Annotated in this window: 61 protein-coding genes and 1 tRNA gene; 18 read left to right on the plus strand and 44 right to left on the minus strand. The window is 63.6% G+C overall.

The genetic code is table 11. The features are described 5' to 3' along the window. The 13 genes from B7Y49_RS07735 to B7Y49_RS07795 all read right to left on the minus strand — a co-directional run. Positions 1-1645 (minus strand): TIGR02217 family protein (locus tag B7Y49_RS07735; RefSeq protein WP_374127008.1); only part of this gene is annotated, 1645 nt, incomplete at its 3' end. Then, complete coding sequence (locus B7Y49_RS07740) at positions 1645-2214, minus strand: tail tape measure protein (protein ID WP_374127009.1); 570 nt, start codon at positions 2212-2214, stop codon at positions 1645-1647. The genes B7Y49_RS07740 and B7Y49_RS07735, both read right to left, overlap by 1 nt. Further along, the gene (locus B7Y49_RS07745) at positions 2207-2401 is read right to left on the minus strand and encodes a phage tail assembly chaperone (RefSeq protein ID WP_374127010.1); all 195 of its coding nucleotides are present in this window, start codon (positions 2399-2401) and stop codon (positions 2207-2209) included. The genes B7Y49_RS07740 and B7Y49_RS07745 overlap by 8 nt, the downstream gene beginning before the upstream one ends. Further along, a complete protein-coding gene (locus tag B7Y49_RS07750; protein ID WP_374127011.1) occupies positions 2398-2724 on the minus strand; it encodes a gene transfer agent family protein in 327 nt (108 codons plus the stop codon). The genes B7Y49_RS07745 and B7Y49_RS07750 overlap by 4 nt, the downstream gene beginning before the upstream one ends. Then, the gene (locus tag B7Y49_RS07755) at positions 2721-3128 is read right to left on the minus strand and encodes a phage tail tube protein (RefSeq protein ID WP_374127012.1); all 408 of its coding nucleotides are present in this window, start codon (positions 3126-3128) and stop codon (positions 2721-2723) included. The genes B7Y49_RS07750 and B7Y49_RS07755 overlap by 4 nt, the downstream gene beginning before the upstream one ends. 12 nt (positions 3129-3140) lie before the next feature. Continuing rightward, a complete protein-coding gene (locus B7Y49_RS07760) occupies positions 3141-3539 on the minus strand; it encodes a DUF3168 domain-containing protein (RefSeq protein WP_374127013.1) in 399 nt (132 codons plus the stop codon). Next, a complete protein-coding gene (locus B7Y49_RS07765) occupies positions 3536-3751 on the minus strand; it encodes a hypothetical protein (RefSeq protein ID WP_374127014.1) in 216 nt (71 codons plus the stop codon). The genes B7Y49_RS07760 and B7Y49_RS07765 overlap by 4 nt, the downstream gene beginning before the upstream one ends. Beyond that, positions 3748-4314, minus strand: coding sequence for a hypothetical protein (locus B7Y49_RS07770; protein WP_374127015.1), 567 nt, complete (start codon positions 4312-4314; stop codon positions 3748-3750). The genes B7Y49_RS07765 and B7Y49_RS07770 overlap by 4 nt, the downstream gene beginning before the upstream one ends. Positions 4315-4413: 99 nt before the next feature. After that, positions 4414-5466: a phage major capsid protein gene (locus B7Y49_RS07775; RefSeq protein ID WP_374127016.1), complete on the minus strand. Its 1053-nt coding sequence runs from the start codon at positions 5464-5466 to the stop codon at positions 4414-4416. Between the two features lie 124 nt (positions 5467-5590). After that, complete coding sequence (locus B7Y49_RS07780; RefSeq protein ID WP_374127017.1) at positions 5591-5869, minus strand: BrnA antitoxin family protein; 279 nt, start codon at positions 5867-5869, stop codon at positions 5591-5593. Beyond that, the gene (locus B7Y49_RS07785) at positions 5862-6119 is read right to left on the minus strand and encodes a BrnT family toxin (RefSeq protein WP_374127018.1); all 258 of its coding nucleotides are present in this window, start codon (positions 6117-6119) and stop codon (positions 5862-5864) included. The genes B7Y49_RS07780 and B7Y49_RS07785 overlap by 8 nt, the downstream gene beginning before the upstream one ends. A gap of 40 nt (positions 6120-6159) precedes the next feature. After that, positions 6160-6546: an HK97 family phage prohead protease gene (locus B7Y49_RS07790; RefSeq protein ID WP_374127019.1), complete on the minus strand. Its 387-nt coding sequence runs from the start codon at positions 6544-6546 to the stop codon at positions 6160-6162. Then, positions 6543-6851: a DUF6127 family protein gene (locus B7Y49_RS07795; protein ID WP_374127020.1), complete on the minus strand. Its 309-nt coding sequence runs from the start codon at positions 6849-6851 to the stop codon at positions 6543-6545. The genes B7Y49_RS07790 and B7Y49_RS07795 overlap by 4 nt, the downstream gene beginning before the upstream one ends. Before the next feature lie 80 nt (positions 6852-6931). Here B7Y49_RS07795 and B7Y49_RS07800 point away from each other — a divergent pair, with 80 nt between their 5' ends. Further along, positions 6932-7060, plus strand: a complete 129-nt coding sequence (locus tag B7Y49_RS07800) for a hypothetical protein (RefSeq protein WP_374127021.1) — start codon at positions 6932-6934, stop codon at positions 7058-7060. Here B7Y49_RS07800 and B7Y49_RS07805 read toward each other — a convergent pair. After that, complete coding sequence (locus tag B7Y49_RS07805; RefSeq protein ID WP_374127022.1) at positions 7057-8169, minus strand: phage portal protein; 1113 nt, start codon at positions 8167-8169, stop codon at positions 7057-7059. The two genes, B7Y49_RS07800 and B7Y49_RS07805, sit on opposite strands and share 4 nt — an antisense overlap. Positions 8170-8191: 22 nt before the next feature. After that, the gene (locus B7Y49_RS07810) at positions 8192-8860 is read right to left on the minus strand and encodes a spermidine synthase (RefSeq protein ID WP_374127023.1); all 669 of its coding nucleotides are present in this window, start codon (positions 8858-8860) and stop codon (positions 8192-8194) included. Positions 8861-9037: 177 nt separating this feature from the next. On the opposite strand from B7Y49_RS07810, the gene B7Y49_RS07815 reads away from it, so the two are divergent. After that, positions 9038-9325, plus strand: coding sequence for a hypothetical protein (locus B7Y49_RS07815; RefSeq protein ID WP_374127024.1), 288 nt, complete (start codon positions 9038-9040; stop codon positions 9323-9325). Here the strand turns inward: B7Y49_RS07815 and B7Y49_RS07820 are convergent. The 3 genes from B7Y49_RS07820 to B7Y49_RS07830 form a co-directional block, all read right to left on the minus strand. Then, the gene (locus B7Y49_RS07820) at positions 9322-10614 is read right to left on the minus strand and encodes a DNA-packaging protein (protein ID WP_374127025.1); all 1293 of its coding nucleotides are present in this window, start codon (positions 10612-10614) and stop codon (positions 9322-9324) included. The two genes, B7Y49_RS07815 and B7Y49_RS07820, sit on opposite strands and share 4 nt — an antisense overlap. Continuing rightward, on the minus strand, positions 10614-11051 hold the full coding sequence (locus B7Y49_RS07825) for a hypothetical protein (RefSeq protein WP_374127026.1): 438 nt from the start codon (positions 11049-11051) through the stop codon (positions 10614-10616). The genes B7Y49_RS07820 and B7Y49_RS07825 overlap by 1 nt, the downstream gene beginning before the upstream one ends. Positions 11052-11211: 160 nt before the next feature. Then, positions 11212-11808, minus strand: coding sequence for an outer membrane protein (locus B7Y49_RS07830; RefSeq protein ID WP_374127027.1), 597 nt, complete (start codon positions 11806-11808; stop codon positions 11212-11214). 302 nt (positions 11809-12110) lie between these two features. Between B7Y49_RS07830 and B7Y49_RS07835 the strand changes: the two genes are divergently transcribed. Continuing rightward, entirely contained in the window at positions 12111-13070 is a 960-nt protein-coding gene (locus tag B7Y49_RS07835; RefSeq protein WP_374127028.1) for a sodium-dependent bicarbonate transport family permease, read from the plus strand. A gap of 2 nt (positions 13071-13072) precedes the next feature. After that, entirely contained in the window at positions 13073-13381 is a 309-nt protein-coding gene (locus B7Y49_RS07840; protein ID WP_374127029.1) for a P-II family nitrogen regulator, read from the plus strand. A 21-nt stretch (positions 13382-13402) separates the two neighbouring features. Here the strand turns inward: B7Y49_RS07840 and B7Y49_RS07845 are convergent, their stop codons facing one another. The 6 genes from B7Y49_RS07845 to B7Y49_RS07870 form a co-directional block, all read right to left on the minus strand. Beyond that, the gene (locus B7Y49_RS07845) at positions 13403-14593 is read right to left on the minus strand and encodes an ATP-binding protein (protein ID WP_374127030.1); all 1191 of its coding nucleotides are present in this window, start codon (positions 14591-14593) and stop codon (positions 13403-13405) included. Further along, on the minus strand, positions 14590-15309 hold the full coding sequence (locus tag B7Y49_RS07850) for a response regulator (protein WP_374127031.1): 720 nt from the start codon (positions 15307-15309) through the stop codon (positions 14590-14592). The genes B7Y49_RS07845 and B7Y49_RS07850 overlap by 4 nt, the downstream gene beginning before the upstream one ends. Positions 15310-15416: 107 nt before the next feature. Beyond that, positions 15417-16361 carry a diaminopimelate epimerase gene (gene dapF, locus B7Y49_RS07855; protein WP_374127032.1) on the minus strand — a complete coding sequence of 315 codons (945 nt, stop codon included), beginning with the start codon at positions 16359-16361 and terminating at the stop codon, positions 15417-15419. A 42-nt stretch (positions 16362-16403) separates the two neighbouring features. Then, positions 16404-16796 (minus strand): VOC family protein, encoded by a 393-nt coding sequence (locus B7Y49_RS07860; protein ID WP_374127033.1) that lies wholly within the window; start codon positions 16794-16796, stop codon positions 16404-16406. Between the two features lie 31 nt (positions 16797-16827). After that, on the minus strand, positions 16828-17490 hold the full coding sequence (locus tag B7Y49_RS07865; RefSeq protein WP_374127034.1) for a glutathione S-transferase family protein: 663 nt from the start codon (positions 17488-17490) through the stop codon (positions 16828-16830). A 117-nt stretch (positions 17491-17607) separates the two neighbouring features. Next, positions 17608-18114: a DUF6456 domain-containing protein gene (locus B7Y49_RS07870; protein WP_374127035.1), complete on the minus strand. Its 507-nt coding sequence runs from the start codon at positions 18112-18114 to the stop codon at positions 17608-17610. A 107-nt stretch (positions 18115-18221) separates the two neighbouring features. On the opposite strand from B7Y49_RS07870, the gene B7Y49_RS07875 reads away from it, so the two are divergent. Beyond that, entirely contained in the window at positions 18222-18806 is a 585-nt protein-coding gene (locus tag B7Y49_RS07875; protein ID WP_374127036.1) for a helix-turn-helix domain-containing protein, read from the plus strand. Positions 18807-18825: 19 nt separating this feature from the next. On the opposite strand, the gene B7Y49_RS07880 is transcribed toward B7Y49_RS07875, so the two are convergent. The 6 genes from B7Y49_RS07880 to B7Y49_RS07905 form a co-directional block, all read right to left on the minus strand. Beyond that, a tRNA-Val gene (locus tag B7Y49_RS07880) sits at positions 18826-18901 on the minus strand. Positions 18902-19048: 147 nt separating this feature from the next. Then, positions 19049-19993, minus strand: coding sequence for a hypothetical protein (locus B7Y49_RS07885; protein ID WP_374127037.1), 945 nt, complete (start codon positions 19991-19993; stop codon positions 19049-19051). Positions 19994-20135: 142 nt separating this feature from the next. Then, entirely contained in the window at positions 20136-21551 is a 1416-nt protein-coding gene (locus B7Y49_RS07890; protein ID WP_374127038.1) for an NAD(P)(+) transhydrogenase (Re/Si-specific) subunit beta, read from the minus strand. A 103-nt stretch (positions 21552-21654) separates the two neighbouring features. Further along, complete coding sequence (locus tag B7Y49_RS07895) at positions 21655-21951, minus strand: NAD(P) transhydrogenase subunit alpha (RefSeq protein ID WP_374127039.1); 297 nt, start codon at positions 21949-21951, stop codon at positions 21655-21657. Between the two features lie 14 nt (positions 21952-21965). Beyond that, positions 21966-23087, minus strand: coding sequence for an NAD(P) transhydrogenase subunit alpha (locus B7Y49_RS07900; RefSeq protein WP_374127040.1), 1122 nt, complete (start codon positions 23085-23087; stop codon positions 21966-21968). A gap of 7 nt (positions 23088-23094) precedes the next feature. After that, positions 23095-23220: an aa3-type cytochrome c oxidase subunit IV gene (locus tag B7Y49_RS07905; protein ID WP_374127041.1), complete on the minus strand. Its 126-nt coding sequence runs from the start codon at positions 23218-23220 to the stop codon at positions 23095-23097. Positions 23221-23401: 181 nt separating this feature from the next. Here B7Y49_RS07905 and B7Y49_RS07910 point away from each other — a divergent pair, with 181 nt between their 5' ends. Next, positions 23402-24829 (plus strand): sigma-54 dependent transcriptional regulator, encoded by a 1428-nt coding sequence (locus B7Y49_RS07910; RefSeq protein WP_374127042.1) that lies wholly within the window; start codon positions 23402-23404, stop codon positions 24827-24829. A 3-nt stretch (positions 24830-24832) separates the two neighbouring features. Here the strand turns inward: B7Y49_RS07910 and folP are convergent, their stop codons facing one another. The 6 genes from folP to glmM all read right to left on the minus strand — a co-directional run bounded on the left by folP (position 24833) and on the right by glmM (position 30277). Continuing rightward, the gene (gene folP, locus B7Y49_RS07915) at positions 24833-25888 is read right to left on the minus strand and encodes a dihydropteroate synthase (RefSeq protein ID WP_374127043.1); all 1056 of its coding nucleotides are present in this window, start codon (positions 25886-25888) and stop codon (positions 24833-24835) included. A gap of 5 nt (positions 25889-25893) precedes the next feature. Beyond that, positions 25894-27024 (minus strand): site-specific DNA-methyltransferase, encoded by a 1131-nt coding sequence (locus B7Y49_RS07920; RefSeq protein ID WP_374127044.1) that lies wholly within the window; start codon positions 27022-27024, stop codon positions 25894-25896. 183 nt (positions 27025-27207) lie between these two features. Next, complete coding sequence (locus B7Y49_RS07925) at positions 27208-27777, minus strand: ribonuclease HII (RefSeq protein WP_374127045.1); 570 nt, start codon at positions 27775-27777, stop codon at positions 27208-27210. Beyond that, the gene (gene thiD / locus B7Y49_RS07930) at positions 27774-28547 is read right to left on the minus strand and encodes a bifunctional hydroxymethylpyrimidine kinase/phosphomethylpyrimidine kinase (RefSeq protein WP_374127046.1); all 774 of its coding nucleotides are present in this window, start codon (positions 28545-28547) and stop codon (positions 27774-27776) included. The genes B7Y49_RS07925 and thiD overlap by 4 nt, the downstream gene beginning before the upstream one ends. 155 nt (positions 28548-28702) lie before the next feature. Continuing rightward, on the minus strand, positions 28703-28927 hold the full coding sequence (locus tag B7Y49_RS07935) for a DUF1272 domain-containing protein (RefSeq protein WP_374127047.1): 225 nt from the start codon (positions 28925-28927) through the stop codon (positions 28703-28705). Between the two features lie 12 nt (positions 28928-28939). After that, positions 28940-30277: a phosphoglucosamine mutase gene (gene glmM, locus B7Y49_RS07940; RefSeq protein ID WP_374127048.1), complete on the minus strand. Its 1338-nt coding sequence runs from the start codon at positions 30275-30277 to the stop codon at positions 28940-28942. A 61-nt stretch (positions 30278-30338) separates the two neighbouring features. Between glmM and B7Y49_RS07945 the strand changes: the two genes are divergently transcribed. Continuing rightward, entirely contained in the window at positions 30339-31604 is a 1266-nt protein-coding gene (locus tag B7Y49_RS07945; RefSeq protein ID WP_374127049.1) for a dicarboxylate/amino acid:cation symporter, read from the plus strand. After that, the gene (locus tag B7Y49_RS07950; protein ID WP_374127050.1) at positions 31601-32596 is read left to right on the plus strand and encodes an aldo/keto reductase; all 996 of its coding nucleotides are present in this window, start codon (positions 31601-31603) and stop codon (positions 32594-32596) included. Before B7Y49_RS07945 ends, B7Y49_RS07950 begins: the two co-directional genes overlap by 4 nt. A 185-nt stretch (positions 32597-32781) precedes the next feature. Here B7Y49_RS07950 and B7Y49_RS07955 read toward each other — a convergent pair whose 3' ends face one another. Both B7Y49_RS07955 and B7Y49_RS07960 read right to left on the minus strand, forming a co-directional pair. Next, on the minus strand, positions 32782-33471 hold the full coding sequence (locus tag B7Y49_RS07955; protein WP_374127051.1) for an NnrU family protein: 690 nt from the start codon (positions 33469-33471) through the stop codon (positions 32782-32784). 34 nt (positions 33472-33505) lie between these two features. Further along, complete coding sequence (locus B7Y49_RS07960) at positions 33506-35008, minus strand: peptide MFS transporter (RefSeq protein WP_374127067.1); 1503 nt, start codon at positions 35006-35008, stop codon at positions 33506-33508. A gap of 222 nt (positions 35009-35230) precedes the next feature. Here B7Y49_RS07960 and B7Y49_RS07965 point away from each other — a divergent pair, with 222 nt between their 5' ends. The 3 genes from B7Y49_RS07965 (at position 35231) to B7Y49_RS07975 (ending at position 36665) form a co-directional block, all read left to right on the plus strand. After that, positions 35231-35821, plus strand: coding sequence for a nitroreductase (locus tag B7Y49_RS07965; RefSeq protein ID WP_374127052.1), 591 nt, complete (start codon positions 35231-35233; stop codon positions 35819-35821). Positions 35822-35859: 38 nt separating this feature from the next. Continuing rightward, the gene (locus B7Y49_RS07970; RefSeq protein ID WP_374127053.1) at positions 35860-36216 is read left to right on the plus strand and encodes a GntR family transcriptional regulator; all 357 of its coding nucleotides are present in this window, start codon (positions 35860-35862) and stop codon (positions 36214-36216) included. Between the two features lie 92 nt (positions 36217-36308). After that, positions 36309-36665, plus strand: coding sequence for a hypothetical protein (locus B7Y49_RS07975; protein WP_374127054.1), 357 nt, complete (start codon positions 36309-36311; stop codon positions 36663-36665). A 60-nt stretch (positions 36666-36725) separates the two neighbouring features. On the opposite strand, the gene B7Y49_RS07980 is transcribed toward B7Y49_RS07975, so the two are convergent. Continuing rightward, positions 36726-38492: an acyl-CoA dehydrogenase gene (locus B7Y49_RS07980; RefSeq protein WP_374127055.1), complete on the minus strand. Its 1767-nt coding sequence runs from the start codon at positions 38490-38492 to the stop codon at positions 36726-36728. On the opposite strand from B7Y49_RS07980, the gene B7Y49_RS07985 reads away from it, so the two are divergent. After that, a complete protein-coding gene (locus tag B7Y49_RS07985; RefSeq protein WP_374127056.1) occupies positions 38491-39444 on the plus strand; it encodes an L-threonylcarbamoyladenylate synthase in 954 nt (317 codons plus the stop codon). The two genes, B7Y49_RS07980 and B7Y49_RS07985, sit on opposite strands and share 2 nt — an antisense overlap. 137 nt (positions 39445-39581) lie before the next feature. Here B7Y49_RS07985 and B7Y49_RS07990 read toward each other — a convergent pair whose 3' ends face one another. Continuing rightward, positions 39582-40382 (minus strand): inositol monophosphatase family protein, encoded by an 801-nt coding sequence (locus B7Y49_RS07990; protein ID WP_374127057.1) that lies wholly within the window; start codon positions 40380-40382, stop codon positions 39582-39584. A gap of 86 nt (positions 40383-40468) precedes the next feature. Between B7Y49_RS07990 and B7Y49_RS07995 the strand changes: the two genes are divergently transcribed. Then, a complete protein-coding gene (locus tag B7Y49_RS07995) occupies positions 40469-41557 on the plus strand; it encodes a phospholipase A (protein ID WP_374127058.1) in 1089 nt (362 codons plus the stop codon). Between the two features lie 24 nt (positions 41558-41581). On the opposite strand, the gene B7Y49_RS08000 is transcribed toward B7Y49_RS07995, so the two are convergent. After that, positions 41582-41803: a hypothetical protein gene (locus B7Y49_RS08000; protein WP_374127059.1), complete on the minus strand. Its 222-nt coding sequence runs from the start codon at positions 41801-41803 to the stop codon at positions 41582-41584. Between B7Y49_RS08000 and B7Y49_RS08005 the strand changes: the two genes are divergently transcribed. The 4 genes from B7Y49_RS08005 to B7Y49_RS08020 all read left to right on the plus strand — a co-directional run bounded on the left by B7Y49_RS08005 (position 41787) and on the right by B7Y49_RS08020 (position 44555). Continuing rightward, positions 41787-42335 (plus strand): peroxiredoxin, encoded by a 549-nt coding sequence (locus B7Y49_RS08005; protein ID WP_374127060.1) that lies wholly within the window; start codon positions 41787-41789, stop codon positions 42333-42335. The genes B7Y49_RS08000 and B7Y49_RS08005 overlap by 17 nt on opposite strands. Positions 42336-42474: 139 nt before the next feature. Continuing rightward, complete coding sequence (locus B7Y49_RS08010; RefSeq protein WP_374127061.1) at positions 42475-43518, plus strand: GGDEF domain-containing protein; 1044 nt, start codon at positions 42475-42477, stop codon at positions 43516-43518. Between the two features lie 579 nt (positions 43519-44097). Next, entirely contained in the window at positions 44098-44220 is a 123-nt protein-coding gene (locus B7Y49_RS08015; protein WP_374127062.1) for a hypothetical protein, read from the plus strand. Between the two features lie 8 nt (positions 44221-44228). Continuing rightward, positions 44229-44555: an alkylphosphonate utilization protein gene (locus B7Y49_RS08020; protein ID WP_374127063.1), complete on the plus strand. Its 327-nt coding sequence runs from the start codon at positions 44229-44231 to the stop codon at positions 44553-44555. Positions 44556-44750: 195 nt separating this feature from the next. Here the strand turns inward: B7Y49_RS08020 and B7Y49_RS08025 are convergent, their stop codons facing one another. From B7Y49_RS08025 to B7Y49_RS08035, 3 genes are all read right to left on the minus strand, one after another. Next, entirely contained in the window at positions 44751-45245 is a 495-nt protein-coding gene (locus tag B7Y49_RS08025) for a Dps family protein (protein WP_374127064.1), read from the minus strand. Between the two features lie 98 nt (positions 45246-45343). Further along, positions 45344-45913, minus strand: coding sequence for a TMEM165/GDT1 family protein (locus B7Y49_RS08030; RefSeq protein WP_374127065.1), 570 nt, complete (start codon positions 45911-45913; stop codon positions 45344-45346). A gap of 10 nt (positions 45914-45923) precedes the next feature. After that, a complete protein-coding gene (locus B7Y49_RS08035; protein ID WP_374127066.1) occupies positions 45924-46238 on the minus strand; it encodes a hypothetical protein in 315 nt (104 codons plus the stop codon). Positions 46239-46434: 196 nt separating this feature from the next. Between B7Y49_RS08035 and rpmG the strand changes: the two genes are divergently transcribed. Then, positions 46435-46525 (plus strand): bL33 family ribosomal protein (gene rpmG, locus B7Y49_RS08040; protein WP_374127068.1); only part of this gene is annotated, 91 nt, incomplete at its 3' end.

The raw sequence follows: 46525 nt of genomic DNA on the forward strand, positions 1-46525 counted from the left end.
CCTGTGGCAGCGCCCAGATATAGGTCCGCGCCACCCCGCGCTGTTCCGCGCGCATGGCTGCTTCATCAATCGCCGCCCACCGCGCCCGGTCGTCTGGCCGAGCGACAAACCCGGCGAGATAATGTTGCTGTTCAACGAGATAGCCCAGCCGCGCACACGCCAGCGCTACCCCCGCCTCGCTCAGCCCCACCTGCCCACGCGACGCCCAGTCATAATCCTCCAATTGCAGCACATCGAAAGCGGGCTTTGCCCAGCCGACCGGCAGGTTCATCCGCTGCACTTCGGGTGCGTTCTCATCGAGGATGCTCGGCAGATACGCGAGCACAAGCGTTTGGCATCCGGGTGCCACGGCTTTCACCGCGTTCACCAGCGCAGCGGTCGATGCCGCCAGCATGGCGCCCGCCTGATCCAGCAGCGCGATTGCCGCCGCCGATTTCGGCCCGCGCACATCGGTGATGACGGGTGGGTTACTGCCAAAGGCAGCACGGGCGGCATCGTCATAAAGACAAGGGCGGCCATCGGGCATCACCCACCACCAGGGCTCGCCGACCTGGAATTTGGGCGCCAACCCCGCCGCCAGCGCAATGGCGATAAAAGCCTGCGCGATCTGCCGCAGATACCCCATCGCGCCGGGATGCGCGGGCGACAGCAAGGTCGATGGCGGCACCCACCCGGTCAGCGCCGGGCTGCCATCGGCAGCGCGCTGCTTCCAGTCGCCCCAACAATAGGCATCGAACAATTCGTAGCTAAGCGACCAGATGATACCATAGCCAAGCGCCCGTGCCCGCTCGGCGAAATCGCGGTGCCAGGCCGCGGTCGCGACGTTGATCGCCCCGCCCGCCAGGCTCGCATAAAACCCGCCCGAATTCGCCTCGAGCCGGAGATAGTGGCTCATCCCGACATAATGGATGATGTCGCCGCGATAGCCGAGCTGCAGCGCCGCTCGCAGCAGCCGGGCGGGCGTCACGTTATAACTATCGTCATAGCCGCTCGCGATGCCAATGCCGTGTTCGGGCACCATCACATCGCCGATCGCCAGCACCGAACCCGGCCCGTCGCAAACGATATCGCTCAGCGTCAGTTGCACTTCGGCCGGACCCGGCAGGTTGGCGCCAAGCCCCGAATAGCCATGGGGCACGATCGAGATGAACAGCCGGTCGACATCGCCCGCCCACACCGGATCGCCCTCGTCAGGCAACAGAAAGCCGGCGTCAAGCGCATCGAAATCGATTGCGATTAACGCGTCCTCCGGCGAACCGCTGGCATAGTTCCATAGCCGCACGAACCAGGCGCGTGGATTGCCCGTCGCATCGCGCCCCTCGATCGTCAGCGTCGGGCCGTTGACGGCATTGAGCGGCATCACCCCCGCCGACTGCCAGCGAAACCGAAGCGTGCACCCGCGATAATCGCGCGCGGTTTCATAGCGCAGCAGCGGGTGATCGATCACGTCCTCGCTTGCCCAGATCAGCCCGGCAAGGTCATCGGTACGGTAGAACATCGCATCGACGCGAAGGCCATCGGGCGCCGTCGACACAACACTCGCCATCATCGGGCGCGGAAAGTTTACCGTCCAGAAACGCGGATCGAAGCGTGTAACAACACCTTCATCCTGCACCGTCCGTTCGGTTGCCAGCCAATGGCCCATCAGCTGTCTGCCGCGTCGATCGCGGCGCGCACCGCCCGCGCGACTTGCCTGCTCGATCGGGTAAGCGCCTGCAGGGCATCGCCGCCTCCTGCCCGACCGGCATTGATCGTAATCGCGATCCGCACATCGCGCCCGCCACCGCCGGGCGAACCGGTATCGATCCGCCCGCTGCTGGTTGGCACGAACAGTTCAGGCCCACGCTCGCCCACCATATAGGCCCGGCCCGGCGTCACCGGCCCGCCCGTCGCGCGACCGGGCGCGCCCAACAGGCCGCCAATCACCCCGGCCAGACCACCGCTTGCGCCACCGAAAAGCGCGTCCAGTCCGCCGCGGATCGCCCCGCTCGCAATCTCACCAAGCGCCGACAGCGCCAGCCGCTTGAGATCGTCAAACCCCAGCTTGCCGGTACGCACCGCGCGCAACAGCGCATTCTCGATCCCGCGCCCGGCAGCATCCGCCGCGCGTTCCAGCGGCCCGCCCAGCGACCCCCTGATCTGCTCGACATCGCGCACAAAGCCGCTGGTATCGGCGCGGATTCGCACCACCAGCCGATCGATTTCCTCATCCATCGGGGAAAGCCTCCATCAATTGCGCGATTTCATGGCGGGTCGGGGGCGGCGGCGCGGCATCGCCCGCAAGCGCGCGCAGCACCGCTTCGAGCTCCGCCGGGGTGGCTCGCCAGAATGCATCAGGCGACCAGCCGAGCAGCGCACCCGCCATCCCCGACAGTCGCCCGGCCGCATCAGTGAAATTCATCGACCGGACAGGATTTGCCCGAGCAGCACGCGCAGCACCGGGGTCGCCTGGGCCAGCCCCGCCGCCGCCACCGCCTCCCCCAGCCGATCGCGGGTCATCCCCTCGGGGCACTCGGCCAGGCAGTGCCAGAACAGGCCGACCATCTCGCCCAGCGCCAGCCGCCCGTCCGCTGCACGTTCGACCAGGGCAAACAGCGGCCCCAGTTCCTGCTCGGCGGCGACCAAAGCCTGAAAGCTCGGCCGCAGCACCAGCGGTACGCCGCCGACGCGCAAGGTCGCTTCGCCCCGTGCAGTGTTGGCAATGGCCGTTTCGGTGCCGCTCATGCGCTTATCACCGCGCCGCTGCTTTCCAGATTCAGCGTGTAGCTACGCTCGCCGTTGTAATCGCCAGCATAATCAAGCCGCGTCACCAGGAACCGCCCGGTGAGCGTCTCGCCGCTTTCAAAGCTCAGCCGGTAATCGTCGATCACCCCCGCTAGTGCATTATTCTTGATCCGCACTTCGGCTGCAGACCCCGTAAACACCCCGGCGCCTGACACGCTCACCGATCGCACGCCTGCTCCCGACAGCAATTCGCGCCACGCGCCTGAATCCTTTGAGGTGATCGCCACTGCCTCGCCATTGATCGACAGCTGCGTCGTGCGCAGCCCACCAATCGTCGCGTAGCTAACCGGCGAACCGCCATTCCCCACCTTCAACAGAAAGGCACTGCCTTTTTCCGCTGCCATGATCTCTGCTCCTTATGCTGTTTCAAGAATCCGGACCCGGTGCTCGACGATCGCCACCCATGCCCCCGGCCCGTCGCGGATGATGCGGGATCGCAGCAGGGCCAGGCTCGCGATCCGCCACCCGCCCAGATCAGCGGGGATCGCCGCCATCGCTGCGTCTGCCGCCGCTGCCAGGGCATGCAGCCGCGCAGGGCCTTGCGCTCGATCGCGGATGAAAATTGCCGGGCGAAGCTCACACCCTGCCAGCCCCTTTGCGCCCCAATCGATGACAACCAGCTCGCCGAGTTCGGCATAAGGCGCGGTCGCCTTCACGGCTGGCCCCTCGAACACACCGTTCAGGGCACCGCCAAACGCCACGTCGTTGCGCAATGCCGCCAGCATCGCGATGTGTAACAGGGCTGCCGCGCTCACCGCAGCAACCGCCCGATCCAGCGCAGCCGCGGATCACGCACCAGCCGCCGCAGCAGCCCGCGCCCCTTCAGCTCAATGCCCTGCTCGACCGCGCTGACGACGACCGGCAATTCATCGCCGATGGCGCGCTCGATTTCCTCCACGCCGCGCGCGATCGCTGCATCCTTGGCGGCTTTCGCGATTGTTTTGGCGCGCTCCTCAATGCGGCTCATGTGTGCACCGCCCGGGCCGTCGCCAGCCCACGAAAGGGTCGCCACAGCGCGGTGATCGCGGCGGGTGGTGGCCGGGTCGTGTCGCGCTCGCTGAACAGATACCCCGCCAGCAGAACCGCCCCCTGCCGCACCGGGGCGGGCAGGCTGGTCCATGCCTCGGCGCGCCCGGCAATGCACGTCACGCGCAATTGCGCGGCACCGCCACCGTCGATCAGCCGCACCCAGCCATCGCCGCGCGCATCGATATCAATTTCATAGGCGTTGACCGGCAGCACCGTTGCAGTGCCAGCCGCTGTGAGCCCTTCGACCTGCGTGATCGCCTGTACCGGCGCGGCCAGCAACCGCTGCCAGCCGGATAGCGCCGGCAAATTCTGCCGCACCGTCCGCGTGATCAGCACCTGGCCCAGAAACTGTTCGGCCAGGCCAAGTGCCGTTTCAGCCAGTGCCGCAATCAGCACGTCATCATCGCTGCTGTCGATCCGCAGCATCGTCTTGACCGCCGCGACCGCGCTCGCGCGGTCCGTCGTCCCGAGCAGCACGCTGCCGGGTTCACCATTATTCATCATCCAGGTCCTTTTGTTGGCCGCGCTATCAGCGATTTACGCCGCACAGCACCGGATCAGCGATCGGGCTGATCCGGTGCCGCGTCGGCACACCGTCGATCAGGCGAGGGCGAACTTCATCAGCTTGATCGCTTCCGAATTGCTCACACAGCCGCCGATGCGCTTGGTCGCGTAGAAATTCACGAACGGCTTGTTCGAATAGGGATCACGCAGGATCGCTGTCTCGGTCCGCTCGGCGATAATGTACCCGGCGCGGAAATCGCCGAACGCGATCGACAGGCTGTTCGCGGCGATATCGGGCATGTCGTCCGCCTCGATCACCGGATAGCCAAGCAAGGTGGCGGGCTGCCCCGCCGCAAGGCTCGGGCTCCACAGGAACGCGCCATCGCTGGTCTTGAACTTGCGGATCCGCGCCAACGTGCTCGAATTCATCACGAAGCTGCCATTCTGACGATATGGCCCGCGCAGCGTTTGCACCAGGTCGATCAGTTTGTCCTGCGGATTGGCGGCAAAATCCCCCGCCGCGCCGCTTGCCACATATTGCAGCGTGCCAAAGGCGCGCGTTGCATCGGCGGTGGCGGCATTGGGGGCCTGCAGGAACCCCTTGGGCCGGTTGGTGCCGTTGCCGTTCACGAACGCCGCCCCTTCGGCCTTGGCGAATTCCATCGCGATTTCGCCCGCCAGCCACGCCTCGACATCGAATTGCGCATCATCGAGCATCGCCTGGCTCGCGCTGGGGTTGGCGAACAGCTCACCCATCGATGGCGCGATCTCGACAAATGTCGGCGTCGCGGTTTCGGCCCGCGCGCCTGTTTCCGCTGCCCAGCCCGAAGGTGTGCCGCCGGTGGTGATCAGCTTGCGATAGCCGGCCGAGCCGACCTTCACGACATTGGCGATGCTGCGAATGGGCGAGATGCTTTTCAGCGTGGCATCAATCACGGCATCGATTTCACGCGGCACCGCAAAGCCCCCCGCATCGCCCGTCACCCCCGTAAACGCCTTCATCTCGACGCTCGCGCCGCTCCGCAGAAACGTCTCGAACGCCGCGCCACCGGGCTCGCGCGCGCCACTCAACACCGGCCGCACCACGCCACCGGGCACCTCGACATGCTCAAAGCTCGCCTCGAGCGCATCCATCGTCACATCAGTCATGTCATTCTCCCAACACAAAAAACTCCCCGCGAATATCCCGGGGAGGAAAGCCATCCGGCGGATGGCGGAAGGGCGACAGCGATTGCCGCCCCGATCTGGTTTGCGGGCTAGTCTTCTGTAGCGATCAGCGCTTCTTGCGTGCCTCGCGTTCCAACACAGCCACGGCGCGGGTTTGCCAACCCGGTCCACCTGCCTTGAAATGATCGATCACGTCGCGCGGCAAACGAAGCGAAACCTGTTGCCGCTCGCTTCGCAAAGTGCCGACAGGACGACCTGGTTTACGCACCAGCGCGGCGGCGATAGGGTGCGGATGCACCCCATCTGCCGGGCGAGCACGAGCAAAATCCTCCTCTGTCCACAAGGGGTTTTCATCAAAATCAGCCGGCGGTGGGGGCTTAGGCATAACGCTGCATCTCCTTGTCATGGGCCCGCCGAAAACTGATGGCGCGAATGCCCCTCGCTGTCTCGCAATAGACCAGACAGAACCCTGCCCCGCCAATCCGCCCAAACGCCCGAAATCGCGTTTCGCCATAGTCGTAGCGGTCGTCGACAATCACGACCGGTGGGGTATCAAACCCTTGAAAATCCGACAGCGCGATGCCGTGCTTCACCAAATTGGCAGCGTCTTTTGCGGGATCAAAGTCTATCTTCACCTAATTTACCGTAGATGCAAATAATTAACCGGGCAAGCGATTATTCGCCGCTCACCCAGGGTGTCACCGCATGCACCCTGGCCAGCGGCTGCATCGGCTGCGCGACCAAGCTCACCTCGATCAAATCGACCGCCTTCAACTCACGGACGGGACCATGTCGCGCCGCCTTCACCCGATAACCGAATGACAGCCCTTTCACCCCGCCGCCGCGCACCAGCCCGGCGAGCCGCGCATCATCGATCCGGCCGATCACGCGCAGACCCCGCTTGTCCTCGCTCAGCTGCTCAATCACGCCAACGGGTGCCCCGTGATGCTGCCACAGCAACGGCACCGGCACGATCCGCCCGAACGCGCCGGGGCGCACCACATCACCGCCCCGGTCGACCGCGTCGAACACCGCCGCATAGCCCGCAAAGCGCACGCTCATTTGCCCCAGCCCGCCAGTCCCTGCTGCACGGCGATGCCTGCAATGCCGACCGCACCAAGCAACCGAACCAGCCAGGCAAGCCCGGTTTTCCAGAGCGACGCCTTGGCATCGCGCCACGCGGCGAGAAGCTCGCGAAGCTCGCCCAGGTCACGCCCTGCGCCGGCATCATCAAGCCCCATCCGCACTAACGCGCGGGTTGCGCCCAGATCGCCCGATTCCTCGACGATCGCGCGCAATGTCGAAAGATCTGCACCTTGTTCCTGCGCCTGCGTTACCAGCTGCACGAGTACCGTCCCATCATTCATATTGACCTCCTGCTTGTCGCGACGACTTGGCCTGATAGGTTTTGACGATGTCGCGAAAATGGATTTTGATTTTGGTCGTCTTGATCGCGCTCGTTGCGATCACCGAGCCCACAATTGATCGCGTGCGGGAATTTCTCGCCGTCGATTCATGTCTGGATTCCGGAGGGCGCTGGGATGAAAAACGCCAGCGCTGCGATCACGGCGCTTAAAGCCCCACCATCGCTCGTTTCTCCTCCAATGTCAGAAATTCGGCGGCCGACACTTGCCGCCACAGCCGCTCGCGGTCCTCGGCAAGCGCGGTCACCCGGTCGAGATCCACGCCGATCGCCGCACCCCCAAACCAGCCGCGTAACCCTTGCACCAGCCCGGCAAAGATCGTCTCGGCCAGCGGCAGGATCGACAGCCGCCACAGCGCCCGGTTCGCCTCGACATAATTGGCATAAGTCGCGTCGCCTGGCAGGCCGAGCAACATCGGCGGCACCCCGAACGCCATCGCAATCTCCCGCGCGGCTGCCGCCTTGGTGCCGGCAAAATCCATGTCGGCGGGCGACATACTCAATGGCTGCCAGCGCAGGCCGCCCTCCAGCAGCATCGGCCGCCCGGCATTGCCGCTGCCCGAAAAGCTCGCATCCATTTCAGCGCGCAACCGATCGAACTGTTCGCGCGACAGCGGCGATCCGTCACTCGGTTCATAGACCAGCGCGCAGGAAGGCCGCGCGGCATTGTCGAGGAGCGCCTTGTTCCACCGCGCCGCTGCATTGTGCACCGCAATCGCCCCCGATGCCGCGCCCAGACAGCCAAGTCCGTAATGATCATCGCTCGGGTTGAACGCCTTCAGATGCACGATCTGCGGCCGCCCGCCCGGATCATCCCCCGTCAGCCGCGTCACCTGTTCCCCGACGCGGTAGCGATAGGCGGCGGGCCAGCCCCGCGCATCAGGTTCCACGGTCACCCGCTCGGGCCGCAACGCGAACAGCTCGACCAGTTCGCCGTCGCCATCGGTGAGAAACTGGACATAGGCATTGCCGTGCAGCAGCAATTGCGCCGCCAAAGTTTCCGCCAGCACCTGCCCGCCCGATCGCGCCGCCAGCAGCGCCAGGATCGCCGGATCGGATGCGGTCAGCGGCGCGCCGCCCAGCCCCTGCGCCACCAGCCGCACGGCGCGCTGGGCAATCGCATTGCGCCCATAACCCTCGCGCAATTGCGCCTCATAGGACGCAGGCCACTCGCCGAGCATCGCCCCGGGGCCAAGCGCATAACGCGATAAAGCCGGGCGCGATTGCTCACGCCCGGCTGATTTCCAGCCAAAGATGTTCATGTTTTTCTCCGAACGGTGGGCCTCAGCCCGCCTTGGTTCCCACCCAGATCACATGCCGCGCGCCCTTGCCGCTCGCGCGGGCCCGCACCACCACTTCATCCACTGCGAACCCCGCATCGCGCATCCGCCGTGCGAACACATCATCGCTCGCCGCTGACCACACCGCCAACACCCCGCCCGCGGACAAGGCGTCCTTCGCCGCCGTCAGACCGGTCATCGTGTAGAGCCCGTCATTGCCCTTGCGGGTCAGCCCGTCGGGACCGTTATCGACGTCGAGCAGGATCGCATCGAACTTTGCGCGACCTCCCCTGATCACCGCGCCGACATCAGCCTCCACCACCGCCACGCGGGGATCATCCAGGCACCCGGCGGCAAAATCCGCCATTGGCCCCTTCGCCCAAGCGATCACGGCAGGCACCAGCTCCGCCACCGTCACCCGCGCTTTCGGCCCGAGCCGCGCGAGCAACGTCCGCAACGTAAAGCCCATGCCATACCCACCGACCAGCACCCGCGCATCCGCCCCCACCCGGTCGCACGCCAAATTGGCCAACGCCTCCTCCGAACCGCTCATCCGGCTCGACATCAATTCCTCGCGGCTCAGCATGATGAACCAGTCGGTCCCGCGCCGCACCAGCCGCATCTCGCCGCCGCCGGGCACCTGGGTGGTGTCAATCAGTTCACGTGGAATCATGGCGTGGCCTTAGATGGGGATGACGTGAAAGAGAACCATTGCCCCCTCCGTCATGCTGAACTCGTTTCAGCATCCACCGCGCCACCCGGTCTGTCGTCAATGAGGCGCGCTGGACCCTGAAACAAGTTCAGGGTGACGAATTTGTCGAATAGCGCACACCTCATTATACTCACCCCCATGCCGATGACCTTCGCCTCCTCGCCCATCGTGACCGCCGGCCTCGTCGTGCTGTTCGGTGTGCCCATCATCCTCTTCCTCTGGTGGGCGGCCGATGAGGATAGCGCGCGGCGCAAGCTTGGCTGGCTCAGCCCCTATATGCTCGTCATCATCCCGATCTATTCGGCGCTGATCGCCGGTGTCGGCTGGCTGTTCCAAGATCCACACACGTTAATGCTCGGCGGCGTCGTTGCCGCCTTCACGCTGAAGCCGGTTTACGATGCGTGGCGGCGCAAGCGGCGGGGTTAAAGTACCCGCACCGCCGCCACGCGCTTGCGCCCCAGCATCAACTCGCTCAACCCCCATACCAGGGCATCGGCGCGGTCCGGCGATCGTCCCGGCCCTTCATAACCGCCGCCCGTAATCAGCCCGCACAGCTCATCCTCCAGCGCCGGAAAGGCCCCTAGGTGCCGCACCCGTCCGCCTTCATACAGCGCGGCGACCGGTTCGGCGCGCGCCACCTTCCCCCGCGACGCATGCACCAGCCGCACCGGCAGCGCAGCATCGGCAGCGATCAGCACGCTTTTCACCATCGCACCGCCATTATTCGCTTCCGCCACCACCCGATCGGCACCGTGACGCGCAGCGCATGCCGCCACGGCGAGCGCCCATCCCTCTGGCCCCACCCCGCTGACGGTTGCATCCTCCAGCACATAACCGATCCCGTCATTGCCTAGCGCCACTGCCACGATGCCGCAGGCATCACCGCCAACGCTCGCGCTCGGATCGACCGCGACCACGACGCGCACCAACGGCGGTAGCGTTCGCACTCTGCATTCTTCCAACAGCGCCCGCGTCCACAGCGCACCAACCAGATCCTCGATCAGTTCGCCATCCAGCTCCTGCCGGCCGAGCCGTGTGCCGCCATAATCAGCGGTCATCGCTGAGATGAACGCATCGGGCAGCATCCGGTTATCCTGCGTCCTCCCCGTCACGGTGACTGTATCGGCGGCGGCACGAAGCGCGCGCAGCAACGAAATCGGGCGCGGCGTCGTCGTAACCAGCGCGCGCGGCTGCTGCCCCACCCGAAGGCCCATCATCAGCATGTCCCAACTTTCCTGGGGATAGGCCCATTTGGCGAGTTCATCGCCCCAAGCATGACTGTGTTGCGGCCCGCGCAGAGCATCCGGATTCTCCCCCGAATAGCAAAGCGCCTGCGCCCCGGATCGCCACACCAGCCGCCCGCGCGACGGCTCCCATTTCGGGCGGGTCGCGGCAGGCGAAATCGCCAGGATACCGCTTTCCCCCTCGATCATCACCCGGCGTACATCGCCGATCGTCGCGCCAATCAGTCCGATTCGTGCTTCGCCATCACTTTCGGCAACGCTGCGTACCCATTCCGCCCCGGCCCGCGTTTTGCCAAAGCCGCGCCCTGCCAACATCAGCCACACTCGCCATTCACCCGGCGGCGGCAGTTGGCGCGGGTCTGCCCAGAACGACCAATCATTGAGCAGCGCGCGCCAGTCGCCAATCCCGTTCAACAGGGTTGCTCGATCAGGCGCTGCTGCAAGTCTTGCCGCCAGGCTAATCGCGCGCATCAATCGTTCCCGTCCAGCCGCGCGAGCCGCCGCAACACCTCTGCCCGCGCGGCATCGTCATTGCTTTCCACCGCCACTTCGGCGTGGAGGCGCGCATAGACCTCCGGACGCTTCGCCTTGAGCATGAACATCGCCAGCGCATCCGAATAATTGCGGACCGTGCCGACCTTCTTACCGGCATAGAAAACCGGCTTTGCCACGCCGCGCTTGGCACGCTCGATCACCAGCTGCTCAAGCTCGTCGAGCGCCTCGGCGATGGCGGCATCCCATTGGCTGGCAAAGGCTGCGGTCTTAGCCCGGTGCTCGTACAGCGCCGATGTCGATACCCCGGCCAGCTTGGCCGATTTGCTGACATTGGCGTTCTTCGCCAGATGCTGCAGAAAGGTAGCGCGACGCGCGGTGATCGTCGGTGACTTCGTCGTTGCCTTCTGCGCCATCATTGTTCCCAAAACAAAGGGGCGGCCCGGCTTTCGCCCGACCGCCCCTAATGGCTCCACGTCCTCATCGCCGAATCACAATTCTTCAGCGTTCCTGATATGTACCGAAACAGCGTGACGATGTCAAGATGAAATAACCGATCTGGTTATTTAATTGCCCTCAGAACTTGAATACGGCACCAAGCGCCGCCTTGTTCGCGCGCAGGGTGCGATCATACACGGTCCGATTATATTCGGCCCGCAGCGAGATGTGCCGGTTCACCGCCAGCTCAGCACCGCCGCCATAAGTGATCCCGCCGTCGGTTTGCTCCCGCACCAACCGGGGGCCCGCCGCCGGGATTGTGGTGCGATCGGTCTGCAGCCAGCGATAACCCGCCCGCCCATAAACCAGCAGTCCGGGCGTCAATGTAGAGCCAAAGCGCGCGGTAAGATCATAGGTCAGCCCTGGATCGACGAGATATTGGCCGCGCGTTCCGGTCTGGCGCACGGCCTTGCCGCCGCCGCCTGTGGCCCCTTCGGCGCCCAGCACGATGTTACCGATCTGAACGTCATAGCCGATGAAAGTACGGTATCCGACCCCATCCTTTCTTGCGCTGCGCGTTGCGCCAATATTGCCAGGGTCCTGACGAACGCTGATGCGATCGTGGCTCACCTCGACGCCAGACGAGAACCCGTTGAACCGGGGCGCATCCTCGGCATGGGCAATATGGGGAACGACGAACAGAATGAATGCGCCTGCGGCAATAAACAGCTTCATGAAAAACCTCCTTTAGTGAACGATGATCGTCGGCTTGGGTGCCGTTGATGATCGAGTGATGGAGGTGTCTCGTGGAGCACGCGTCAGTTGAGTGTGGAGATTTAGGGGAGAAGATTTGCCCGGATCAGCCGCAATAGCGGACGCATGCACCGGTACGATCTCGATGCAGTAGTTCGCGTCGATGGACAATCAGCGCCACCTTTGCAACAGGAGCCCGCCTGACGGATGTTCCCGCGTTGGCGGGGCCATGCACAGGCTTTTGTCGACTGAATGTTTGTGTGTGCAGGCTTGAGGAGCAGATTTTGGGACCCATCGACACACTTCTTTCCCCTGTCATCCTGTTTTTCGTACTTGGCGTGCTCGCCGCCGCCGTTCGCTCCGATCTTGCAATCCCCGAAGCCATGGCAAAGGCCATGTCGCTGTTTCTGATGGCCGCGATCGGCCTGAAAGGGGGTGTGCAGGTATCGGAAGCCGGTTTCAGCGGGGGAATGATTGCGGCAAGTGCGGCCGGATTGGTTCTCAGTTTCGTTCTGCCCTTCCTCGCCTTTGCCGCCTTGCGCAGCTTCGGACGGCTTGACACCCTCAACGCGGGAGCAGTCGCCGCCCATTATGGCTCGGTCAGCGTGGTGACCTTTGCAACTGCGAGCGAGGCGTTGACGCGGGGCGGCATCGCGCCAGCCGGCTACATGGTGGCGGTGCTGGCGGTGATGGAAACCCCTGCCATTGTATCGGGAATGCTACTTGCGAAGCGTGGTAACCAGGGGCAGCCGCGCACCGGCGGGCATTTGTGGCGCGAGGTTTTCTTCAACGGCTCGGTGGTGCTCTTGCTTGGCGCATTCGCCATTGGAGCGATCGTAGGCAAGGCGAAATATGAACCGATCGCCCCGATGTTCACCGGGCTCTGGTCGGGCATCCTGTGCCTGTTCCTGCTGGACATGGGGCTGATCGCGGTTCGGCGGCTGCGCGACAGCCAAGCAATAACGCTCCGCCTCGCGATCCTTGGGGTTGCATTGCCCATTATCAACGGCTTGATCGGCGCGATCGTTGCACGGCTTGTCGGCCTTGACGTTGGAAGCGCGGCGGCGCTGTCGATCCTCGCGGCAAGTGCCTCCTATATTGCGGTTCCAGCGGCAATGCGGCTCGCCCTGCCCAAGGCCGACGCCGGCATTTACCTGTCGATGAGCCTTGCCATTACCTTCCCGTTCAATATCGTTTTCGGCATTCCCCTGTTCATCGCGCTGTCGACGGCGCTGGCGAGGTAACCATGACTGAACTCGTGCAGCGCAAACGGCTGGAAATCATCGCCGATCTTGAGTTCGCTGACTGGTTGGCGGACGAAGCCGACGCCGTCGGCATCACGCATTTCACGATCGTGCCGACGCTCGGTGGGAAAGGTGCCCATGGGCGCTGGCGCAACGATGGCGTGGGTGGTCAGGGAAAATGCCTGTTCATCACCGTGACGAGCGGCATTCGGGCAAGTGCGCTGATTGACCGAATTGGGCCGTTGCTATCCGACTATCGCATGGTACTGGATCTAGCCGACGTCGAGGTGGTGCGGGGCGATCGCTTCTGATCGCATCCGCGTCACCACCCCTTACGCAACGTCCCGCAACGGTTGCACCGGCGGCAAAACCATCTCGAACACGGCGCCGCCCCCGGCACGCGGGCGCAAGGTCGCCTGGCCGTGATGCGCAACGGCAATCGCGCGCACCACCGACAGGCCAAGCCCCGATCCGCCGCTAACCCGCGCACGTGACATCTCGGCGCGCCAGAAGCGCTCGAACGCGCGTGCCGCCGCCGCCTCACTCAACCCCGGCCCGCGATCGAGCACGCGCAACACCACCGATCCGTCGTGAAAACTCGTCTCGACCTCCAGTGGCCCGCTGTCGGGGGCATATCGAATCGCATTGCTCAGCACCGCTACCAGCGCCTGACGCAGCCGGGCAGCATCGCCGAGCATCGGCGCGTGCGCCAGATTGCAGATCACGGTGAGCCCGGCGGCTTCGAGATCGGGTCGCATGGCCTCGATCGTCGGTCGCACCTCATCGGCCAGGTCAATCGTCGCCACTTCAAGCACCAGCTGGTTTGAATTAACAAGGCTGATCGTCCGCAAATCATCGACCAGCCCGGTCAGCGCATCGACCTGGTGAATCAAGCTGTCGATCTGCCGGGCGTCGGGCGCGAAGACGCCGTCCTGAATGCCGTGCAGCCGCCCGCTTAACACGGTCAGCGGCGTGCGCAGTTCGTGCGCGATGGCGGCAGTGCTTTCCTTCAACTCACGCTCGGCATGCTCCAGCGACTCGGCCGTCGCGTTGAAATCCTGGGTCAGCTGGTCTTCCTCGATCGAGGCGAAGCGTACCGACGTGGCCCGCGCATCGAGCCGCCCCTCGGCCACCGCGCGTGCCGCAGCGGCTACGTCGTTCAGCCCGCCCCCCACCCGCCGCAACAGAATCGCACCGACGCCGAATGCACCCAGCGCCGCCGTTACGGTGAAGATGAACAACGCAATGAACGATCTGTTTATAATATCTTGCTGGATCACCTTATGATCCCTCAACAGCGCTCGGATCTGATCGGGCTCTGGTACCCGCCCCGCCTCGAATGCGACGCCGGCCTTGCGCGCTTCGGGCGACAACGAATCCAGGATGCGCGTTTGCTCAAAAATGTCGTAAATCTGGGATTCGGTGATGACGATCGCCGCGCAAATGAGCACCGATACCGCCAGCACCGTGGCAAGCTGAGTTGAGAGCAACCATCGCTTGCTCAACCGCGCGCGCCAGCTCACGCCGCTTCCAACCTATATCCGATACCGCGCACCCCCGCACACAGCCCGACAGCGCCAGCGGCCTCCAGCTTGCGGCGGAGCTTGCTCATATGGCTATCAACCGTGCGTTCGAGCGCATCCCCCTCGGGCAGGCACGCATCGAGCAATGCCGCGCGGGTGAACACGCGCGACGGGCTGCGCGCGAGGTGCGCGAGCAAGCGATATTCGGTCAGCGTCAGATCGAGCGTCGCCGGCGCGTCGCCACCCGTCACGCGAGCGATATAGGCTTCGGGGTCAATCTCAATCGGCCCCCAGCGGATCGTGCGATCCCCCGCGTTTTCACCGCGGACCCGCCGCAGCACGGCCTTGACGCGCGCAACCACTTCAAGCGGGTTGAACGGCTTGATGACATAATCATCGGCACCGAGACTAAGCGCGAGCAGCTTGTCGAGATCTTCCGCGCGCGCTGTCGCCATGATGACCGGGGTACCACCGCGTCGGCGAATTTCACCCAGCACGGCCACCCCATCCAGCTTGGGCATCTGCACATCGAGCAGCACCAGATCGGGCCGCAGCGTCTGGTGATGCATCAACGCGACCTCACCATCGCCCGCCGTGACGGTGCGAAACCCCTCCCGGTCGAGATAGGCTGTCAGGATCTGCGCAATATCGGCATCATCCTCGGCAATCAGGATCAGCGCGTTATCGGTCGGTCGGTTCTGGCTGGCGTCAGTCATCGCTCATCCTCTGGCGGTACGCGTATCATGCGCATCAGTGCCATAATCTCCAGCCCCGGCTTTGCGATTGCATGGGGCAAGTGTGGAGATTGGGTGGAGGGGGGAGGCTAGGCGACCGCAATCCCCGCCAGCACCGCGTTCCATGCCGCGATCTCATCGTCGTAACGTTCGATCACCCGCAGGTCGCTGGCGGTGCCGGTAGCGGGGTCGACCGTCACCGATCCGCGCCATTCGACCGTCGCATTGCCCGAAAGCGTCACCATGCCGTCACGCGTGGCGGATGCGCGGACCATGCCGCCACGGTTGAAGACGGTGAGCGGGTTGTCGTAGGCGATCCGCCCGGTCAGGCAGGCCGCGAAGGTCGATGCGGCCATCGCGCTGCCGCAACTGTTGGTGAGCCCCACCCCGCGTTCAAAGGTACGGACGAACAGATCGGCCCCGCGCTGCTCGACGAAGGAAACATTGGCGCGGTTGGGCAGCCAATCGGGCGCGGCTTCGCATACCGCGCCGATCGCGCTCAGTTCGGCATCGTCGATCGTATCCACAAAGCTGATCAGGTGCGGGTTCGGGATCGCCACTGCGGTGAACAATCGGTCGCTCGGCAAGCCCGGCAGGAGGGCATCGACCACGTGGGTTGGCCCCACCAGCGGCCAGCGCGTCAAATCCAGATCGGCCGGCCCGGCCGTCTCCCTTACGGTGAATACTCCCGGCGCCAGATCAGCATCGCGGGCAACCTCAGCCGTGCTTGTCTTCAGCTGCACCGTCGCCTGGGTCACCCCCAACGCCTCAAACCCCGCCCGCGCCACGCACCGCAACCCGTTCAAACACGTCTCCGCCTCCGAACCATCCGAATTAAACATCCGCATCGAAAACGGGGCGTTCGTACTACCATGACTAAGCAGCAAGATTCCGTCACCGCCCACCGGCCCAGTGCGATCCGCCAATGCCCGCGCGATGCCCGCCCATTCGGCATCGCTGAGCGGCATGCCCCGCGCGTCGATCAGCGGAAAATCATTGCCCGATCCGTGGCAGTTGATGAAATCGATCTGCATATGCGGGTATATAGGATGGGGACCGGAAAAAGTCCCCAACCCTCACTTGGGCGGTGGCGGCAGGAAGTGATAGGCGCAGAGCTTGTTGCCATCAAGATCGCGGAAATAGGCGAAATAGGCGGGCGAATTGTCACCCCCGCGCGGGCCGGGATCACCTTCGTTGGTGGCCCCCAGCTCAAGTGCCTTGGCGTGGAACGCCGCCACCGCCTCACGGCTTTCCAGCCCGAATCCGGCCAGCGTGCCGTTGCCGATCGTCGCTTCATTGCCGTCATACGGCCCGAGCACCCCGAAAAGGCTCTTGCCCGGCCGCCCGTATAGCCGCCCGCCGCTCGGGTGATTGAAGAACGTCTTCATCCCGATCGTTTCGAGAAGCGGATCATAAAAGGCTTTGGCGGCGTCGAGGTCGTTCGATCCGACGGTGGCATAATTGAGCATGGCGATATCCCAGGTTCGGTAGAAATAAGGATCAGGCGAAAGTGGCGACGAGCGCCTTTTCGGCGGTTACGATCGGCGTGAAGCTCGGCCGCGCGAGGATCGCGTCGACATAAGCTGCCGTCTTCGGCCAGCGTGCCGGGTCGATCACCAGATTGGCGTGATCGAGGTTCACGAACGGGCTGCACACCGAAATATCCGCCAGCGTGATCCGGTCCTCGACCAGAAATCCGCTCGCGGGGATCACGCCCTCGAGATAATCGAGCAATGGCGGCAGTTCGACATCTGCAGCATTGGCGGCAATCGCCTCGTCAAAGGGTCGCTTGAGCATCTTGGGCAGCAGGAACCGGTTCGAAAAAATCTTGGCGGCGACCGCAAAGAAAATCGAATCGGCAAATTCCTCGAACCAGATCGTGCGGGCATGCGCGATCGGCGCCTTAGGGATCAGATTAGCCTCGGGGAATTTGGCCTCGAGATAAGCGCAAATCGCTGTCGAATCCGAAATACAAAAGTCCGCGCCATGATCGGCACCGGGATCACGAAAGCCGGGGATCTTCCCGAACGGGCTTGCTTCCGAAAACGCCGGGCCACCACGACCAAGGCCAGCGGGCTCGAGCGTCAGCGTGAGGCCCTTTTCGGCGGCAAACGCCATCACTTTGCGAACGAAGGGCGAAATGGTTGACCCGTAAACGATCATGGAAGCTCTCCCTTGATGGCTATCATTGTTGTCGTCTGTGCTAGCCGATTAGGTTGCAGATCGCCACCGTTTTTGCGGACTTGCCGAGCCCCAAAATCATTAAGGGCGCGGCCTCGTTCAACGCAGCTGATAATGCGCCGCGACCCGATCAAGCGCGAGGCATAGCACCAGCTTGCCCGCCCGCGCTGGCCATCCAAGCGCCTTTTCGGCCATCGGCAAGCCTTCACCAGCACACACCACGCGCCACAACACGTCACTCAAGCCCGGCCCTGCGGCATCGATGGCAGCATCGAAGCGGCGCTTGGCCGCGATTTGCGCCAGCGTCGGATCATCGACGCTTGGCGCACCCCGCCAGCCGCGGGCGATGGGCGCCGCTTCCCACCGCATCGTGACACTGGGACCGAGCGATGCCGTTTCGTAATCGGCGCGGAGCCGCTCGCCAGCTTCGAGTTGTCGCGGATCAACCAGCCCCCGCGCCGCCAACCATGCGAGCGGCGATTCCGCAAGATTCACCGTTACGCTGCGGCGGCGCGGCAACGTCTTGCCCCCAGCTTGCGTACCGTTGGGCGGATTTGCGTTCACCGGGCCGAGAAGATCAATTTCGCGTTCCACCAATTCCCGCATCGCCACCTCCTGCAGTCGCCGAGTCACCCTTCACATTTCCACGCTTGCCATAAAGGATGGTTTGTAGGAAAGTTGTTTTACCGATTTGGTTATTTTTGGGGTGCAAGATGATCACCGCTATCCGTGAAGTCCGCCGCGCCAAGCACATGACTCTCGAGGATGTTGCCCGCGCCTGTGTTCCACCCACCACCGCGCAGACCATCGGTCGGCTCGAAACCGGGACGCGAACGGTGTCGGTCGGCTGGCTGAACCGGATCGCCGATGCGCTGGGTGTTACCGCAGCCGATCTGGTTGCGTTGCCCGATCGACCCGAGATCGCGGTCGCGGCAATCCTTGATGCATCGGGTGCGCATGCCCCCCGCCACCCCGCCGTGCTTGCTCCGCTGGCCGCGGCACCCGGTACGATCGGTATTACCGTCTCCACCAGCCTGGGTGACTACCGCGCCGGCGACGAAATCTGGTGCGAGCCGCTTGATCCCGCGCATTTTGTCCGCGCGCTCAACCGCGACGTGCTCGTTCCCCGCGCGGCAGGCCGATTCCTGTTCGGGCGGCTGATCGGTCGGGAGGCCCCAGCTGGGGCAGGCACGTCCGGCAAGCTGCAACTGCTCCCACTCGGCGCTGGCAATCGCCAGCAGGTGGTAGCAGACCCAGCCTGGATCGCCCAGGCTATCCGACTGGTACGCGCACTATAGCGCCAGGATCGCAATGAAATGGTGGGCGATGACGGGCTCGAACCGCCGACATTCTCGGTGTAAACGAGACGCTCTACCAACTGAGCTAATCGCCCGCCCCATGACGGGCAGACCTTCCCGTGCCAAACCGCAGCGGTTTCCGCAAGCCCCGTCCCCGCGCCGAGCATGCAAGATGATCAGCGAGCGGATGATCGACTGTGCACATGCATCAGTGGCTGGAGCTAGTTTAGCGGCGAACCACCCTAAGCGATGATTGCCCCGATCCGTTTGGCCGCTCGCCAATATTGATGCATTCCATCGCGCGCCTTGGCGGATAGCTGCATATAGGCACGGCGACGATCGAAAGGATCAGCCTCGCGCTCAAACAGTCCCGCCTCGGTCATGCGGCTGATCCATCGCAGCGCCGTGGTGGGTGCAACCGCCGCGGCGATGCATAGGCTCGACACCGAAACCCGCGCCTGTTCAAGATCGGCAGCACACAGATCGAGCAGCATATCCCAGGCGGGATCCTCAAAAAGGCCCTCACCGAAAAACTGATCCCGCAGTCGGCGTCCCCGGATCACCTGGCGGATTTGCGCGGCCGTCACGGGAACATCGTCGCCGTCGTCGGGACCACGATAGGCCACTGCCCGATCGCCCAGCATCGACGGTCGCAGCCCACCTTGATCAGCCCTGGTCAATCGCGAAAGCGTCTCCGCAATGCGCGCGACTTCGGCGTTCAGCTTGCTGAGTCGTTCCGAATCACGGTAGCGATCATCATTACCCTGTCGCACCCTGCCGCCGCCGACATGGGCGAACGCAATCACCAGGGCCGCCACGCGTTCAGCGATTGACGGGGCACACAGCAGTTGCACATTGCCGTCAAAAAGGCATGCGGTCACTTCATCAATCTGGCTATCATCAAGCGCGATGACGACCGACGCGCCGTTGACCGAACGCCATGCCACAACCGCATCCAGTGCGCCGCCCAAAGTATCGCCAGCGCTGCCCGCCTCGATCAGCACGCCGTCAATCACTGGGCCTTGCGTAAGCACGGCCGTCGCTTCGCTCAACGATACTGGGCCAATCATCCGGGCACCTGCCAGCACCAGCGCTTCCTGCCCTTCCCGGATATGCCCGGCAGCCTCCCCGATCAGCAGCACCGCTGGTTGCGGCCGATAGTCCGGTTGGTTCAACGCGTCGTTCATGCCCTTGCTCCATTGTTCATGGAGACCATCATACGCAATTCACGCATGGGGATACGTAACGATCGCTCCTAAATGGAGCCAAACACATGATCTTGCGTATTAAACGCACCGAAACGGATGCATTCCGACGCCGGACAAGCGATTAATCGAGCGCCTTGACGATATCCTCGACCATCTTCTTGGCGTCGGCGAGCAGCATCATGGTGTTATCCATGTAAAACACATCATTGTCGACGCCGGCATAGCCGACCCCGCCCATGGAGCGCTTGATGAACAACACGGTCTTGGCCTTTTCGACATCGAACACGGGCATACCATAGATGGGCGATCCCTTGTCGGTCTTGGCGGCCGGATTTACCACGTCGTTCGCACCGATGATGAAGGCGACGTCGGTCTGTGCGAATTCGCTGTTGATGTCTTCCAGCTCAAACACATCGTCATAAGGCACGCTCGCTTCGGCGAGCAGCACGTTCATGTGCCCGGGCATACGGCCTGCGACCGGGTGGATCGCGAACTTCACCTTGACGCCGTGTTCTTTCAGCTTGTCGGTCATTTCGCGCAGCACATGCTGGGCCTGCGCCACCGCCATGCCGTAACCGGGAACGATGATGACCTGTTCGGCTTGGCCCATCAGGAAGGCTGCGTCTTCGGCACTGCCGCGCTTCCAGGGGCGCTGCTCCTTCGCCGCACCGTCGCCCGCACCACCGCTATCGCCGCCAAAGCCGCCGGCGATCACGCTGATGAAGCTGCGATTCATCGCCTTGCACATGATGTAGCTCAGGATCGCGCCCGACGAGCCGACCAGCGCGCCGGTGATGATCATCGCGGTGTTATGCAGCGTGAACCCCATCGCCGCCGCCGCCCAGCCCGAATAGCTGTTGAGCATCGAGACGACGACCGGCATGTCCGCCCCGCCGATCGGGATGATCAACAGGAAGCCGATCACGAAGGCGAGCGCGGTGATCGTCCAGAAGATCCACGGGCTCTGATCGGTCGTGAAATAAGCGATCAGGCCGAGAATTCCCGCGAGAACGCCGAGATTGATCACATGGCGGCCCGGCAGCATAATCGGCTTACCGCCCATATTGCCGTTCAATTTCAGAAACGCGATCACAGAGCCCGAAAAGGTGATGGCACCAATCGCGACGCCAAGCCCCATTTCGATCCGGCTCGGCACCAGGATCATCCCATCGGCATCCATGATATCGAACGCCAATGGGTTAAGGAACGCAGCCACGCCCACCAATACTGCGGCCATGCCGACCAGCGAGTGAAAAGCGGCGACGAGCTGCGGCATATCCGTCATCGCGATTCGCCGCGCGGTGACCACGCCGATCACTGCGCCGATACCGATCGCAATCAGAATTTCGCCGATGCTGGCAACCGAATGGACCGCAAGCGTTGTCCCGACCGCGATTGCCATACCGATCATGCCATAGCGGTTGCCCTCACGGCTGCTGGCCGGCGATGACAGCCCGCGCAATGCGAGGATGAAACACACCCCGGCGACCAGATAGGCCAGGGATACCCAGGGATTAACCGGCGCTGCGTGTTCCATCGTTCAACTAACCCCCAAAGCTCTTCCCAGCATGTGCTGGCTTACCCCGTTCGACAAAGCACATTCGTTGCGCGATACCCCAGCCTTGGCCGGGGCGGTCGCATCAATGCTTGGCCGCTGGCCGATCTTTTTTCTTGTACATGGCGAGCATCCGGGCGGTGACGGCAAAGCCGCCAAAGATGTTGACGCTGGCCAGCACCACCGCCAGCAGCCCGAGATATTTAGACACTGCTGATCCTTCCGCCGCGCTCGCGACCAGCGCACCGACGATGATCACCGACGAGATCGCGTTCGTCACCGCCATCAGCGGCGTATGCAGCGCAGGCGTGACCGACCAGACGACATAATAGCCCACGAAACAGGCCATCACGAAGATCGACAGGGTAGAAACAAAATCCATGATAATCCCCTTGATCAGCCCAGCAGCCGTGGATTGACGACAGCACCGTCCTTGGTCAGCCGGATTGCGTCGCCGATTTCTTCGTCGAGCACGGGCTTGCCCGCTTCCTTGTCCCAAAAGGCGCTCAGGAAGTTGAACAGGTTGCGCGCAAACAGGGCAGAGGCATCTGCCGCAAGGCGACCAGCCACATTGCGATGACCGACGATCTTCACGCCATGAACGGTAACTACATCGCCGGCAACCGCACCTTCGACATTGCCGCCCGCCTCAACCGCGAGATCGACGATCACGCTGCCCGGCCGCATCGTCGCGATCTGTGCATCGCTGATCAGGCGCGGCGCTGGCCGCCCGGGGATCAGCGCTGTGGTGATCACGATATCCTGCTTGGCGATATGGCTCGACACCAGCTCAGCCTGCGCCGCCTGATATTCGGGGCTCATCTCGCCAGCGTAACCGCCTGCGCCTTCACCCTCGATGCCCTTGACGTTCTCAACGAAGATCGGCTTGGCACCCAGCGACTGGATCTGCTCCTTCGTCGCGCTGCGCACATCGGTGGCGGAAACCTGCGCGCCCAGACGGCGCGCCGTCGCGATCGCTTGCAAGCCTGCAACGCCGACGCCCATCACGAAAACGCGCGCCGCCGAAACCGTACCGGCCGCGGTCATCATCATCGGAAAAGCGCGACCATATTCCGCAGCACCGTCAAGCACGGCCTTATACCCGGCCAGATTCGACTGTGACGACAGGATATCCATCGATTGGGCGCGGGTGATTCGCGGCATGAATTCCATCGCCAGCGCCTCGAATCCGCCTGCGGCATAAGCATCGACGCGTGCCCGCTCGCCAAAGGGATTGAGGCTCGCGACGATCCATGCACCCGGCGCGGCGCCGGCAAGGCTCGCCGGATCGGGGCCCTGCACACCCAGCACGATGTGCGCGCCCGCCAGTGTGGCAGCCCGGTCGCCCAAGGTAGCGCCTGCATCGGCAAACTGCGCATCGGCAATGGCAGCACCAGCACCCGCGCCGGCCTCAACCGACACGGTTGCACCTAATGCGATGAATTTCTTGACGGTTTCGTGCGTTCCGGCCACGCGGTTTTCACCGGTGGCCTGCTCCTTCAACAGGGCGATCTTCACCGCCGGGTCAGCCCGCGATCAGCCAGACGACGAATGCGGCGATCGCAAAGGACGCCACCGCGCCCCATTTCATCACGCCCATGACTTTGCCGTAGGTTTGTTCGTGCGCCTTGATGTCGCCATTGCCGGTCATTCGCGATTACCCCCCACAAGCGTATCTGTTGGCCATAGCCCTTAACCGTGCGGCGTCAGCACCTCAAGCCCCGCCTGCAACCCTTACGCACGGGCCAAATCTCCGTTGGCGCCTTTAAGCCCCCCTTTACCCCCTGTCGTTAAGGTTACCGGCTGGAACAGGGTTGCATGGGGACGGCTGTATGACGCGCAATGGCCAGCGCTTGCTGATGTTGATCGATGACGAGCCAGCGCAACGCCGCCTGGTCGCGGCGCTTGCCGCGCGGGGCGGGTGGCGTTCGGTGTTCGCCTGTGATGGCGAAATGGCGATCGCGACGCTTGGTACGCAAGACGGGATGCAGCTCGATGCGATCCTCATCGATCATTGGGCGCCGGAGGCTGACCCTACCGCGCTGATTACCGAGCTGCGGCTGCGCCGCCCCTCGCTCCCGATCCTGATGCTGACGGCCAACGGATCGGTCGCACAGGCCGTGGGCGCGATGCGCGCTGGCGCCACCGATTTCCTGGTCAAGCCACTCGCGCCCGAACGCCTGCTGTGCGCGCTCGAGGCTGCGGTCGCCAGCACCACGGCGGGTGAGCTTCGCCCGCTAACCGAGAAAATCCCTGCGCTGCTAGCCTTTGATGAGATCGTCGGTTCCGAACCGATGTTCCGCGCCGCCCTCGCCATTGCCGCCAAGGCCGCCCGCGCCCGCGTTGCCGTGCTGCTCGAAGGTGAAAGCGGCGTCGGCAAGGAAGTGGTGGCAGAGGCCATTCACGCTGCGTCCCCACGCGCCAAGAAACCAATGATCACCGTCAATTGCGGCGCGATCCCCGCCAACCTCGTCGAATCCGAACTGTTCGGGCATGAGAAAGGCGCGTTCACTGGCGCGTTCGAACGCAAGCTGGGGCGGTTCAGCGAAGCTGATGGCGGCACGATCTTCCTCGACGAAGTTGGTGAGATGCCGCTCGAAGCGCAGGTGAAACTGCTCCGCGTGCTGCAATCGGGCGAAATCCAGCCGATCGGCGCGCGCCACACGCGCGAAGTCGATGTCCGCGTGATCGCGGCCACCAACAAGCGCTTGCTCGATGAGGTTGAAGCCGGGCGCTTCCGGGAAGACCTGTATTACCGGCTCAACGTCGTCCAGGTGACGATCCCCCCCTTGCGCGAACGCACCGGTGATATTCCGGCACTCGCCCGGCACCTCCTCGCGCGGATCGCCGAACAGCCAGGCCTGCGCCCGATCGGCATCACTGATGATGCGCTGCAACTTCTGGTCAATTACGATTGGCCGGGTAACGTCCGCCAGCTCCAGAACGCGCTGTTCCGCGCCGCCGTGCTGTGTGAGGCGAACGCGCTGACCCGCGCCGATTTCCCGCAAATCGCAGCGCTCGGCGCCAAGCGGCTGGCGGGTGCAAGCACCACTTCTGCCACACCCGCCAGCGGCGGCGTGACGTTGTTCCGCCCGGACGGCAATATGCGTGCGCTGGAGGAGATCGAAGCCGATGTCATCCGCCTTGCCATCGGCCATTACCGTGGCCGAATGACCGAAGTTGCCCGGCGGCTGGGGATCGGGCGTTCGACGCTCTACCGAAAGCTGGGCGAGTTGGGGATCGACAACGCGGCGGCGTGAGGTCTAGCGCCCCACCAGCGCTTGATCCTTGCACCCCCGCCATGCGCGCAACGCCTGCACGGTTTCCGCGACGTCGTGCACGCGGAGCAACTGTACCCCGGCCTCCGCGCCCTTCAGCGCCAGCGCGAGCGAACCGCCGAGACGCTCGCCCACCGGCGCTTCGTTTGACAGAGCGCCTATCATCCGCTTGCGGCTCGCGCCGAGCATGATCGGGCAACCCAGCCCATGAAACATCGCCAGCCCGTTGAGCAGCGCCAGATTCTCGGCCAGCCCCTTGCCGAAGCCAATGCCGGGATCGATGATGATCCGCGCACGATCCACGCCCGCCGCCACGACTGCCGCGATCCGCGCCTCGAGCCAGTCGTATACCTCGATCAGCACGTCACCATAGCCGCTGCCGCCGTGCGGCCCTTTGGCGGGCTCCGGCGAGTGCATCAGGATCACCGGGCAATCGGCCTTCGCCACCACCTCCAGCGCGCGATCGTCCCAGAGCAGCGCCGACACATCGTTGATGATATGGGCGCCCGCCGCCAGCGCCGCCTCCATCACCGCGGCCTTGCGCGTATCGACCGAGACGATCGTTCCGCTTTTCACCAGCCGCTCGACCACGGGCAGCACGCGCTTCACCTCATCGCCTTCCCACACCGGTTTCGCGCCGGGGCGCGTTGATTCGCCGCCCAGGTCGATCAGACTCGCGCCTTTGGCGGCCATGTCGAAACCGGCGTCCGCCGCGGCGACGGGATCATCCTCCAGCGCGCCGCCATCCGAAAAACTGTCAGGCGTGACGTTCAAAATGCCCGCAACATGCGGCTGATCGAGCCGCAGCACGCGATCGCCCAAGGTCAGCGGCGGACGGGGTTTGACGATAGCGCGGTGGATTTCGACTGCCGTTTCGTCCTGCGCCAGCTTCTGGTCGAAATCGGCGATCGTCACCGTGCGACGCTGCTTGCCCTCGGTCACCTCGTACGCGGCGAACCACAGCATCCCGCCCGCCAGCCGCGCCACTTCGCCATCACGGCCGACGGGACTGTCGACGAACTGGATCGGGCGAAGGTGCATCGTCGCTACGGCTGGGTCGCCAGCAGATAGGTCTTGCGCAACGCATCGATCGGCGCGAGGCCGTCGGGCGTGTCGTAATGCCAGAAGGTCCAGCCATTGCACGCCGGTGCACCCTGGACCGTCGCGCCAAGCTTGTGGATCGAGCCGACCGCGCCGCACACGCTTTCGAGGCTGCCATCGGCGCGGACCAGCGCGCGGTGGCGGCGCTTGGCATCGCTCAGCACGCGGCCCGGCGTCAGATACCCGTTCTCCACCAGCACCCCGAATGCGACCTTGGGCGCGGTTCGCGGCGACTGCATCGTCACCAGCGCCGATTCATCGAGCGGCAGCGCGGCGGCGATCCGTTCGAGCGCCGCGTCGCAATAGCCCAATTCCTTCTCGATACCGATCCAGCGCCGTCCCAGCCGCTTGGCCACCGCACCCGTCGTGCCGGTGCCGAAAAACGGATCAAGCACCACGTCCCCCGGCTTTGTGCAGGCCAGCAAAATGCGATAAATCAGCGCTTCGGGTTTTTGCGTCGGGTGCACCTTGGTGCCGCCCTTTTTCAGCCGCTCCTGCCCGCCGCACACCGGAAATTCCCAGTCGCTGCGCATCTGCAGCTCGTCATTCAGCGTCTTCATGCTGCGATAGTTGAACGTGTAGCGCGCCTTTTCGCCCATCGACGCCCAGATCAATGTCTCATGCGCATTGGTGAAACGCGTGCCCTTGAAATTGGGCATCGGGTTCGATTTGCGCCAGATGATATCGTTTAAAATCCAGAAGTTCAGATCCTGGATCGCCGAGCCCACCTTGAAGATGTTGTGATAGCTGCCGATCACCCAGATCGTGCCGTTATCCTTCAAAATCCGCCGCGCCTCGGCGAGCCAGGCGCGGGTGAATTTTTCGTAAGCTGACAGGCTGTCGAACTTGTCCCATTCGTCGGTGACGGCATCGACATGGCTGCCATCGGGACGGCTGAGATCGCCGCCGAGCTGCAAATTATAGGGCGGATCAGCGAAGATCATGTCGATCGATTTGGCTGGGAGCGCCCGCATGGCGGCGATGCAATCCCCCATGATGATCGAATCGAGCGGCAAGTCGACATCCGCCACCGGGGCCGGTGTTCGACGTGTCCTGACCTTTTCCAAAACGCCCATTATTGCCATCCCCGCCTTGCAAGATGCCCATCGGCACGAAAGTTACCCTGCCCGTCAAGAAAACAATGGTTAACGATTCCAATTAGTAAATGGTTAACGCGGCGGAACAATTTGGCACTGGAACGATATATTGAGTCCGGTTGGTCGTGCCATCGCAAGTAATAGTGGTGTGGCGCGAAAGACTCACTCCACCAGCGACTGCAGAGAAAGGGCGCGGGCAACCGGCGCAAATGACCGGCGGTGCAGTGGCGTCGGCCCCAAACGCGCCAGCGCAGCCATATGCACCGCCGCGCCGTACCCCTTATTCGATGCCCAGCCATAGCCCGGATGCACCCGGTCCGCTTCGATCATCATCCGGTCGCGCGTCACCTTCGCGATGATCGACGCTGCCGAAATGCACGGCTCAATCGCATCCCCACCGATGATCGCGCGGGATTGCCAGCGCCAGGCGGGGCAGCGATTGCCGTCGACCAGCACTTCCGCCGGATCGACCCCAAGCGCCGCAACCGCGCGTTCCATCGCCAGCATCGTCGCCCACAAGATGTTGAGGGCGTCGATCTCCTCAACGCTCGCGATGCCGACCCCCACCGTGCAGCGCGCGCTGATCTGCGCAAACAGGGCGTCGCGGCGCGCGGCGGTCAATTTCTTGCTATCGTCCAGCCCGGCAATCCCGTCCGGACACAGCACAACCGCCGCGGCCACCACCGGCCCGGCGAGCGGCCCGCGCCCGGCTTCGTCGACCCCGGCGATCACGTATCGCCTTCCAGTTCATCGAACGGCACGACGCCCAGATGATGTCCCATCGGGCCGTGTCCGCTGCCCAGTCCGGGCGCTGACAAAAGGGCAATCCGCACAAACCGCACCGCCCGGGTAAAGGCGGCGATGATCGGCATCCCTTGGCCCAATCCACAGGCCAGCGCGCTGGCAAAGGTGCAGCCGGTGCCGTGGGTGTCGGTGGTGTCGATCCGTTTGCCGCTCAGTTCAGCCAGCAGGCCAGCAGGGGAAAGCAGCCGGTCGACGATTACGCCGCCCTCGCCATGCCCGCCCTTGGCCGCCAGATGGCAACCATGCGCGAGCACCGCCGCCTCGCCCCCAAGCGCCGCAAGTTCGGGCATGTTGGGGGTAACGACCGATGCGAGCGCCATCAACCGGCCAAAGGCAACAATCGTCTCGGGATCGGCGAGTACCGAGCCACTGGTCGCGATCATCACCGGATCGAACACGATCGGTACATCGATCGCCATCAGCCAGTCTGCCACCGCATGCGCGGTTTCGGCCGAACCGATCATCCCGATCTTGATGGCATCGACCCCGATATCTTCGGCCACCGATTTGATCTGCGCGATCACCATCTCGGTCGGCACCGGATGCACCGCCTGCACCCCCAGCGTGTTCTGGGCGGTGATCGCCGTGATCGCGGTCATCGCGTGCCCGCCGAGCATCGTCACCGTCTTGATATCGGCCTGAATGCCCGCCCCCCCGCCCGAATCGGACCCGGCAATGATCAGGATTCGCGCTGTCATCGGGCGGTGCCGAGCCATGCAAAGTTGCGGAAGTTGCGGGTCTCCAGCGCTTTTGCCGAAACCGCGCAAACCCGCGTTTTTCGGGCATTTAAGGCATGATAGATGGTCAGGAGCATCCCCGATCAATGACACAAGTTGCGGGTTGTAGGAAAGTTTTAGCTGCTGAACTTGCGCGCGTTGCTCGGCGGGAATTCCTTCAGCGCGGCACCCGTCCGCGTCGGACGGTCCATCAATTCGCCCCGACAATTGGGGCAGCGTTCATCGAGTGCATCGGCGCAATCGGCACAGAAGGTGCATTCGAATGAGCAGATGAATGCGCCGGGCGCATCGGCCGGCAAGTCCGCACCGCATTTTTCGCAATCGGGTCGCATTTCAAGCATTTTGGTCTCCCTTCACGCCGCCGCGCGCACCGCATCGCAGATTCGGTCGACCACGCGTTCCACCTGCGCGCGGTCATCGCCCTCGGCCATCACGCGGATGACGGGTTCGGTGCCCGAGGGGCGAATGACGAGGCGGCCGCTGCCGTTGAGCTCGGCTTCAGCCTCGGCGATCACCGATTTCACGCTGTCAGCCTCAAGCGGTTTGCCGCCGGCAAAACGCACATTCTTTAGCAATTGCGGCAAGGGCTCGAACCGATGGAGGAAGTCGCTCGCGGGGGCGCCCGCCGTTACCAGTTCGCCGAGCACCTGAAGGGCTGCGACCAGCCCATCACCCGTCGTTGCGTAATCGGACAGAATGATATGCCCCGATTGCTCACCGCCGACATTGATGCCTTTTTCGCGCATCGCCTCCAGCACATAACGATCGCCCACCTGGGTGCGCAGCATGCCGATGCCCTGCCCCGCGAGATGCCGTTCGAGACCCAGATTCGACATCACCGTCGTCACCAGCGCGCCGCCCACCAATTTTCCCTGGCGCTGCCAGCCACTGGCGATGACGGCCATCAGCTGATCGCCATCGACCACCCGGCCCGTTTCATCGACCACGATCAGCCGGTCTGCATCACCATCGAGCGCAATGCCGATCGCCGCACCGCTGGCGACCACGGTTTCGCGCAGCAGATCGGGCGCGGTGGAGCCAACGCCGGCATTGATGTTCTTGCCATTGGGTTCGACCCCGATCGCGACGACATTCGCACCCAATTCCCACAGCGCGCTTGGTGCGACCTGATAAGCGGCACCGTTCGCGCAATCAACCACGATCCGCATGCCATCGAGCCGAAGCTCGCTGGGGAAGGTTGATTTGGCGAAATGGATATAACGACCTCGGGCATCCTCCACCCGCCGTGCTCGGCCGATTTCGGCGGAGGGGGCGAGCGCAATGTCGCCGTCGATCAGCGCCTCGATCGCCAGTTCGTCGGCGTCGGACAGCTTATAGCCATCGGGGCCGAACAATTTGATGCCATTATCGCCGTAAGGATTGTGGCTGGCGGAGATCATCACCCCCATGTCCGCACGCATCGAATGGGTGAGCATTGCCACCGCCGGGGTCGGCATCGGCCCCACCAGCACTACGTCCATCCCGACGCTGGTGAAGCCAGCGACCATCGCCGATTCGATCATATAGCCCGACAGCCGGGTATCCTTGCCGATCACCACGCGGTGGCGGTGATCGCCTCGCCGGAAATGCGCGCCCGCCGCCATGCCGACCTGCATCGCCATCGCCGCCGTCATCGGCAACTGGTTGGTCTTGCCGCGAATACCATCGGTGCCGAAATATTTTCTTGCCATGCGCACCCGCCCCATTCGTTATGACGTTCAGGTGTAGCGCCGCCAGGAGAGATAATCGAGCATGTCGCAAGCAACCCGGATTTTACTCGCGCTGGTCGCCGGGCTGGCATTGGGCATCATTGCCGCAGGCCAGGGTTTTGCGGCGATCGGCATCATTATCGCCGAACCAATCGGCACTGCGTGGCTGAACGGGCTGCAAATGACGATCGTGCCGCTCGTCGTCGCGCTACTGGTGATCGGCATCGCCGCCACCGCCGATGCCGCGCGCGCCGGACAACTGGCGACACGGGCGATGATCACTTTCATGGTCCTGCTCTGGTCAGGGGCGATCATGGCGGCGTTCGTCACGCCGGCATTGCTCGAGCTGTGGCCGATCGATCCCGCCGCCGGCGCCGCGCTGAAGGCGTCGCTGCCCGATGTGAAGCCGATTGGCGATGTGCCGCCGTTCGGCGATTTTCTGGCCGCAATCGTGCCGAGCAACCCGGTATCGGCCGCCGCCAACAGTGCATTCCTGCCGCTGATCGTCTTCACGCTGGCCTTTGCTTTTGCCATCACCCGCCTGCCCAAGCCGCCACGCGACCTGCTCGTGGCGTTTTTTGCTGCGATCGCCGATGCGATGATCGTGGTGATTGGCTGGGTATTGTGGCTCGGGCCAATCGGCGTGTTCGCGCTGGCATTTCTGGTGGGCGCAAAGGCGGGTGGCGAGGCATTCGGTGCGCTGCTCCATTATGTGCTGATCGTCACCAGCGTGGGCACGGTATTGTGGATCGCATCCTTCTTCCTCGGTGCGATTGGCGGTAAGGTGTCGATCGTCAAATTCGCGCGCGCGACGGCATCGGCGCAGGCGGTGGCAATCAGCACGCAATCCTCGCTCGCCTCGCTGCCCGCGATGCTGCGCGGGGCTGAGCAGATCGGCGTCCACACCCAGCATTCGGGCATCATCCTCCCGCTCGCCGTCGCGGTGTTCCGGGCGACCGGCCCGGCGATGAACCTGGCGGTGGCGATCTATATCGCGGTGTTGTTCGGTGTAGAGCTGACCTGGCAAAATCTGGCGGCGGGCGTGGCGGTCGCGTCGATCACGACGCTCGGCGCGGTCAGCCTGCCCGGATCGATCACCTTTGTCAGCTCCATCGCGCCGATCGCCGCGGCGATGGGCGTGCCGATCGCGCCGCTCGGCCTGCTCGTTGCGATCGAGACTTTCCCTGATATCATGCGCACCTTGGGCAACGTAACGATGGACTTGGCCGTTACCGCCACGCTTTCCGCGCGCGCCGCGCCTGCACCGATAACGCCCGAAGACCTGTTGATCGAAGGACAAATCGCATGAAATACCGCACACTCGGGCAGGAATTGTCGGTCTCCGCACTCGGCCTTGGGCTGATGCCAATGGCCGGCGTTGGCCCGGCGATGTACGGTGCGGCAACCGAGGCGGAGAGCATCGCGACGATCCACCGCGCGATCGGCATGGGCGTCACCTTTTTCGATACCGCCGAGATTTACGGGCCGCTTTTAAACGAGGAACTGCTTGGCCGCGCGATAAAGGGCAAGCGGGATGGTCTGGTGATCGCGACCAAATTCGGTTTCCGTTTCGATGACGAGAATCGCGTGATTGGGGTCGATGGCTCCCCCGCCAATGCCCGGCGCGCGGTGGAGGGATCGCTCAAGCGGCTCGGGATCGACACGATCGACTTGTTCTACCAGCACCGCGTCGACCCCAAGGTGCCGATCGAGGAAACTGTCGGCGGGATGGCCGAGCTGGTGAAGGAGGGAAAGGTCCGCCATCTGGGGCTTTCCGAAGCTGGGGCGGCGACGCTGCGCAAAGCGGCGGCGGTGCACCCGATCGCGGCGCTGCAGAGCGAATATTCGCTATGGGAACGCGATGTGGAGGAGGAAATCCTGCCAACCGCGCGCGAACTCGGTATTGGGTTCGTGCCCTATTCACCGCTGGGGCGGGGTTTCCTGACCGGGCAGATCACCGCGCCCGAGGATTTGCCGGCGGGCGATTACCGATTGAGCGATCCACGCTATTCGATCGAGAATTTTTCGCTGAACATGGACATCGTCGCTGTGATCAAGCGAATTGCCGGCGAGCACCGCGCCAGCGCGGCGCAGATCGCGCTTGCCTGGCTGCTGGCGCAGGGTGACGATATCGTGCCGATCCCCGGATCGAAACGCCGCGTGACGCTGGAGGACAGTATGGGCGCGGTCGACGTGGCGCTGACCGCGCAGGATCTCGTCGATTTAGATGCGGCCGCGCCGCGCGGCGGCACGGCAGGGCCGCGCTATGGCGAGCGGATGATGGCGATGGTGCGGTTGTAAGACGGAATATCGAGAGACGATATTTCCCTTCAGCCGTTCGTGTCGAGCGAAGTCGAGACACTTTTCGCTGCGTTTGTGGCCGGTTTCTCGACTTCGGCCTTGTTGGCAGAAGTTTATCCCGAGCGCCTGCCTTGGCAGGCAGTCGAAGGGCTCGAAACAAACGGGTCAAGGTGTTTTCAGCGTACTCACCCCACCCAGCGCCAGATGCCCGCGGCAATGCCGGCCATCGGGATATGCGCCCAGGTCGCCGCGAGCCAGATCACCACGCCACCGGCAATGTCATGCGGACGGAACCCGCCGAATGTGGCCTTGCCCGACGCGATGGCGGCGAACGGCCAGTAGCCGCTGCGCTTTTCCCAGACGAGCCAGAGTTCGGGCACCAGCGCGCGCTTCTTCGCGTCCTGCAGCGCCGCCCCCACCAGCGCGAGCGTCGCAATGGCGGCTGACAGGTAGATGTTCGCTGCAATCGGATAGACCAGCACATGCGCCAGTGCCCAAAGCGCGAATGACCACATCATCGGATGGCGCGTGATGGCAAAAACGCCGCGCGCCTTTTCGGGTGCCTTGGCGGCGGGACCGGGCAGCGCCGGATTGCCGATCAGCGAGCCCACCAGCAGGATGCTCGCGACAAGCATGATCGCAGTGCCCACCGCCCACAGCCCATCGCCGACATCCCACAGCATCGGCGTGATCGGCGCGGCCTTATAGGCATTGGCGGTCCAGCCGAGCGTGGCGAACGCGACCAGTGCATAAAGGATCGTGAAGCCGCCATTGCCCAGCGCCTTGACGAGAGGCGCACGGAAAGGGTGCGACAGCAGAAAGTGCGACCCCACAAAGGATCCCGCCGCCACCGCGACCATTGTCGTTCCGTCCATCAGTATCCCCCTCGAAAGCCCGCGCGTAAACCGATCAGGCGGTTGCCCGCTCGTCATCGTCCTTCAGCGTCGATAGATGCATCCGCTTGGTGACGATGGGTGACAGGATCAGCACCACCGCCGCGACGCCAATCGTGATCCAGCCGATCGTTGAATAGATTGCGAGCGTGCCTTCCTTGGTCGCGACGCCGCTTTCGCCGCCCGTTGCCTCACCGATCTTGCCCGCCACGAAATTGCCGACCGCGGTCATATAGAACCACGCACCCATGATCAGGCTGGCGAGATGCTTCGGCGCGAGCCGGTTCATGGCCGATAGCCCCACCGGTGACAGACAGAGCTCGCCGGTCGTCTGGAAGAAATAGATCAGGAACACGAACAGCACCGGCGTCGCGATGCCGACGCCAACGCTGTTGGCGCCCCAGACAAACAGCAGGAACGAAAAGCCGACCTGCAACAGCGCGAGGCCGAATTTGGCGGGCGCCGACGGCTCCATCCCGCGCTTGCCTAGCGCCACCCATAGCCAGGCGAAGATCGGCCCGAGCAGCACGATGTAAATCGGGTTGATCGACTGGAACAGCGATGCGGGCACCCCGGCGCGATCGACGAAGCGATCCGTGTAGAGATTCAGCGATCCGCCGGCCTGTTCGAACAGCCCCCAGAAAACCGGGTTGAGCGAGATGAGGAACAGCACCACCAGCATCCGATCCCGTGCCTGCGGCTCCAGCTTCAGCGACACGCGCAGCACATAAAGCAGCAGAACGATGCCCGATGCGAGCAGCAGCCACTGGATGACCTGCTGATACTGGATCAGCGCCCAGATCACGAAGACCGACGCCACGCCGATCGCATAAATCAGCCATTCGAGCTTGATCCCGGCAACCGGCGATTGCAGCCGCGCGGCATCAGGTGCTTCGCCCTTGCCGAGCAGGAGCGGCTTGCCGATCACGAATACCACCAGCCCCAGCAACATACCCAGCCCAGCCGCGCCAAAGCCGTAGCGCCAGCCGTAAGTTTCGCCCAGGTAGCCCGCCAGGATCGTGCCGATTGCCGCACCCACGTTAATGCCGACATAGAAGATCGTGTACGCGCCATCGCGGCGGATATCGGTGCGCGGATAGAGCTGGCCGACGATCACCGAGATATTGGCCTTCAGAAAGCCCGAACCCACGATGATGAAGCTGAGCGCCATCCAGAATATGTTGATCGTCGCATCGGCCTGACCACCAGTGCCTTCAAACGCCATCAGCGAGTGACCGATGGTAAGCATCACCGCACCGAACAGCACGGCCTTGCGCTGGCCCAAATAGCGATCGGCGAGGTAACCCCCAAGCACCGGGGTGATGTAGACGAGGCTGGTATAGGCACCATAAATCAGGTTGGCGGTGCCATCGCCGAACAGCCAGTGCTTGGTGAGGTAGAAAATCAGCAGCGCGCGCATGCCGTAATAGGAAAAGCGTTCCCACATTTCGGCGAAGAACAGGACGTACAGCCCCTTGGGATGGCCGGCGAATTCAGCCCCCGGCCGTGCCGCGATCATCCCGCCCAAGCCAAGCAGAAATACCAGAAAACCAAGCGCGATTGCTGGAATAATGTCCACGCGGTACCCCTTTACCAAACAGTCGAATGCGGATCACTAACGGACCGCTGATCAAGCGCGCGAGCCTAGCGGCCAAAATCGTGCTGCCAAGCAATAATGTGGCACGATGGTGGCCGCATGACGACTTGTCGCCCGCCGTCATGCGGCTTAGGGGCGGCAGCGATGTTCAACGATCTCTCCACACCCCTCTCGCTGCTCACCACGCGCCGGTCGGGCAGCCCGCGTGAGATGATTGCGCCCGGCCCTGATGCTGCCCAGCTCGACGCCATCCTCGCCATTGCCGCGCGCACGCCCGATCATGGCAAGATCAACCCTTGGCGCTTCGTGATCGTCCCCAATTCCGCCCGCGGCGCGCTCGCCACGCTGATCACATCGGCCTATCTCGCTGAGCGTCCCGACGCAGCGCGGCTGGAAGTCGATGCGCTGGAGGCGTTCGCGACGCAGGCACCCGCGCTGGTCGTGGTCCTGTCCTCCCCCAATCCCGAACGGAAGATCCCGATCTGGGAGCAGGAGCTGTCGGTTGGCGCTGCGTGCATGAACCTGCTCCATGCGGCGCATGCGCACGGCTTTGTCGGCGGCTGGTTGACCGGATGGGCGGCCTATTCGGATGCCGTTCGCGATGCCTTTGGCGCGGCGCCCGAGCGGATCGCCGGATTCATCTTCATCGGATCACCAGCGCGCGACCTGGAAGAACGCCCCCGTCCCAATCCGGGTAGCGTGATCTCGGTCTGGGTGCCCCCAGCAACAGCTTAGGGGCTGGACGAACCGGGCGATTGCTGTATTAAGGCAGCATGACAGCGCTCAACAGCGAAGACAGTCCGGTCTATATCAAATTGCGGGGGACGATCGCCGCCGCCATTCTGCGCGGTGAGTTTCGCGCGGGCGATCAACTGCCCTCGGTTCGCGCTCTGGCCGCTGAACATGGCGCCAATCCGCTGACCGTCGCCAAAGCCTATCAAAGCTTTCAGGACGATGGCTATGTTGAGGTGCGGCGCGGCGTTGGCATGTTCGTGCTGGCGGGCGCCGCCGAAAAGCTGCGCATCGCCGAGCGTGATCACTTCATGACCACCAGCTGGCCGCGTATCCGCGATCACATCAAGCTGCTCGGCATCGACGCTGGCGACCTGCTGGAAAACGCCGCCGTTTAATTGCGCGTGTGTCGGCTGCTGCAGCCACGCCAAACGGAACATTCGAATAATCCCGTCGTTTCAGTTTTTTAACGAGATGATGGGACGAACACATGGTCGACAATCTAAACCCCGACAGAAATCCTGACGGCACGCATACCGTGCGCGAAACAACCATTGTTACCAAGTCGGGTGGCATGAACACGCTGCTGATCGTTCTGCTGGCGGTTGCCGCGATTGTTGGCCTCTTGTTCGCAACGGGTTTCTGGAGTGCCGATGTGAAGAACGGCGCGCTGCCTGAGGTTTCCGTTCAGGGCGGCGCATTGCCCGATGTCGATCTCGATTCGAAGGAAGTCGTTGTCGGCACGACCAAGGCCGAGATCGACGTGCCCAAGATCAAGACCGAGAAGGAAGAAGTCTCGGTGCCCACGATCGGTGTGCGCGACGGAAAAACCGACGAGAAGAAATAAGCCCTATCTCACGATCGATCAGGGGCCCTGCCGCTCGGCACGGGCCCCTTTTTTTGTCGATCAGGCCGCGAACGCTGCTGGTTCGAGCGCATAGAGCATCGCCGCGCTCGCCATAGCCGCCGCCTTCAAGCCCATCGCCTCGGGCACGATCTGCGCGACATAGAAATCGGTCACCGCGCGCTTCATCTTCAGGAAGTCGGGATCGCCGTCCACCGTGGCGGCAATGCGTCCCTGACGCTCCATCAGCCAGCCGCACACTGCCGTCGACAGCATCGTCAGGAACGGATAGCTCGCCGCCAGCCGATCATCGACATCGACCGTCAGCAAGCGCCGTGCGACTTCCTCACACGCATCGATCAGGCCGCGCAGGCCCGCATCCTGCGCTTCCGCGCGCATATCGGCGATCAGGGCGTTCAAGACACCACCATTGTCCATGCTGAGCTTGCGACCCACCAGATCAGCGGCCTGGATACCGTTGGTGCCCTCGTAAATCGGGGTGATCCGGGCATCGCGGAAGCCCTGGGCGACGCCGGTTTCCTCGATGAAGCCCATCCCGCCATGGACCTGGATCGCGATCGAGCTGACTTCGCAGCCGATATCGGTGCCATGCGCCTTGGCGAGCGGGGTGAGCAGATCGAGCCGCTTTTGCGCATCGGCATCACCCAAAGTCGCGCGATCGACCTGGCTGGCAGCGAGATAGACGAGCGCCCGCGCGGCCTGGGTCTGTGCCTTCATCCGCATCAGCATGCGGCGGACATCGGGATGCTCGATGATCGCGACAGGATCACGCCCCGCACCCGCCCGCGCCGACTGGACGCGGTCGCGCGCATAGGCGACCGCGAGCTGGGTCGCGCGCTCGGCGACCTGCACGCCCTGCAGGCCGACATTCAGTCGCGCATTGTTCATCATCGTGAACATGCCGCGCATGCCCCCCAGCTCCGCGCCGATCAGCTCGCCGATGCAATCGCCATTATCGCCAAAGCTCAGCACACAGGTGGGCGAAGCATGGAGGCCGAGCTTATGCTCGATCGAGACGACGCGGACATCGTTGAATTCGCCGGGATTGCCGTCCGCATCGAGCCGATATTTGGGGACGAGGAACAGCGACAGCCCCTTGGTGCCCGGGGGCGCATCGGGCGTCCGGGCGAGGACGAGGTGAACGATGTTCGACGCCATGTCATGATCGCCGAACGAGATATAGATTTTGGTGCCGCTGATGCTCCACTTGCCGTCGGCGCGCGGCTCGGCCTTGGCGCGCACCGCGCCCACGTCCGAACCGGCCTGAGGCTCGGTCAGGTTCATCGTGCCGGTCCATTCGCCGGTGGCGAGGCGGGGCAGGTACAGCGCCTGTTGTTCGGGGCTGCCATGATGCGCCAGCGCCTCGATCGCGCCGACCGTCAGCGTGGGGGCCAGCGCGAAGCCGAGATTGGCCCCACCCAGCGTCTCCAGCACCGCCGTCTGGATGATGAAGGGCATGCCCTGCCCGCCAAATTCTTCCGGCACGCCAATCGTGCCCCAGCCGCCATCGACATAGGCCTTGTACGCTTCCGGGAACCCGGCGGGCATCTTCACGCCGTCCGTGGTCCATTTGGGGCCATTGGTGTCACCCACCCGGCTGAGCGGTGCCCACTCGCCCGCTGCCAGCGCCCCCACGCCCTCCAGCACCGCATCGACGACATCGCTCGACGCGGCGGCAAAGCGGTCGCTCGCGGCGAGATCGTCGATCTTGACGATATGGTCGAGCACGAAACGCTGTTCGGTAACGGCGGGGGTGAACACAGATGGTGCCTCTCTTGTTCTAAACTCACGCGCGCTATAGCGCCGCATGGTGAGCACGCCAAATACCGCCTTTGAGACAAAGACCTTCCCTTACGGCGACGCCGCGATTGCGGAAGGTGCGCGGCTCATTACGGCGGGCCAGCCCGTCGCGGTGCCGACCGAGACGGTGTACGGACTCGCGGCAGATGCGGTAAATGCGGCAGCGGTGGCGGCGATCTACGCGGCCAAAGGGCGGCCGAGCTTCAACCCGCTGATCGTGCATGTGATCGATCTGGCCGCTGCCGAAGCCATCGCAGTGATCGATGATGCCGCACGCGCGCTGGCGGCGGCGTTCTGGCCAGGGCCGCTCACCCTGGTAGTGCCGATGCGGCCCGATAGCGGCATCGCGTCGCTGGTGACGGCGGGGCTCGACACGATCGCGATCCGCGTGCCTGCCCACCGGGCGATGCGCGCGCTGCTGGCTGCAACACGCAAGCCGCTCGCCGCGCCCTCCGCCAATGCCAGCGGCGCGATCAGCCCCACCCGCGCGGCGCATGTGCTGGCGAGCCTGAACGGGCGGATCGCGATGATCATTGATGACGGGCCTACCAGCGCAGGACTCGAATCAACCATCATAATGCCGGGCGATCCACCCCGCCTGCTGCGCCCCGGTCCGATACCGGCCGAAGTCATCGAAGCGGTGATCGGAGCGGCACTGGCCGCTGCCCCAGGCGGTATCATCGCCCCGGGCCAGCTCGCCAGCCACTATGCCCCCGCCAAACCGCTGCGGATCAATGCCAATATCGCGCGTGCAGGTGAATGGATGATCGGTTTCGGCGATCTACCCGGCGACGATACACTTTCCGAGACCGGCGACCTCATCGAGGCGGCCGCTCGCCTGTTCGACTGCCTCCACCGTGCCGATGCGAGCGATTGCGTTGGGATTGCGGTTGCGCGGATACCGATCGATGGAATCGGCGTCGCAATCAACGACCGGCTGATCCGGGCGGCGCATCGGTGATAAGAACCTCACCCCCTTTTCACCCCGTGCTCGTTCCGGCGTGCCGCTACCTTCGTGCCCCAATGACGGGCGGCGTTAGAAGAGCTGGCCCCCGGATCAAGCCCCGGTTCCCGATGAGAGGGATAGCTCGAGCGCCCTCAATGCCCGTGGCAGGCCAGCGCCTCGACGATGCCTTCGATCCGTGCCGGATCACCCGCCGCGATCACCTCACCCACACTGTCGGCGGTTAGCGGGTCGCCTTGCCAGTCGCACATCCGTCCGCCTGCACCTTCGACGACCGGGACTAAAGCTGCGAAATCATGAATTTTCAGACCCGCCTCGACCACGATGTCGAGATGGCCCGAGGCGAGGCAGCCGTAATTGTAGCAATCGCCACCATAGATCGGCCCCTGCCCCATGCGCCCGCCCGTCACCGCTCGGGCCAGCGCCACGAAGTGATCGGCCTGATGCTCGTCAAAGGCGTGCGGGCTGGTGGTGGCGAGCGCTGCACCTTCAAGCGCGCGGCAGGCGCGAGTGGTGGCGGGCGTGCCATTGAACAGCGTCGGCTTGCCGATCACCCCTGACCATCGCTCCTTTAGGATCGGCTGATCAATAATGCCGAGCATTGGCCAGCCTTCGATCATCAGGCCAATCAACGTGCCGAACACCGGGCGACCCGAAACGAAGGCGCGGGTGCCGTCGACCGGATCGAGCACCCAGGCGCGGCCGCTGGTGCCATCCTTAGTGCCATATTCCTCGCCGATGATCGCATCGTCGGGAAAGGTCGCTTCGATCAGCGTTCGCATCGCCGCTTCGGCCTCGCGATCGGCGAGCGTGACGGGGGAATGGTCGGCCTTGGTTTCCAGCCCATGGGGCGCGCGGAAATAGGGGCGGATCACGGCGCCTGCGGCATCGGCAAGACGGTGGGCGAGATCGATATCAGCTTGGGTGACGCGCATAGCCTCCACCTAGCTTGCACCACCGCGCCTCGCCAGCGTGAAAAGCGACTCGCTTCTGTCACAATCGGCTGACAAGCTGCGCCATCATGAAGAATCCCGCCCGCATTGCCGCCCTGATCATTGCGCCCTTGGTGCTGGTCGCGTCGCCCGCCGCCGCGCAGCTCCGCCCGCTGGTCGAGCCGCCCGCCAGCGCTGCGGGTGCGCTCAGCGGGGTCGATGTGTTTCTGATCAACGAGGGGCGCGATGCGTCACCCGTTGAGGCGCCGCCGACCATTCAGACGATCGCGCGTGATGGCACGGCGTTGACGCTCGAGCTGATCCGCTCGACTGCCGATGTCGGACCGGTGGCCCCCGGCGGCTTTGCGCGGCTGCGCTACCGGTTGGCGCCGCTGGCCCGCCCAGCCGAGCCACGCGCTGCCATCGCCCGCGCCGAACCCCGCGGTCCCGCCGGACCCGGTGAGCAGGTGACCACCAGCGGGCGCGGCACCGCGAGCGCTTTCCTCAGCCGGTTCGAACCATTCGAGCCCACCTATGGCGTGGTCGGCACGGGCGATTCGGGGGCAAAGGTGCAGCTGAGCTTTGCGATGCAGCCCTTCGCCAGCACGGGCCCCGCGTCGTACATCAAGGTCGCCTATACCCAGACGATCTTCTGGGCGCTCGACCAGCCATCGGGGCCGATCCGCGCGACCACCTATAGCCCCGAAGCCTTTATCGACGTGCCCTTCGACGAATCGACGCGGCTGTCGCTCGGCTATCGCCACGACTCAAACGGCGGCGGGCCGGCGACGTCGATCGACATCAATCGGCTGTATCTTCGCGTGAACAAGACATTCGCGCTCGGCAATGACTGGCGGCTCGATATTGCGCCGCAGGGCTGGTTCTATGTCGGCACGCAAGGGATCGCGGGCGATATCGAGCGCTTTTATGGCAACGGCGCACTGGGTGCCTCGGTCGAGCAGAAGGACGGCGTGAAGCTGGCGCTGTATGCGCGCGGCAATCCGATGACGCGCCAGGGATCGGCTGAGCTGTTCGCCTCCTACCCGATAAAGCGCTTCGGCGTCGGCGATATTGGGCTTTATGTGTTCGGTCAGGCGTTTCACGGTTATGGCGAGGCGCTGAGCGACTATAACCGCGCTGATACCCATGCCCGGATCGGGATTGCGCTGACGCGGTAGGACAATATCGAGTTATCTTGCAGCTTACCAAACCCGTTCGGGCTGAGCGAAGTCGAAGCCTAAGCCTAAGCCCAACCGCAGCGCGTGCCCTTCGACTTCGCTCAGGGTGAACGGAGGGGGTAGTAGATCAACTTTGCCCGAGCTCGGACGAACGACCCATAAATCGGTATTGCGGATAGCTTCTTCGTTGGTCATGCGCCGTACCAACGAATTCAGATGGGAGATGATGATGACCTTCTCGACCAAGCTTCTTGCCTTGCTGCCGCTCGCATTGTTGGCGGCTTCGCCCGCGATTGCCGCGCTAGCGCCCGGCGCCAAGGCACCTGACTTCACGACCCGCGGGGCGACGGCAGGCAAGATTTCCACCGTCAATCTGAAGGCCGCGCTGAAAAAGGGGCCGGTCGTGCTCTATTTCTTCCCCGCCGCTTTTACGCCCGGCTGCAGCGCCGAAGCCCGCGCCTTTGCCGAGGCGATCCCCGAATTCACCAAGGCAGGCGCAACAGTAATCGGTATGTCGGCTGATCCAGTCGATGTGCTCGCCGATTTTTCGGCCAAGGATTGCGCCGGCAAGTTCATGGTCGCTAGTGCTGGGCCCGCTGTGGTGTCCGGCTATGACGTCGCCCTGTCGCGCGGCGGCGGGCGGACGATCACCAGCCGGACAAGCTATGTCATCGCGCCATCGGGCACGATTGCCTTTGTCCACAATGACATGAGCTATGCCGATCATGTGCGCACCACGCTGGACGCGGTCAAGCGGCTCCGGACAAGCGCTCGGTAACCAACACCTGCCCCTTCAAAAAATCAGAAATCGTTTCGGCCGCAGCGCCAAGTCACCGAATATTAGGCGTTGATCGGTACAGACATCTGCACGCAGTGGCGTTTGTTGGCGTTTGACGAGGCGATTGACGGAAGCGGTGATGATGGGCGGTAAGGTGGCTTTGGCGTTTGAGGTGGAAGCGACAGTGGATCGCGGCGAAGCAAGCCGTGCAGTGTTTGATCGCATTCGTGACTTTCTTGAAGCCAATCGTCTTGGCCCCGATCCGGTCAACTATGCCTTTGGCTACCGTGTCGTCAGCGATCCTGCGGGTCCGCTGGCCCGCGCGGTCGCAGCGCTTACCGATGGCGGCGTGCGACTGACCAAGCGCGATATTCTGGCGCTTGGCGGTGATGTCAGCAATGCGCCGATCGAACCACCCGCTGCCGCAGCGAGCGGCGAAGGCCTGGTCGCGCAGACCCAGATGCAGGTCGAAGGTTTCCAGGATCTGGTGCGCGCCATGCGCAACGAAACGGCTGATTTCGGCCGCGATCTCGCGGCGACGGCAGATGCGATGCGTGTATCGACCGGCATCGATTCGGTCAGCGAGGTGCTGCGTATGACGGGCGCGATGCTCAACCGCGTCCAGAATGCCGAAAGCCAGCTCGAAGTCGCAACGCGCGAGGCGAGCGATCTTCGCGCCAAGCTGGAGGAAGCGCGTGACAATGCCCGCCGCGATCCGCTGACCGGCCTGCCCAATCGGCGTGCTTTGGAGGAAGCCTATGCCGATCACGTCGCCAAGGGTTCGCCGATCTGCGTTGCGGTGTGTGACATTGATCACTTCAAGCTTGTCAATGACGGTTTCGGCCATGCCGTGGGGGATCGCGTGCTGAAGGCGATCGGCGATGTACTTGCTGAACAGTGCGGCGAACATCTCGTCGCGCGCTATGGCGGCGAGGAATTCGTTGTTCTGTTCGCTGGCATCCCGCTGGCAGCAGGGCAAGACATGCTCGAATCGGCGCGCCAGTTGGTTGCCAAAAAACGCTATCGCCTTCGCGAATCGGATGAGCCGTTGGGCGAGGTTACCTTTTCCGCCGGGCTTACCGCCGCTTCGTCCGGTGAGGACGTGGGTGATGTGTTCGTGCGCGCCGACGGGCTGCTCTATGCAGCCAAAGCCGATGGCCGAAACTGCCTGAAAATCGGTTGAGCCGCCGGAATTCGTTGCGGGGTTGCAACATTCGCCAAAGCTTGGCGCTTTCCACCAAAATCATTGGCGAATTATGCGAAAGCATTTCGCGGTTGTGGTGAACAAGGGCTGAATTCAGCCATTTTCTCAACTTGGCACGCTCCCTGCAATTCCCTTGGCATCGCTGGCCGGATGGTCCGGACGGCGAAAAAAGGGAGAAAGTCAATGTTCCGTATCGAAAGCATTTCGCGGGTTGTGATGTCTGCAGCCGCTGCCCTGGTGTTCGCGACCGTGATGGTCAGCGCTGCCGTTCCGATGGTGCCGATCGCCTGATCGGCACCCCATCCACAATCGAAAAGAAACCGAGAATGATAATGACCAGAACGCGAAGCCTGTTGCTAGTCGTGCTTGCCTTTGCATCGACCAGCGGCCTGATCCTAGCGCAGAACGCGCTGTTCAACACCGTGGTGACGGGGTGACCCTCACCACGGTTCAGCGCCGCCGCCATGGCCGCGCACCGAATTTACGCGCCAGCGCGGGCGATCTCGCCTAGATTGGCCACCCGGCAGGCGTGATGCGTGCCCCATAGGGATGCACGCCATGGCCAAGGCCCAGAAGAAATCAAACAAGGAAGTCCGCAAACCCAAGGCGGAAAAGCCCAAAAAGGGCAATGCATCCAACCCGTCGACCAAGGGCGCGGTGCCTGCTCCGGCCAAGGGCTGATCGGCCCGATGACCCCCGACACAACCGCGGATGATGCCGACAGCTTCGTTTTCGATGAAGCGAGCGGCGAATGGATCAGCGCCGCTGATGCGGCGGCACTTACAACTGGCAAGGATGCTGCCGTCGAGGTACGCGACGCCGTCGGCAATCTGCTCGCCGATGGCGATCAGGTAACGCTGATCAAAGACCTGACCGTGAAAGGTGCAGGCCAGACGCTGAAGCGCGGCACGCTCATCAAATCGATCCGGCTGACCGGCGACCCACAGGAAATCGACTGCCGGTTCGATGGCATCAAAGGCCTCGTCCTGCGCGCCGAGTTTGTGAAAAAGCGGTAGAACCTCGCGCCTTTGATTTTTTATCAATCGTCATTGCGAGCTTAGCGAAGCAATCCAGTTTAACCACCCGCGGCCCGGCTGGATTGCTTCGCTGCGCTCGCAATGACGGCTTGGCATAAGGCACTTTGCTCCAGCCCTACCGCGTAGTTGGGGGCAATCCACCCTGGATCGCCACCGCGCCGGCGGGTTTAGCGATCAACCCTTGCGGCTGGCCTCGAACAGAAACCAGGCGCGTTCTTCGGCCTGATCGGTCCAGTCATCGAGGATACCGCTGGTGGCGTTGTCTTTCGCCTCATCGACAATGTCCTTGGCCTCGCGCAGCGACGCGACCAAAGCCAGATTATCCTCGCGCAGCTCCGCCAGCATCGCTTCGGGCGCGACGAAATCGGCGTCATTGTCTTTGATCGTCTGGTGGCGGGCAATGTCCCCTACTGACCGCAAGGTCGTGTTGCCGGTCTTGCGGACGCGTTCGGCGATGGCATCGGTGGTCGCCAGAATCTGCGTCGCCTGATCATCGAGCATCAGGTGATAATCGCGAAAATGCGGGCCAGAGACGTGCCAGTGAAAATTCTTGGTCTTGAAATACAGCGCATAGCTGTCTGCCAAAATGCCGTTCAACGCTTGCGCGACGGTTTTGGCGGCGTTGGCTTTCAGGTCGGTTGGTGTCTTAAGGGCGGAATCGGTGGCCATCGCAAAGGTCTCCTGCAGCGAATGACGGTTGTAACGCTGCTATAACGGATTGGGTCCCGGCCGATCACTGAAGAGTATCGATTTGAGTGAATGCTTCGCTAGATCAGGCGGAGCGCGACAAGTCCGAACATCACGCCCGTCAGCACCAGCACCAGCCCGATCGCGATTCGGATCGGCCGGTGCGGCAGCGCCCGATAATCGCGTTCGCCAGCCAAAATGGCCGGTACGATCACCGCCAGGCTGCCCAGCGTTGCGCCGATCGCGGCGAACGGGGCGGCGATCGGCGTGCGTGCAGCGATCGCGGCGGTAAGAAACTGGGTCCGGTCGCCCACGCCGATGGCGAGCAGCGCGACGAGGGTGGTCCCGAACGCACCGATCCGCCACCCGGCCATCCGATCGGGCGATTTCAGCGCGAACAACGCGGTACTACCCGCCGATAGCAGCGCCAGCGCGAGGAATAGCGCGCGGGCGTTGGGCGTCATGATCGCCGCCATCAGCGTACCCGCCACCGCGCCGAGGGCATTGCCAAGCGCGAGCGCCACCGCAGCGGCAACAATCATTGCCCAGGGCTTCTGGTAGCGATCACCGAGAATCGCCGACAGCCATGCCGTCCGGTCGCTTGCCTGGCACAATAGGGCGCCGACAAACGCGGCCATCAGCGCATCCATGGCAGCGGAATCAGCCGGTCAGACGGACAGAGCAGGCCGCGACATAGCTTTCGCGCGCGAACTGGTCCTGCCGCTCGCTGCCAATCGCCTCGCGGAGGAGCGCGATCCATCCGGTGATCAGCGGGCCTTGTTCGCCGCGCGCCAATGCCGATTCGAGTATCTGGGCGACACTGGCGACGGGCAGCATGCCGTTCTGGGCGGCGACTCGGCGGATCATGTCGATCTCAGCGGCAAGCGAGGCAACGCCGGGGCGCACTTCCAGCATTGTTGCGCGGCGGTGCAACTCGGTCTTCACCTTTTGGTCGATCGTTGGGTACCGAGTCATCATCCGTCCCCCTTGGGCCTTTGGGTGGCAGCGTGCGCCCCTTATGGTGAAGGCGGCGTTAACGGCTGCAGGGCGGCGCATGTGCTGCGCGCGCGACTTGACTTTGCGGTCGCCTTGGGCCAACGGCTGCGGCATACCAAGCGGCGGGCACGCGTTCGCCGCTTTTTGCTTTTTTCAACGCGCAGGAATTCAGGTCATGGCAAAGCCGACCACCGTCAAGATCAAGCTCGTCAGCTCGGCCGATACCGGCTTCTTCTATGTCACCAAGAAGAACCCGCGCACCCAGA

The organism is Sphingomonas sp. 28-62-11 (genome assembly GCF_002278865.1).
Classification (GTDB): Bacteria; Pseudomonadota; Alphaproteobacteria; order Sphingomonadales; family Sphingomonadaceae; genus Sphingomonas.

What these genes read in the sequence shown, in the direction of transcription:
- B7Y49_RS07740 (WP_374127009.1), bottom strand. Translation starts at nt 2,214, where the DNA reads ATGGATGAGGAAATCGATCGGCTGGTGGTGCGAATCCGCGCCGATACC.
- B7Y49_RS07745 (WP_374127010.1), bottom strand. Translation starts at nt 2,401, where the DNA reads ATGAATTTCACTGATGCGGCCGGGCGACTGTCGGGGATGGCGGGTGCG.
- B7Y49_RS07750 (WP_374127011.1), bottom strand. Translation starts at nt 2,724, where the DNA reads ATGAGCGGCACCGAAACGGCCATTGCCAACACTGCACGGGGCGAAGCG.
- B7Y49_RS07755 (WP_374127012.1), bottom strand. Translation starts at nt 3,128, where the DNA reads ATGGCAGCGGAAAAAGGCAGTGCCTTTCTGTTGAAGGTGGGGAATGGC.
- B7Y49_RS07765 (WP_374127014.1), bottom strand. Translation starts at nt 3,751, where the DNA reads ATGAGCCGCATTGAGGAGCGCGCCAAAACAATCGCGAAAGCCGCCAAG.
- B7Y49_RS07770 (WP_374127015.1), bottom strand. Translation starts at nt 4,314, where the DNA reads ATGAATAATGGTGAACCCGGCAGCGTGCTGCTCGGGACGACGGACCGC.
- B7Y49_RS07775 (WP_374127016.1), bottom strand. Translation starts at nt 5,466, where the DNA reads ATGACTGATGTGACGATGGATGCGCTCGAGGCGAGCTTTGAGCATGTC.
- B7Y49_RS07780 (WP_374127017.1), bottom strand. Translation starts at nt 5,869, where the DNA reads ATGCCTAAGCCCCCACCGCCGGCTGATTTTGATGAAAACCCCTTGTGG.
- B7Y49_RS07790 (WP_374127019.1), bottom strand. Translation starts at nt 6,546, where the DNA reads ATGAGCGTGCGCTTTGCGGGCTATGCGGCGGTGTTCGACGCGGTCGAC.
- B7Y49_RS07795 (WP_374127020.1), bottom strand. Translation starts at nt 6,851, where the DNA reads ATGAATGATGGGACGGTACTCGTGCAGCTGGTAACGCAGGCGCAGGAA.
- B7Y49_RS07805 (WP_374127022.1), bottom strand. Translation starts at nt 8,169, where the DNA reads ATGAACATCTTTGGCTGGAAATCAGCCGGGCGTGAGCAATCGCGCCCG.
- B7Y49_RS07810 (WP_374127023.1), bottom strand. Translation starts at nt 8,860, where the DNA reads ATGATTCCACGTGAACTGATTGACACCACCCAGGTGCCCGGCGGCGGC.
- B7Y49_RS07815 (WP_374127024.1), top strand. Translation starts at nt 9,038, where the DNA reads ATGCCGATGACCTTCGCCTCCTCGCCCATCGTGACCGCCGGCCTCGTC.
- B7Y49_RS07820 (WP_374127025.1), bottom strand. Translation starts at nt 10,614, where the DNA reads ATGCGCGCGATTAGCCTGGCGGCAAGACTTGCAGCAGCGCCTGATCGA.
- B7Y49_RS07825 (WP_374127026.1), bottom strand. Translation starts at nt 11,051, where the DNA reads ATGGCGCAGAAGGCAACGACGAAGTCACCGACGATCACCGCGCGTCGC.
- B7Y49_RS07830 (WP_374127027.1), bottom strand. Translation starts at nt 11,808, where the DNA reads ATGAAGCTGTTTATTGCCGCAGGCGCATTCATTCTGTTCGTCGTTCCC.
- B7Y49_RS07840 (WP_374127029.1), top strand. Translation starts at nt 13,073, where the DNA reads ATGACTGAACTCGTGCAGCGCAAACGGCTGGAAATCATCGCCGATCTT.
- B7Y49_RS07850 (WP_374127031.1), bottom strand. Translation starts at nt 15,309, where the DNA reads ATGACTGACGCCAGCCAGAACCGACCGACCGATAACGCGCTGATCCTG.
- dapF (WP_374127032.1), bottom strand. Translation starts at nt 16,361, where the DNA reads ATGCAGATCGATTTCATCAACTGCCACGGATCGGGCAATGATTTTCCG.
- B7Y49_RS07860 (WP_374127033.1), bottom strand. Translation starts at nt 16,796, where the DNA reads ATGCTCAATTATGCCACCGTCGGATCGAACGACCTCGACGCCGCCAAA.
- B7Y49_RS07865 (WP_374127034.1), bottom strand. Translation starts at nt 17,490, where the DNA reads ATGATCGTTTACGGGTCAACCATTTCGCCCTTCGTTCGCAAAGTGATG.
- B7Y49_RS07870 (WP_374127035.1), bottom strand. Translation starts at nt 18,114, where the DNA reads ATGCGGGAATTGGTGGAACGCGAAATTGATCTTCTCGGCCCGGTGAAC.
- B7Y49_RS07875 (WP_374127036.1), top strand. Translation starts at nt 18,222, where the DNA reads ATGATCACCGCTATCCGTGAAGTCCGCCGCGCCAAGCACATGACTCTC.
- B7Y49_RS07885 (WP_374127037.1), bottom strand. Translation starts at nt 19,993, where the DNA reads ATGAACGACGCGTTGAACCAACCGGACTATCGGCCGCAACCAGCGGTG.
- B7Y49_RS07890 (WP_374127038.1), bottom strand. Translation starts at nt 21,551, where the DNA reads ATGGAACACGCAGCGCCGGTTAATCCCTGGGTATCCCTGGCCTATCTG.
- B7Y49_RS07895 (WP_374127039.1), bottom strand. Translation starts at nt 21,951, where the DNA reads ATGGATTTTGTTTCTACCCTGTCGATCTTCGTGATGGCCTGTTTCGTG.
- B7Y49_RS07905 (WP_374127041.1), bottom strand. Translation starts at nt 23,220, where the DNA reads ATGACCGGCAATGGCGACATCAAGGCGCACGAACAAACCTACGGCAAA.
- B7Y49_RS07910 (WP_374127042.1), top strand. Translation starts at nt 23,402, where the DNA reads ATGACGCGCAATGGCCAGCGCTTGCTGATGTTGATCGATGACGAGCCA.
- folP (WP_374127043.1), bottom strand. Translation starts at nt 25,888, where the DNA reads ATGCACCTTCGCCCGATCCAGTTCGTCGACAGTCCCGTCGGCCGTGAT.
- B7Y49_RS07920 (WP_374127044.1), bottom strand. Translation starts at nt 27,024, where the DNA reads ATGGGCGTTTTGGAAAAGGTCAGGACACGTCGAACACCGGCCCCGGTG.
- thiD (WP_374127046.1), bottom strand. Translation starts at nt 28,547, where the DNA reads ATGACAGCGCGAATCCTGATCATTGCCGGGTCCGATTCGGGCGGGGGG.
- B7Y49_RS07935 (WP_374127047.1), bottom strand. Translation starts at nt 28,927, where the DNA reads ATGCTTGAAATGCGACCCGATTGCGAAAAATGCGGTGCGGACTTGCCG.
- glmM (WP_374127048.1), bottom strand. Translation starts at nt 30,277, where the DNA reads ATGGCAAGAAAATATTTCGGCACCGATGGTATTCGCGGCAAGACCAAC.
- B7Y49_RS07945 (WP_374127049.1), top strand. Translation starts at nt 30,339, where the DNA reads ATGTCGCAAGCAACCCGGATTTTACTCGCGCTGGTCGCCGGGCTGGCA.
- B7Y49_RS07950 (WP_374127050.1), top strand. Translation starts at nt 31,601, where the DNA reads ATGAAATACCGCACACTCGGGCAGGAATTGTCGGTCTCCGCACTCGGC.
- B7Y49_RS07955 (WP_374127051.1), bottom strand. Translation starts at nt 33,471, where the DNA reads ATGGACGGAACGACAATGGTCGCGGTGGCGGCGGGATCCTTTGTGGGG.
- B7Y49_RS07960 (WP_374127067.1), bottom strand. Translation starts at nt 35,008, where the DNA reads ATGATCGCGGCACGGCCGGGGGCTGAATTCGCCGGCCATCCCAAGGGG.
- B7Y49_RS07965 (WP_374127052.1), top strand. Translation starts at nt 35,231, where the DNA reads ATGTTCAACGATCTCTCCACACCCCTCTCGCTGCTCACCACGCGCCGG.
- B7Y49_RS07970 (WP_374127053.1), top strand. Translation starts at nt 35,860, where the DNA reads ATGACAGCGCTCAACAGCGAAGACAGTCCGGTCTATATCAAATTGCGG.
- B7Y49_RS07975 (WP_374127054.1), top strand. Translation starts at nt 36,309, where the DNA reads ATGGTCGACAATCTAAACCCCGACAGAAATCCTGACGGCACGCATACC.
- B7Y49_RS07985 (WP_374127056.1), top strand. Translation starts at nt 38,491, where the DNA reads ATGGTGAGCACGCCAAATACCGCCTTTGAGACAAAGACCTTCCCTTAC.
- B7Y49_RS07980 (WP_374127055.1), bottom strand. Translation starts at nt 38,492, where the DNA reads ATGCGGCGCTATAGCGCGCGTGAGTTTAGAACAAGAGAGGCACCATCT.
- B7Y49_RS07990 (WP_374127057.1), bottom strand. Translation starts at nt 40,382, where the DNA reads ATGCGCGTCACCCAAGCTGATATCGATCTCGCCCACCGTCTTGCCGAT.
- B7Y49_RS07995 (WP_374127058.1), top strand. Translation starts at nt 40,469, where the DNA reads ATGAAGAATCCCGCCCGCATTGCCGCCCTGATCATTGCGCCCTTGGTG.
- B7Y49_RS08005 (WP_374127060.1), top strand. Translation starts at nt 41,787, where the DNA reads ATGACCTTCTCGACCAAGCTTCTTGCCTTGCTGCCGCTCGCATTGTTG.
- B7Y49_RS08010 (WP_374127061.1), top strand. Translation starts at nt 42,475, where the DNA reads ATGATGGGCGGTAAGGTGGCTTTGGCGTTTGAGGTGGAAGCGACAGTG.
- B7Y49_RS08015 (WP_374127062.1), top strand. Translation starts at nt 44,098, where the DNA reads ATGGCCAAGGCCCAGAAGAAATCAAACAAGGAAGTCCGCAAACCCAAG.
- B7Y49_RS08020 (WP_374127063.1), top strand. Translation starts at nt 44,229, where the DNA reads ATGACCCCCGACACAACCGCGGATGATGCCGACAGCTTCGTTTTCGAT.
- B7Y49_RS08025 (WP_374127064.1), bottom strand. Translation starts at nt 45,245, where the DNA reads ATGGCCACCGATTCCGCCCTTAAGACACCAACCGACCTGAAAGCCAAC.
- B7Y49_RS08030 (WP_374127065.1), bottom strand. Translation starts at nt 45,913, where the DNA reads ATGGATGCGCTGATGGCCGCGTTTGTCGGCGCCCTATTGTGCCAGGCA.
- B7Y49_RS08035 (WP_374127066.1), bottom strand. Translation starts at nt 46,238, where the DNA reads ATGACTCGGTACCCAACGATCGACCAAAAGGTGAAGACCGAGTTGCAC.